The sequence below is a fragment of the uncultured Nostoc sp. genome, assembly GCF_964245445.1.
GTDB lineage: Bacteria > Cyanobacteriota > Cyanobacteriia > Cyanobacteriales > Nostocaceae > Nostoc.
Window position 1 is genome coordinate 1 of record NZ_CAXTNE010000025.1, and the last position, 48,162, is coordinate 48,162.

At 40.0% G+C, this 48,162-nt stretch carries 39 protein-coding genes; 16 read left to right on the forward strand and 23 right to left on the reverse strand.

The window, feature by feature from the left end:
- The first annotated feature begins 231 nt into the window (after positions 1 to 231).
- Positions 232 to 870: a peroxiredoxin gene (locus ACFE90_RS06750; RefSeq protein WP_375498929.1), complete on the forward strand. Its 639-nt coding sequence runs from the start codon at positions 232 to 234 to the stop codon at positions 868 to 870.
- 115 nt (positions 871 to 985) lie between these two features.
- A complete protein-coding gene (locus ACFE90_RS06755) occupies positions 986 to 1,570 on the forward strand; it encodes a Uma2 family endonuclease (RefSeq protein WP_375498931.1) in 585 nt (194 codons plus the stop codon).
- A 299-nt stretch (positions 1,571 to 1,869) separates the two neighbouring features.
- Here ACFE90_RS06755 and ACFE90_RS06760 read toward each other — a convergent pair whose 3' ends face one another.
- From ACFE90_RS06760 to ACFE90_RS06815, 12 genes are all read right to left on the reverse strand, one after another.
- A complete protein-coding gene (locus ACFE90_RS06760; RefSeq protein ID WP_375498933.1) occupies positions 1,870 to 2,952 on the reverse strand; it encodes an acyltransferase family protein in 1,083 nt (360 codons plus the stop codon).
- A 28-nt stretch (positions 2,953 to 2,980) separates the two neighbouring features.
- Positions 2,981 to 4,093, reverse strand: coding sequence for a hypothetical protein (locus tag ACFE90_RS06765; RefSeq protein ID WP_375498935.1), 1,113 nt, complete (start codon positions 4,091 to 4,093; stop codon positions 2,981 to 2,983).
- A 45-nt stretch (positions 4,094 to 4,138) separates the two neighbouring features.
- Complete coding sequence (locus ACFE90_RS06770) at positions 4,139 to 5,107, reverse strand: lysylphosphatidylglycerol synthase transmembrane domain-containing protein (RefSeq protein WP_375498937.1); 969 nt, start codon at positions 5,105 to 5,107, stop codon at positions 4,139 to 4,141.
- Between the two features lie 59 nt (positions 5,108 to 5,166).
- Positions 5,167 to 8,442 carry a glycosyltransferase family 39 protein gene (locus ACFE90_RS06775; protein WP_375498939.1) on the reverse strand — a complete coding sequence of 1,092 codons (3,276 nt, stop codon included), beginning with the start codon at positions 8,440 to 8,442 and terminating at the stop codon, positions 5,167 to 5,169.
- A gap of 35 nt (positions 8,443 to 8,477) precedes the next feature.
- Positions 8,478 to 9,851, reverse strand: a complete 1,374-nt coding sequence (locus tag ACFE90_RS06780; protein WP_375498941.1) for a tetratricopeptide repeat protein — start codon at positions 9,849 to 9,851, stop codon at positions 8,478 to 8,480.
- A gap of 3 nt (positions 9,852 to 9,854) precedes the next feature.
- Complete coding sequence (locus tag ACFE90_RS06785) at positions 9,855 to 11,381, reverse strand: efflux RND transporter periplasmic adaptor subunit (protein WP_375498943.1); 1,527 nt, start codon at positions 11,379 to 11,381, stop codon at positions 9,855 to 9,857.
- Positions 11,382 to 11,527: 146 nt separating this feature from the next.
- Positions 11,528 to 12,754 (reverse strand): glycosyltransferase family 4 protein, encoded by a 1,227-nt coding sequence (locus ACFE90_RS06790; RefSeq protein WP_375498945.1) that lies wholly within the window; start codon positions 12,752 to 12,754, stop codon positions 11,528 to 11,530.
- 92 nt (positions 12,755 to 12,846) lie between these two features.
- Positions 12,847 to 13,671 carry a glycosyltransferase family 2 protein gene (locus ACFE90_RS06795; RefSeq protein ID WP_375498947.1) on the reverse strand — a complete coding sequence of 275 codons (825 nt, stop codon included), beginning with the start codon at positions 13,669 to 13,671 and terminating at the stop codon, positions 12,847 to 12,849.
- Positions 13,672 to 14,874: 1,203 nt separating this feature from the next.
- The gene (locus ACFE90_RS06800) at positions 14,875 to 15,570 is read right to left on the reverse strand and encodes a DUF305 domain-containing protein (RefSeq protein WP_375498949.1); all 696 of its coding nucleotides are present in this window, start codon (positions 15,568 to 15,570) and stop codon (positions 14,875 to 14,877) included.
- A 118-nt stretch (positions 15,571 to 15,688) separates the two neighbouring features.
- Positions 15,689 to 17,929 carry a dynamin family protein gene (locus tag ACFE90_RS06805; protein ID WP_375498951.1) on the reverse strand — a complete coding sequence of 747 codons (2,241 nt, stop codon included), beginning with the start codon at positions 17,927 to 17,929 and terminating at the stop codon, positions 15,689 to 15,691.
- 122 nt (positions 17,930 to 18,051) lie between these two features.
- A complete protein-coding gene (locus ACFE90_RS06810) occupies positions 18,052 to 20,133 on the reverse strand; it encodes a dynamin family protein (protein WP_375498953.1) in 2,082 nt (693 codons plus the stop codon).
- Between the two features lie 15 nt (positions 20,134 to 20,148).
- Complete coding sequence (locus tag ACFE90_RS06815; protein WP_375498955.1) at positions 20,149 to 20,475, reverse strand: DUF3040 domain-containing protein; 327 nt, start codon at positions 20,473 to 20,475, stop codon at positions 20,149 to 20,151.
- Between the two features lie 279 nt (positions 20,476 to 20,754).
- Here ACFE90_RS06815 and ACFE90_RS06820 point away from each other — a divergent pair, with 279 nt between their 5' ends.
- The 4 genes from ACFE90_RS06820 to ACFE90_RS06835 all read left to right on the forward strand — a co-directional run bounded on the left by ACFE90_RS06820 (position 20,755) and on the right by ACFE90_RS06835 (position 23,851).
- The gene (locus ACFE90_RS06820; RefSeq protein ID WP_375498957.1) at positions 20,755 to 21,339 is read left to right on the forward strand and encodes a Uma2 family endonuclease; all 585 of its coding nucleotides are present in this window, start codon (positions 20,755 to 20,757) and stop codon (positions 21,337 to 21,339) included.
- A gap of 103 nt (positions 21,340 to 21,442) precedes the next feature.
- Positions 21,443 to 22,417: a cysteine synthase A gene (locus tag ACFE90_RS06825; RefSeq protein ID WP_375498959.1), complete on the forward strand. Its 975-nt coding sequence runs from the start codon at positions 21,443 to 21,445 to the stop codon at positions 22,415 to 22,417.
- 87 nt (positions 22,418 to 22,504) lie between these two features.
- Positions 22,505 to 22,843, forward strand: a complete 339-nt coding sequence (locus tag ACFE90_RS06830) for a ferredoxin (protein ID WP_375499003.1) — start codon at positions 22,505 to 22,507, stop codon at positions 22,841 to 22,843.
- 48 nt (positions 22,844 to 22,891) lie between these two features.
- Positions 22,892 to 23,851, forward strand: coding sequence for a DUF5331 domain-containing protein (locus ACFE90_RS06835; RefSeq protein ID WP_375498961.1), 960 nt, complete (start codon positions 22,892 to 22,894; stop codon positions 23,849 to 23,851).
- Positions 23,852 to 23,856: 5 nt separating this feature from the next.
- On the opposite strand, the gene ACFE90_RS06840 is transcribed toward ACFE90_RS06835, so the two are convergent.
- Both ACFE90_RS06840 and ACFE90_RS06845 read right to left on the reverse strand, forming a co-directional pair.
- Positions 23,857 to 24,852: a YgfZ/GcvT domain-containing protein gene (locus tag ACFE90_RS06840; protein WP_375498963.1), complete on the reverse strand. Its 996-nt coding sequence runs from the start codon at positions 24,850 to 24,852 to the stop codon at positions 23,857 to 23,859.
- Between the two features lie 276 nt (positions 24,853 to 25,128).
- Positions 25,129 to 26,358: a tetratricopeptide repeat protein gene (locus ACFE90_RS06845; protein WP_375498965.1), complete on the reverse strand. Its 1,230-nt coding sequence runs from the start codon at positions 26,356 to 26,358 to the stop codon at positions 25,129 to 25,131.
- 760 nt (positions 26,359 to 27,118) lie between these two features.
- Here ACFE90_RS06845 and ACFE90_RS06850 point away from each other — a divergent pair.
- The 4 genes from ACFE90_RS06850 to ACFE90_RS06865 all read left to right on the forward strand — a co-directional run bounded on the left by ACFE90_RS06850 (position 27,119) and on the right by ACFE90_RS06865 (position 32,660).
- Positions 27,119 to 28,612, forward strand: coding sequence for a CHASE3 domain-containing protein (locus ACFE90_RS06850; protein WP_375498967.1), 1,494 nt, complete (start codon positions 27,119 to 27,121; stop codon positions 28,610 to 28,612).
- 19 nt (positions 28,613 to 28,631) lie between these two features.
- Complete coding sequence (locus ACFE90_RS06855; protein ID WP_375498969.1) at positions 28,632 to 29,060, forward strand: response regulator; 429 nt, start codon at positions 28,632 to 28,634, stop codon at positions 29,058 to 29,060.
- 68 nt (positions 29,061 to 29,128) lie between these two features.
- The gene (locus tag ACFE90_RS06860) at positions 29,129 to 30,166 is read left to right on the forward strand and encodes a sensor histidine kinase (protein WP_375498971.1); all 1,038 of its coding nucleotides are present in this window, start codon (positions 29,129 to 29,131) and stop codon (positions 30,164 to 30,166) included.
- Between the two features lie 19 nt (positions 30,167 to 30,185).
- A complete protein-coding gene (locus ACFE90_RS06865) occupies positions 30,186 to 32,660 on the forward strand; it encodes an EAL domain-containing protein (RefSeq protein WP_375498973.1) in 2,475 nt (824 codons plus the stop codon).
- A 30-nt stretch (positions 32,661 to 32,690) separates the two neighbouring features.
- Here the strand turns inward: ACFE90_RS06865 and ACFE90_RS06870 are convergent, their stop codons facing one another.
- A complete protein-coding gene (locus ACFE90_RS06870) occupies positions 32,691 to 33,155 on the reverse strand; it encodes a hypothetical protein (RefSeq protein WP_375498975.1) in 465 nt (154 codons plus the stop codon).
- 186 nt (positions 33,156 to 33,341) lie between these two features.
- On the opposite strand from ACFE90_RS06870, the gene ACFE90_RS06875 reads away from it, so the two are divergent.
- From ACFE90_RS06875 to ACFE90_RS06890, 4 genes are all read left to right on the forward strand, one after another.
- Positions 33,342 to 34,247: a YihY/virulence factor BrkB family protein gene (locus ACFE90_RS06875; RefSeq protein WP_375498977.1), complete on the forward strand. Its 906-nt coding sequence runs from the start codon at positions 33,342 to 33,344 to the stop codon at positions 34,245 to 34,247.
- A gap of 92 nt (positions 34,248 to 34,339) precedes the next feature.
- Positions 34,340 to 34,846: a DUF4112 domain-containing protein gene (locus ACFE90_RS06880; RefSeq protein WP_375498979.1), complete on the forward strand. Its 507-nt coding sequence runs from the start codon at positions 34,340 to 34,342 to the stop codon at positions 34,844 to 34,846.
- Positions 34,847 to 34,865: 19 nt separating this feature from the next.
- The gene (locus ACFE90_RS06885; RefSeq protein WP_375498981.1) at positions 34,866 to 35,798 is read left to right on the forward strand and encodes an alpha/beta fold hydrolase; all 933 of its coding nucleotides are present in this window, start codon (positions 34,866 to 34,868) and stop codon (positions 35,796 to 35,798) included.
- A 651-nt stretch (positions 35,799 to 36,449) separates the two neighbouring features.
- On the forward strand, positions 36,450 to 37,115 hold the full coding sequence (locus ACFE90_RS06890) for a class I SAM-dependent methyltransferase (RefSeq protein WP_375498983.1): 666 nt from the start codon (positions 36,450 to 36,452) through the stop codon (positions 37,113 to 37,115).
- A 106-nt stretch (positions 37,116 to 37,221) separates the two neighbouring features.
- On the opposite strand, the gene ACFE90_RS06895 is transcribed toward ACFE90_RS06890, so the two are convergent.
- The 6 genes from ACFE90_RS06895 to ACFE90_RS06920 form a co-directional block, all read right to left on the reverse strand.
- Positions 37,222 to 38,958 (reverse strand): fasciclin domain-containing protein, encoded by a 1,737-nt coding sequence (locus ACFE90_RS06895; protein WP_375498985.1) that lies wholly within the window; start codon positions 38,956 to 38,958, stop codon positions 37,222 to 37,224.
- A gap of 906 nt (positions 38,959 to 39,864) precedes the next feature.
- Positions 39,865 to 41,073 carry a NupC/NupG family nucleoside CNT transporter gene (locus ACFE90_RS06900; RefSeq protein ID WP_375498987.1) on the reverse strand — a complete coding sequence of 403 codons (1,209 nt, stop codon included), beginning with the start codon at positions 41,071 to 41,073 and terminating at the stop codon, positions 39,865 to 39,867.
- A 180-nt stretch (positions 41,074 to 41,253) separates the two neighbouring features.
- Entirely contained in the window at positions 41,254 to 41,601 is a 348-nt protein-coding gene (locus tag ACFE90_RS06905; RefSeq protein WP_375498989.1) for a type II toxin-antitoxin system RelE/ParE family toxin, read from the reverse strand.
- Positions 41,598 to 41,852, reverse strand: coding sequence for a hypothetical protein (locus ACFE90_RS06910; protein ID WP_229458072.1), 255 nt, complete (start codon positions 41,850 to 41,852; stop codon positions 41,598 to 41,600). Before ACFE90_RS06910 ends, ACFE90_RS06905 begins: the two co-directional genes overlap by 4 nt.
- Positions 41,853 to 41,891: 39 nt before the next feature.
- Complete coding sequence (locus ACFE90_RS06915) at positions 41,892 to 42,500, reverse strand: hypothetical protein (RefSeq protein WP_375498991.1); 609 nt, start codon at positions 42,498 to 42,500, stop codon at positions 41,892 to 41,894.
- 144 nt (positions 42,501 to 42,644) lie between these two features.
- On the reverse strand, positions 42,645 to 44,045 hold the full coding sequence (locus ACFE90_RS06920) for an amidohydrolase (protein ID WP_375498993.1): 1,401 nt from the start codon (positions 44,043 to 44,045) through the stop codon (positions 42,645 to 42,647).
- Positions 44,046 to 44,126: 81 nt separating this feature from the next.
- On the opposite strand from ACFE90_RS06920, the gene ACFE90_RS06925 reads away from it, so the two are divergent.
- Both ACFE90_RS06925 and ACFE90_RS06930 read left to right on the forward strand, forming a co-directional pair.
- Positions 44,127 to 44,906, forward strand: a complete 780-nt coding sequence (locus ACFE90_RS06925) for a cysteine hydrolase family protein (protein ID WP_375498995.1) — start codon at positions 44,127 to 44,129, stop codon at positions 44,904 to 44,906.
- A 240-nt stretch (positions 44,907 to 45,146) separates the two neighbouring features.
- Entirely contained in the window at positions 45,147 to 45,602 is a 456-nt protein-coding gene (locus tag ACFE90_RS06930; RefSeq protein WP_375498997.1) for a cupin domain-containing protein, read from the forward strand.
- Positions 45,603 to 45,810: 208 nt separating this feature from the next.
- Here the strand turns inward: ACFE90_RS06930 and ACFE90_RS06935 are convergent, their stop codons facing one another.
- Together ACFE90_RS06935 and aepY are read right to left on the reverse strand one after the other, a co-directional pair.
- Positions 45,811 to 46,923 carry a 2-aminoethylphosphonate aminotransferase gene (locus tag ACFE90_RS06935; RefSeq protein WP_375498999.1) on the reverse strand — a complete coding sequence of 371 codons (1,113 nt, stop codon included), beginning with the start codon at positions 46,921 to 46,923 and terminating at the stop codon, positions 45,811 to 45,813.
- Positions 46,924 to 46,972: 49 nt separating this feature from the next.
- Positions 46,973 to 48,162, reverse strand: a 1,190-nt coding sequence (aepY, locus tag ACFE90_RS06940) for a phosphonopyruvate decarboxylase (RefSeq protein ID WP_375499001.1), incomplete at its 5' end; no start/stop codon positions are given.

Below are 48,162 nucleotides of genomic sequence, written 5' to 3' on the forward strand. Positions count from 1 at the left end.
GGGGAGTGGGGAATGGGGAAGGAAAAAGTTTTCTAAATATCTAATATGCGATTTCCAATATCCAATCTTTAGTCTTTTTTACTAATTTTTACCTCCCCCATCCCTGTATGCGAGAGTGCTGACAACTTAAAATTTTGTTTCAAACCGCTAAAGTCCGATTGGGGAATAGGGGTTTTATGTCATGATGGCAAAGTAGAACACGTATGATCTTCTAACTACAGGGAATCTCTCATGGCTCTCCGTCTAGGTGACACAGTACCCAACTTTACGCAAGCCTCAACACACGGCAACATCGATTTTTACCAATGGGCAGGTGACAGCTGGGTTGTGCTGTTTTCTCACCCTGCTGATTTTACACCTGTTTGCACAACAGAACTTGGCACAGTTGCCAAGCTAAAACCAGAATTTGACAAGCGCAATGTCAAAGCGATCGCACTCAGCGTTGATGACGTAGAATCTCACAAAGGCTGGGTGGGAGACATTGAAGAAACTCAAAGCACCACCCTCAACTACCCAATTTTGGCGGATGCAGATCGCAAAGTTTCTGAGCTTTACGACATGATCCACCCCAATGCTAATGCGGCTGTGACAGTGCGATCGGTTTTCGTGATTGATCCCAATAAGAAACTCCGTCTCTCTTTTACCTATCCTCCCAGCACGGGACGCAACTTTGATGAACTGTTGCGGGTAATTGATTCTCTGCAATTGACTGATAATTACAGCGTGGCGACACCAGCTGACTGGAAAGATGGAGAGGATGTTGTAATTGTCCCCTCACTGAAAGATCCAGAAGTACTTAAAGAGAAATTCCCCAAAGGTTATGAGGAAATTAAACCCTATCTGCGGCTAACTCCTCAGCCTAACAAGTAAATCTGAAAATGATTTCGGATAAAAAACAAAGACGCAAAGTTATATCTTTGCGTCTTTGTTTTTTGCGTGAGAATATAGTCAGTGAGCTAGGCATCCGAACCTTGAGGATATCCCGATGTTTTCATCCCCTTTGGTTTTGCAAATTCCGTCATCAATGCAAATGACAGAGGAACAATTTTTTGAATTCTGTCAAGTGAATCGTGATTTACGCATTGAGCTAAATAAATTTGGAGAATTGATAATTATACCTCCTACTGGTTCAGAGACAGGAAACCGAGTAGGTAATATCTCAGGACAGCTATGGGTTTGGTCAGAACAAGATAGTACAGGTATAACTTTTAGCTCTAGTACCGGATTTAAGTTATCAACAGGTGCAGAACGCTCTCCAGATGCTTCCTGGATTAAACTAGAACGGTGGAATTCTCTGTCTCCAGAACAGCAGCAAAAATTTGCTCCTATTTGTCCAGATTTTGTAGTCGAACTCAAATCTTCTAGTGACAACCTCCAGACTTTAAAGGAAAAAATGGAGGAATATATGAACGAACCAGAGATACAGTTAGGCTGGTTGATTGACCGTAAACAGCATAAAGTCTATATTTATCATCCTGGATTGCAAGAGGAATGTTTAGATAATCCTGCGACTGTTAGCGGCGAATTGGTATTGCCTGGGTTTATTTTAAATATGAGTAAAGTTTGGTAGGTAAAGTTCTATAAAGCAATTTAACTATTCACAAGCAGCGAGGTTAAAAATGTTGACTAGTATTGAAGGAACATATCGTAATGGTTGAGTGGAACTCACTGAACAACCCATTGATGTAGATGAAGGAACGCGAGTAATTGTAACTTTTATCAGGTCAAATGAGATTGGCCTAGCTTCTTAAGGCATTAACGAAGCGCAGGCTGAGATTTTGCGATCAAGGATAATCCCAAATGTGTAAAAACATAAATTGTCATTGTGAGCATAACGTAGTGAAGCAAAGCAATCGCATTTGTGTATAATTAACGAACACAAGCTCCAAGCCCTATACGTTCGCACAGCATTGAGAGTCCTAGAGAAAGTATTAAGAGTACATTCCAGCTAATTAACTTAATTGCTAATATTTCAAGAAACGTAAAGTTTATTCCTACAAATAAATGAGTACCTAGCTGCAAAAAAATAAGGCTGAGGATACCATTAATACAAAAAATGCCAAGACTATATTTTGATAATAGTTTGACAGTTATCCTTATAAATAAAGGTATTTGATTTTCTTCAATAGAAGAAAAGCATACAAACATAACTATTGCACTCAATATACAAGAAAACATTGCATACTCAAAAGGAATAACCTGTCTATCAGTAACCGTATCCAAATAGTTATATTCACCAATCATAATTAAGGTGGTAGATATAAGCATAAATATTTTTAATAGTGCAGGTATATAATTAGATAATTTTACAACTTTAAACCAGTTTTTATAAAAACAAGCACCTAATGACATATACACAAACCAGTAAGCAAAAAAAGGACGACCTATACTTCGTAAAAATATAATTATATCTGTACCAAATACTCCTAAGTTGGATAAATAAATTAAAGCTAAAACAATTACTTGAAAGATTAATACTATAAAAAATTTTTGAAGTTTCCCAAATTGGCGATTTAAAATAATAAATATAGGTAAAAACTGCAACATTACCAAAAGGTAATAATAACCAGGAAATATTTTGCCCCGTAAAACAAGTATAAGAAGAGATTCAGTTTGATTTGCTTTACCTAACAATCTTAAAGCCACAGCTAAACCACCCCAAAATAATGTAGGGATTAGCAAGCGAGTAAAGCGTTTTTTTAATACAGGATAGAAAGATGCAATAGAGTTTTTTTCTAAGCTACGCTCGAGCAGTAGAAAAGAGATTGTGAAAAATACTGGTACACAAAATCTTAAGGGCGCAAATAGTATATCCATCAAGTATGAAGCTGATGAATAAGTGGACTCAGGAACAAAAACACTGTGGTAAGAAACAACTGCTGTAATGCTTATTGCTTTGAGCACATCAACCGAGAAAAGTCTGTCTATTTTTAGATTGGCATTTTGTGACACATCTAAATCCTTTAATGTATAGTCAAATTTACGGTATTTTATAGTAAAATTTTGTTAATTTACGGGCACTTTCTTCCCACTTTTGATTACCTGTAACAGATGCCCAGTAAGCAAAAGCACGAATTTGTGATCCAGGCCCTACTTTTTTATATCGGGAACCATCCCTGATTTTTTCTCGTCCACCTGTGCGGGTATTCCCCTTGGTGCTAATTTCGCCAGAAGGCAAAATTCGTGTTTGTTCCCAGGAGAGTGATTTGTCAATCATCTGTGCTACTTTGGGAGTTAAGGAATCATTAGGGAAGTATGTTACCCAACGTTCGGCATACATGATACCTACTGTTTGGTAACTGCTGTCATGACCACCTTTTTCTGGATTCACACCATCTGGACGTTGCAAGGATAAACCGTCTTTAACCGACTTACGACTGTATTTAATCAATTCTTCATCGCCAGTCAGTTTACCCGTAAGCCCTAAAGCTGCTGCAACTAAATAACGACGATGGCTGTAGGGTTTGTTCCGTCTGATTCCTTTTTTCCAGACATTAGGCAAAATCATCCATCTCGCAGCACGATGCACCAAAGGTTTATATTTGGCTACTTGGTTAGCATACTTTTCTGAATATGGAGATTGTTGTATTACTAAAAGGCTATGAGCAACAGATTCTACAAAGAAGGATGTACTGTGAAAACGATCTCCGGTCATAAAGAAACTGCCATCATCAACTTGGTGGGCAAATCCCCAGTCAAACATCTTAAATCCCGCTTCAATGGCTTGTGGATCATTGTTAATCAACCCACTAATGATTAAGTCTTCCCCATATCGCTGCTCTTCAATATACCAATGTCTAGCCTGATTACTTATCCAAAGGATATTTGCACCATTAGCACCATTGGGCATCATTGATTTCTGCAAACCTGACAAACGTCGGTAGAGAACATTGGCAATTAAATCAGTTGATTCATGCTCAAAATCTGTTTTTTGGGATAATTGAAGCTGAGATGGGTTACTTTGCTTTGTCCTTAAACCTACTTCAAACTGCCTATTAGAATAATTACTATGTTGTTTAGCAAAAACCATAGTAGTTTTAATAGTTGGCAACAATAAAAAAACTAACAAAGCTGCTAAATATTGCTTTTTCACCGTTTTATTTATCCTTGCTGATATCAAAGTTTTTATCCTGCTACATCATTCCATTTTGCCTTGCCTTGCTAATTGGAATCCTGCTGAATCCAAAAGCAAAATAAAAGCTCCTGGCAAGCTCAACAGCCAGCTTAAGGCTGTAATTGTTAGGGATAATAGCAGAGCCTGTTCTGTAGTTAAGCCAATACGATTGAACAAGTAAATCCATAAACCCTCTTTTAAACCTAGCCCTCCTAAAGATATAGGCAGCAAGGTAACTACTACGATAATAGGAATAAATACTAAAAGTTGTAAATAAGAAATAGGAATTTTTAATTGTTGCGCCACAAGGTAGTGATAATAAACTATAGCCAATTGGAGTAACATTGATAACCCCATTGATACAGCTAAGGCTGTACGATCCTGAGCGAATTTTCGCAACAGAATTTGAATTTTAGCAAAACGAGCAGCTACTTTGCCGAGGCGAAACTTTTCTAGCCAAGGTTCTGCCAATATTAGTAGTTTGGGACTTGATATGAGTAAGACTGCTCCTACTAAAGCACCTACACAAGCAAGAAATAACAAAATAATATCCCAGCGTCCTATTAATCTAAAAGCGGGAGGCAAACCAATTAAAGCCAAAGCAGATAAAGCTGCCAGTCCAGTAAATCTTTCTAAGAATACAGATACAAGTGCAACTTCTGAATCCTTCGTTACTTGAGCAACTCTATAAACACGATATACATCTCCCCCAAGAGCGCCTGGCAAAAAAATATTGAGAAACATTCCTGCAAAATAGCTGTTCAGCAAACTGCTCATTGGTGCTGAATGACAGCTCGAATTGAGAACAACCTGCCAGCGCCAGCAACTCAACAATTGGCAACCAGTGTAATAGATCAAAGCTAAGATGATAAAGGGTAAAGATAAATTTTTAAACTGAGTCCAAGCTTGACTAAAGTTTATGCGAGTAAATACAAAAGCAAGTAAACTAATACTTATGCTTGTTTTTATGAATGTACTTGGTTGTATTTTCATGTATTTTTAGAGTTGATATCTATATTTACTTAGTTAATAACTATAGTTAAAAAGCATAATTAATAAGCTCCAAAATCCTTACCTTTATTGGGTATATACTTTGGTAAACCATCTTCCGGTTGCCAAAGTCGTAAACGAGTTCCAAAAGTTTCAAAAACAGGTTTACCTAAATTTTTAATATATTCACGTAGCTCAGGTGTTACTCTAGAATTTCTAACATCATCTAAATTAATCCATACTCGCTTTGACTTTTCAAGAATATGGTTTAATTGGTCTACATTATTAAGAACAACACCACCACCCCAACGATCAATTAATCTGCCATTATGCCAATATACGGCATCAAAATTCTCACGTTCTATAGGATTGAATAAATAGTAATCTAATTTTCCTAAACTAATAGGTGTAAAAGAAGACATAGGTGATATGACTACATCTTCCGCTTTCCTATGAGTTTTTACATAAGTCAATAGCTCATTATTTCGTCTAACTAAAGACTCTTGATAACTAGCTAAAACTCTAATAGGTTGTGTATTACATACAATTACTATAATAAGACTACCTAAAGCGAATGATTTTAAAGAAGGTAAATCATGTGTTAATAAATTTATTTTTTCTACTAAAGACTCAATGAGAGATATAGCACTATAGATAGACAGCAAAATTATTAATGGATAAAGACCATATACATAGCGTTCCGCAAGATTATAAGTCAATAAGGTAATTAACAATAAATTAATAAATACAGTAAAAAATAAAAATACTAAACTTGTATTTTGACATTTTACAAAGTAGAAAAAACCCATTAAAAAGAATAAACCTAAGACTATATGTGTTCTATCCGCACCAATCAATAACATAGCAAACAAGTTTGTAACATCATAAAAATGAAGTCGCAGATAAGAAGCTGTTGAATCAGATAATGCAGCTAGAGGAGTTATATTTCGTATAGCAACAACAGCCAAATTATAAATAAAAATGACTATAGTCATTATGCTACCTACAACAATTGGCCAGTCATTGCGTAGGCTAAATGGACGATAAAAGTAAACAAAACCAATAAAGAATACTGGTAGAACCGTTAAATTAATCTCTTGAGTCAGCAAACTCAAAGTTAAAGATACAAAAAAGATGTATTGATAATACCTTCCTGATTTTTCAACAAATCCCTTTAAAAATGCCCATAAACTAAGAATAGTTAGAAATTGGAGAATTTGGTAATAACGGATAAAACGAGAATACCAAAGCTCGCAAGGTTCTATAGCCAAAACGAATGTTACTAGTAAAGCAATCCAAACTTTACCAGTAACTTTACGAGCCAAGAGATAAACTAAAATTAAGGTTGCTGTACCCCAAATTACAGATAGCAAACGAGCATTAACTATAGAATCTCCCACTACCCGTAACCAAAGAGCGAGTAGATATTGATAAAAAGGACCGCGAGTGTACCAAATACCAGAAGTAGCTATGGGTGCGCCTGTACGAAGAATACCTCTACTGGCATCCAAAGAAGTATTTTCATCGGAATCTAAGTCAATAAAACCAAGGTTATAAACCCTTAGCCCAAACCCTACACTGACGATGAGGATGAGAAATATCCACTCGCCCCAGATAGGCCATCTCTGCTGTATAAGATTAAATTTATCTTGCAATACTGGGATTGGTGATTGTTCCCGTCTCTGCATCCAAACGAAAATGTAGACAAGAATCGCTGCTACAAACGCTAAACTAAAGACAAAGAAGACATTTCCACCCGATGCCAAACTGAAACTAACACAAGCTACTAAACCTAGTGAGAACCAAATAAAAGATAGAGGTAATTTATTAATTTTTCTATCGACGCGAATGTAAATTAATGTCAATACAATTATGGCTGTAAAACCAAACAATATTACATAGTTGCTTTGCGGTTGGGCAAATAGTAAACCAACTTCTGCTTCTGCAAAACGGTGTTTTAGTAAACCAATAGCCGCTAAAAATAAAGTATTTGGTGAAAGTATTGCAGATCCTGCAACAAAGTTATCCCACCAACGATTCCCATATCCCAGCCATAAACCTAAAAGTGAAGCATAAATTATCGCAAAGACAACTCCTCCCATTAACCATAGACTTTGATGCCATAAATAATTAGGGTAATTGAGCAGATAGGCATTACCTTCAAAGTTGCGTTGGAAACCTTCTACTTTAGGTTTACCTAAAAGACTTACAGGTTTATCCTCACCTGTACCTTCTGTCCATCTAAATACAGGTTGATTTAAACCTGTCCAGGTATTATCAGTAGCAATTTCTCCAATAATTTCACCTGTTGCTGTTTCTGCCCATCCATCTAGAAAGAAATTAAGAATACTATTAGGGTTATTAGAGTTAGTCCGTGTTAAGACTGTATTTAGTGGGCTAATTAAGCTTACAGCTAATGTATTATTTCCAGGTTTTAGAAACCTTGTAATTTCTAAAAGATGCAGTTGGTTGCTATTTTCGTTTCTGTAAATATTAATAAGATTGCCGTTGATTAACAGAGAATATGCACCTTGCCCAGCAAATCGAATGTAGGCACGAGAAATCCGATCTGTTGGTATTTGCCAACTACCTCTGAGCCATACTTGCCCTTGAGAACTTAGATTTCCTGCAATCCAATTCCCTTGTAGAGGGCGGTCAAACAAATTTTTACTTAAGCGACTGTAAGTTGCTTCTCGAACTGAACCCAGTACCTTAGCTTCTGGCCAATTTTCATCTAAAAAATCTACGTCAAACCATTGGAGAGATTGACGAGTTTCTGACAGATTAGAAACTCTCCAGGTAGTTTCTCCGGTTGATAAACTAATCGGTGTAGCATCATCTGTAGGATAAACAGCCCCCTCAACAACTACACGAGGATTAGTTTGTCCTTTTTGAATTTCTAACCCAATAACATTTTTTCCTGGGCTTAAATGACGAGTTATGTCTACATAAGCTGTTAATTTCCAGTCATTGGAACTAGCTAGTAAATAATTGGATGATGTTTTAGTTACGTAGCTATTACTATCATTAATATTTTGAAAAGGTAGTCTTAGACCTGCACCTAGACCACGAGAACTATTGGTAACATTGTTTTCTCTTGCTACCTGCCTTCCATTCACATACAGGGTAAAATCATTATCAGCACTTATTCGTAGCCAGCCTACTTTTGCATTATCAGGTAAATTAAAGGTATTACGTATATAAAAACGGTAAGTAGGTGTTTGAGGGGCAATCCATTGGGTTTGTTGTGACCAATTTACGCGCTCTACAGAAGTAGGTATTTTCTCCCAAATAGAAAACATCAAACTTCCCAGTAATAATCCTAAAGCTAATATCAACCCTAATGGCAACCAACGCTCTGAACGTTCCATTATTATTCCTCTACTCCTGATTCATCCCAAGCCTTGGTGTCAACCGATTGACGGTATTTTTCCCAGGTTTTACTAATATTGCCTTTGTTATATTCATCCCAAGTTAGATGGACATAGGCTTGTCCCATTAAACCAATCCCTGGTTCTTGAAAGTACTTCTGCCCATCTATGATTTGTTTAGCAACTTCAGCCGATTTCTGAAATTCTCCATTAACAACCCTGGCTAGCATCAGGTCATATAAAGCCTCAACATGACCCGGAAATATGCTGAATGCTTTTTCAAAAATATCTGATGCTGTGCCAGCATTCCTAGTATTAGGCTCGTTAAAATAATTGATTCCTCGATTTAGAAGTGCTGCAACCAAATACCCTCTTACTAAAAAGCGATTAGGCTGTCTCTCTAAAGATTTTTGAAAATAGTTCTCTGCTTCTAAAAAATTACTATCTTTATAATTTTCTAGACCCTGAATGAAATTAACTAATCCTGGTTCGGCGGCATCTGTATATAACTCTGCTCTGGCCAGGCGCTCTAAAAATTCTTCATCTCCCTGCAAAGGTGGATACAATCTTGTTAAAACTTGACTGGTGTTTACTACTTGAGAATATTCACCTTTAGCAAACTGCACATTTAATTGATAATTAACAATATTAAAATAAATGTGAGAGCCTAAAATAGTAGAAAATAATAGTAAGCTCATAGGCACTAATATTTTCATATCTTTAGTTAGAGAATTGATTCCCTGCTGTTCCCAGGCTAGATAAAGACTCATTAGGCAAATCAGTATTCCAATGAGGCTGAAGCTCCAACCTTGTCCAATAAAAGCAAAAAAACTATTTTTATAGCCAAATCCTTCAAGGATAACTTTATCCCATGATGGTAGTTGAAAAAATCGGCTATCTTCAATTTCCATGCCAAAAGTAGAAACAGGAACATCTGGATTATCTAAAACTATATTCTGTTTCCATTGCGCCTGAACTTCTGAAAAACTTTTATCTACATGAGATGATACTTTTTCTCCTCGGTTATAGGATTCTGCTGCAATAAAAGATATAGTAGGTGACCAAGTTGTAATGAAATAGGGAAAAAGTAATATTGGTATTAATGCACCCCAAAAAACTAAGCGTGGAGCTTGTCGAACATGAAATACAAAAGTGTAAATAAAACCAGCGATCGCACACAAAGCTAATGGCACTCTCACAGTATTTGCCCAAAATAGATTTGTACCGAATGCTTCTAGGGTTTCTGGAGGTAACCGATACCAAGGATAGATGGCTCCTAATAATAGTAAAATAGAGCCAATTAACAGAGTAATCCTTTCTCGATTAAACCAATTAGTAAAGGCAAAAAATCTGTAAGTCCAATAACTTTGATTCATCTGTTAATTTCTCTCTGCGATTGGCAATGATGCAGATTTGGTGTCTAGGCGATCGCCTGTATTTAGAGCTAAGGGAGATAACACTACTTCTTCTCCTGACTTTAAGCCTGCCAGCATTTCACGCTGATTATCAAATGTTCTTCCTAGCTTGACTTTTTTCACAACAGCTTTGCCTGCTTCGGCAACCATCACCATACCTTCACCAGCAGATAAATGAGTAACAGAACTTTCTGGAATCATTAAAGCTGTTCTAGTTTGATCGGTAAACTGAACATAACCTTGCAAACCCGGAGGCATTTGCAAATTATCAACGGTAACCCAAACAGAATAGGTAAACTGTCGGTCAATACCGACTTTACTGGGCTTATTGGTATTAGTTTGTACGGTTGGATTAAGCTGAATGACTCTTCCTTCAAAAGTACGTCCAGGGTATGCCACTAACCGGACTACAGCGTTATTACCCACTTTCACAGCGTTAAGCCTAGCTTGATCAATGTAAGCCTTAAATACAACATTCTGAGTTAAGGTTACTAACGAGTTCCGATCTCGTGCATCCGCTATTTCACCAGCATTTATATTTACCGAACTCACTAAACCATCGGTGCTGGCATATATAACTGTTCTACTTAAATTTCTCAGAGCCTCTTGCAGTTCTATTCTCCTGTTGTCAACTGTCAGGTGAGCATTTTTTACATCTTTATCTAGTGTCTGCTGGGCTAATGACAGAGCTTGCTGAGAAGAAATGAAGTCGTTTTGGCGAGCAATGTAGAAATCTTGGTTGGTAAATTGCTGGCTTTGGGTACTAATAATTCCCTGTTGAGCAGCTGCTAGTTCTCTTTTGCGCGTTGCATAGATATCTTGCATATCATAGAGTTGAAACTTCGATATTGCTCCTTGATCTGCTAAAACTTTAATTTGTTTTAGTTTCTCTTCAGCAGTCGCTACCCTTACCTGAGCAGCCTGAACATTGGTGTTTAATTCTTGATCTGCAAGTTTGTCAATTGTTCTTAGTCTAGTTTTAGCTGAATAAAACCTGTCTTGAGCAGACTTAACATCCTCTTTCAAGTCTGATAACTTTTCTGATACTGAGTTTTGCACGGCTGCGAGGTTCTTTTCCGCAATAGCGAGGTTATTGCGAGCCGTATTTACTCCATTTACAAAGGGAGCTTTTTGTAACTGGAGCAGAGGTTGGCCTCGGCGCACCCATTGCCCTTCCTCAACAAAAAGTTTTTCTACAGGCCCCGATACTAAAGAACGAACATTCACCTCCTCCATACCAACAGATTCACCAGGAGCAGCTAGATTATCCTCTAAAGCTTTTGACGTTACTAACGCAGTTTCTACTTGGATAGGTTTGCCAGCCATACGTTGTAAAGCTGGATAACCAAAACCTGAAGAGTAAAATCTAGATGCTGGGTCTTTGAGAGCAGGAAAAAGTACAGTAAAGCTTAAAATCCCCATTAAACCTAAAGGAGCTACTACGCAAGTAGTGAGAATCCCACGAGTTAAAATCAGACGTTGTTGTATCATGGTATACAAAAGACTAGAGCTAATTCAAAAATGTTATTCAAGTCTGGGTTTACTTACGTACCTTTGTAAAGGCTATATAAATACTTCCCTAAATGGACAACAAACTAACATTCCTCATAAAAATCACAATTAATCGCAAATTTTTACTAAGCAATAGTTCCAGTAGCTTTTCCGGGTACAGTGTTATTCAATGCGTTTGCGAATACTTGCTGCCACATAGGTGTAATGTGATGCCAGTTAAAACGAACTTGTATATCTGCTAAACCTTGTTGACCCATTTTTTGGGCTTTAGTGGGATTCGATAACAAAGTCAAGATTGCTTGTGCTAAAGCTTCTGGGTCTTTTTCCGGTACTAATAATCCTGTAATTCCAGAATGGATGACATCGACAATTCCCCCTACAGCACTGGCAATCACAGGCTTTTGGTGGGCTAAAGCTTCTATCATTACTATTCCTAAGCCTTCAGTATCGCCTTTGCTATCCACAATTGCTGGTAGTACAAATATGTCACACCCAGCGTATTCATCAGCTAATTCTTCTTTAGTGACAAAGCCAAGGAAATCTACTACATCATTTAGACCTATTGCATCACACTGTGATTTAATCTCATCTTCGAGAATTCCCTTGCCTACAATGCGTAAGCGTACAGGATATTTCGCTAGAACTGAAGGTAGAGCTGCCAATAAATATCGCAAACCTTTACGTTCATCTAACCTACCAACAAACAGAAGCGATCGCACTTCCTCTGGGAAACGTTTTTTAGGTGGCTTTGGCTTTATAGTCATACCGTAAGCGATAACGGTAACAGGCCCGTCATAAATTTTACGGATTAACTCACTAGTAAAAGAAGAATTGGCTGTCACACCTTTAGCAAGAGGCAGTAACCAACGGAGGATATATGTCACGAAACTGAACTTATTAGCTAACATGAGTTCGGCTCCGTGGAAACTAAACACCATCGGAATACCCAATAATATACTCGCAGGTAAAGCAATTAACCCGTGAGGAAAGGGCCAATGAATCTGGAGTAAATTTGGCTTTTCCTTGCAGCATACCCAAAACAATTGCAACATACCAAACAAGATATAAAAAGCAGCAGCTATCAAATAAAGAGGCTGTCTTTGCAACTTGGTAGGAGCACCATCTCTTGCCAAATTTTCAAAACGTTTTGGGCAGTAGCGAAAGCGATATACTTTTACTCCATCTAATACGTGGCTTTTAGAACCTTCGTAGGCAGGAGCAAATACTGTAAACTTAGCCCCTGTTGCTTGCAAGCGTAAAATTGCCTCACGTACAAAAGCACCATGATTGCCGTCAGCAGTCATAGGATATACAGAAGTGACAACAAGAATGTGTTTACCTTCAATATTCATAGATGTGAAAAAATTACTACATTAGGATAAAAATGAAACCCAGGAGAATATGACTAATTCTCTCTGGGTTTATTTCTGGCTATTTGAATTGACTAAATTATTTCCTGTTGAACAACACCAACATAGTTTATGACTGAATTAATCCTTTTCTCTTGGCGTCGATTAATTAGACGACCTTGAGTTTGAAACCACCACCATAACTTGATAAAATCAATAGCTGAAGTCAGAAGACGCTTCTTGCCAAATTTACTTATTCCAGAGTGCCGAGGATGCCAAGGTGTAGGAACTTCTATAACGTTATGTCCCTGTGCTGCTAATACCGCCAATAAGTAGCGATGGGTAATTGTTTCTACTGGCAGAGTCGATAATAAATCACGACGGACTAGTTTAATCCAGTTCATATCATGAATTTTTAAACCGAAGAGTAAACGACAAGTGGTATTGGCTAATTTAGAAGCAAGAATCTTCCCATCACCCCGTTTTTGCCGCCAACCTGCTACTGCATCTACACCTGGTACACAAGCTTTTAATAGTAATGGTAAGTCAGTCCGAGGATCTGACTCTAAGTCTGCTTGTCCCCAAAATATCCAATCAGTTTTGACATAATCTAATGCCGTCTTCCATACTCCAGTTACACCAAGCCTGTGGGGATGGCGAATGATCCTTAAATAATCGTATTTTTCACTCATTTGCTTGAGGATTTGATAGCTATTATCTGTACTGCCATCATCAACTACTAGTACTGGCAAACTAAAGCCCATATCCTCAAATGTTTCTTCTATATTAAGCAAGAGCCGTTCTAAATTTCCTTCTTCGTTAAGACATGGGATAACTATAGTAACTGAAGAATTATGATGCAATATATCTTGTTTAAGAGATGAGTTTTCAATTATGTCTCTAGCAGTTGTAGTAACCATGTTTTATGCCTCAAAATTCAGTATTTGTCTTAAAAACGCCACTTTTTGAAAATTTATAAGTATTGAATGTTTTCACATTGAAAGAGTAGTATTTAAACAAACTAAATACTGTTAAATAGTGCACCTAATTGCTAGTAAAGATTGGATATGAGTTGATATTCAATGTTATTAGCTAGTTGATCAATGGCTCATCAGTTCTAGCCTACAGATTTATCAAAGAAAGGAAACTTATTTAATCGAACTAATATTATGTAAGTAAATTTCGGTATTAATGAAATAAAGTTTTAGTTCTTGATTCAAATCCTGTCTTTATAAACAAATATAATTTCTAATTTTATAAAATCAATCAGTATTTATAGCAATTTGTTGGAAAATTATTATTAACAATAATAGGATTTTTGTTGATCAAAATTTATTATTATGAGTATTTTTACTATTGTTTTTGAATAAAAATAAGTTATTAGTTTTTTTAAGTGCTATTACGTAATTAAGATAATATCAGGTAATATCTGATACTAACTATTAGTTTAAAAGTAAAAGCTTGAGCTGTGATTGTGAAAATTTCTAGGTATATAACGAAAAGTTAAGCAAAAGAATTGGAGTTAAGTTTTATATACCGCGTATTATAGTTTCCTCTTTTTCCTTTACCTTGAATACCATCAATTACGTAATCGACCACGGTGCGATCGCATATCGTGCAGAGCAGGTGCAAGTGAAAAGAGTTACTCTGCTCCTTGTGAGGAGAAAGCCAAGTCTCTGGCGATGAAGTGAGGGACTTCCAACAAATAAATTATCTAATCTTGTAAGGTGGACATCTTGTCTGCCTTTGGCTACGGGCGGGCCAGACGACTACCACACAAGAAGTAGTTGAGTATTTTTTTATCTGGAAGTCCCTGAAAGACTGTTATGAAGTCAATTATTCCGCTACGCCCATTGCTTAAACATCATTTGAGCGGCTCTACACTCCCATAAGTCAGCCAGGAAGCGAGACTGATTTCGGAGATGCACGAATTACGAATTAAGTAGAGCCGCATAAATAATTCAAGGTTCGTAGTGAGCGGCTCCAGCCCTCATTTGAGGACTAAAGTCTTCTCTAAGAAAGGCTACGCGTAGCAAGATCCCAAAAGGATACACTATCAACTAATCTCAATATTTTTACATTACTTAACTTAGTTTGATTTCTTCTCGGCTACTGACTTAGACTCACTTGTTATACCAGCTTTTTCGCCACTGCTGCATTTCCTTAATCTCTGTATTTTGTGCCTTGATAATTTCTTGGGCTAATTGCTTGATTTCAGAGCGCTTAGACTTACTTAAGACATCTTTAGCCATTGTTACAGCCCCTTCGTGGTGAGGAATCATGGCATTGATAAAACGCAGATCAAATTCAGCATCGGCTGCACCTAAATCCTGACTCATCATCATAGTTTTCATTTGATCAGACGACATTTCCATCATGTGGCCCATTTGACTGTCATAAGCCATTGGTTTATCTCCCGCCTTGGGATACCAAGCTTGTCGCCACTGCTTCATCTGAGTGATTTCTTGGTTTTGCGATTTGATGATATTGTCTGCTAACTTTTTGATTTCAGGACGTTTTGATTTCTGCTGCACTTCTTTTGCCATTTCCACAGCGCCTTGATGGTGCGGTATCATAGCGTCGAGAAATCGTAAATCAAAATTAGCATCGGCTGGGCCTAAATCCATTCCCATGCTGTGATTCATGCCACTACCGTGGTTCATCTGCTGCTTGTCGTTAGCATTGGTGGCGGTTACCTCCGGCGCTTGGCTTTGGTTTTGAGAAGCAGTATTGGTACAGGCTGTGATTAACCCACTAGATGAAGCGATCGCAGTCAAGGTTAACGCCAAAAACCTATTTCTCAAAAATAGCAGTTGCATAAATCTCACCTAACAGTTTCCTAATTCTATATTTACTTCTTAGCTTTGCAGCCAGAAATGAAATTAGGATGAAATCTAAAGAACCTCGACTTTTTTAAGAAATCGGGGTTCTTGTTGTTCATTTATCACTTAAAGTTGTGTAAGCTTCATTTACTAAGTGCATTTTCTCTTGTGCTTGTTTTAGCAGTTGTGGCTGATTAACAAACAAATCTGGATGCCATTTTTTTACTAAAGTTCGATAAGCCTGCTTTACCTCAGCCTGAGAAGCATTAGTTTGCAATCCTAAAATGCTATAGGCGCGAGTAATCTTATCTTTTTCCGTCTGGGTTTTTGGTTGATTGGGTGCTTTGTTGCTTTGAGTTGAATTTTGCTGTTTGCCAGTTTGAGAACCAGGCGATGTCTGACGACAAGCCTTAGGGCTACGCATCTCTGCTTTCATTCGCGCTATTTCCTCATTCAGTTCCCACTCACGAAATTTCGCCTCTACCTCTTCTTTCCGTGGAGAAGGAGAAGCTTTTGGCGGTGGAGAAACAGATTTTACCCTTGTCTGAGTATTCTTAGCAGTATTTTCCTGTTGTTGCTTAACACCAGGAGCTTTTTCAGGATAAATTTTAACTCTCTCTGGCTGTGGCGAATATTTTCTATTAGTATTCGTGTACTTTGATATTTCTTTATAAGGTTGATGGTTTGAGAGAATTTTGACTTTTTCTAACTCTCGTAATAACTGATTGAAACCGTTTTGTAACTGTTGCAATTTTTCACGCTTATTAGTAATGTCTAGCGGTTCCTGACTGAATTCAAAACAAATTACTTTTTCAGCTTTCTGTTCATATTCAGCCAAAATAGATAACCCTTGACTACTGAAGACAGATAAATAATCTTCAATTGCAGTTATACAAAGTTTAGCAACTTCCTGATGATAAGATTCCTTTGCTAATTGATCGTCTTGTTTTTGGATATTCTTGTTTAACAAATAAGAAATACTCCCAACGACAGCAGCACCAACTGGGCCGCCTAACAACCAACCAATACCACTACCAACAGCAATTGAACCAGGTTCACTCAAATCATCAGTATTGCTTGGCTTTGATGGTAATATTACTTGTGGTTCGCTAGGAAAGGGAATTATTAAATCTTGCGGTCGTTCTTCTTGGAAAAATTCGTAAGCTTGATAAAGCCATTTTACCGCAGCAAATTGTAATTGAGTCAAGTCTTTTTTAAAAGTATTTGTTTGCCAAGATTTAAAGCTATTTTCTGCCAATGCAACTGCCGCATCAGCTTGATATTTTGTGAGTAGCTTGGGTAATGCTAGCCAATCGCGTAACTCTCCCACGCTAGTAGAAAAACCTTTATAGATTAAATTAGCGGCTTTTCGTTTAATTTCAATTTTAGTATTTTCTTTATCATCAAAGGATTTTATTTCAAGAGCAATTGAGTCAATTTTAGCTTTTAATGAGTATTGGATTTGAGAAGCGATCGCTTGTACCCTTGGCAAACGCACACTGCCACGATTTAGTTGTAAAATTCCCACAATATTTTGCAAAGCTGTTTCAAAAGTCGCTAAACCGCTACTATTAGCAGCAGCAACATCGCCTTTTAATCTAGCTCTTAAAGCAGGTAAAGCATCAACGCGATATAAATTACTAAAACCTGGAGGTAATTCGGCTCGAAAGCTTTCTGCAACAAACAGCAAGCGATTTTGAACCTGTTTTTGCTCGTAGGGTTCGAGTAAGTTAAGAAAATTAACGACAAAAATAACTGTTTTAATACCGCGATCTAATAGCCAATCTCGTAAGTTTTCCCGCTCACCTAAAGTCATTAACTTACGTGCATCTAATAATTGAATAACTAAATCTGCACTTAAAAGTTGTTCTCTGACCAAATTATCTTGTTCATCTCTATCATTAGTTCCTGGTAAATCGAGAAATTCTACACCTGTTTCTAAGAAGGCATGTGGGCAAAAAATTTCCACAGATGCTACATCTTTTCGCATCTGCCTATTGCCATCAAGAATAGCAAATTGCTGTAATATTTCTGTGCCACTGCGATATCTTTCTGTACCATCAACCAACATGATCCGAGTTCGCACATTAGAGCCATACTTGACAGTAATTGCCGCGCCTGTAGTGGGAATTAAATCAATTGGTAAGGTGCGATTCCCTAGTATGGCATTAAGTAAGGTAGATTTGCCATGATTAAAAGGGCCAAACACCGCAATCCGAAAACTAGGATTAACGAGATGATTGCAAATGGTAATTATATCTTGATGCAGTTGCGATTTGCGTTCTAAATTCAGTAATGCAGATGCAGATTTGAGAGAATCTGCTAAATCCTTATAACCTTCATACTTTTGTTGCATAGTTCCTCGTTCCCAGTCTCCGCCTGGTAATGCAATTACCTTACATTCTTATGGTTATGGAAGGCGGAGCCTCCCAGTAGGTATTCCCAGCTAGAAGCTGGGAACGAGAGTAATGATATTGATCAACTATAATAAGTTAATAAATTGCTATACGCCGCCTCGATTTTTTGCAACTGAGCTATTACATCTTCTTGTAATTTTTTTAAACGGTTTAACTCACCATCACGATTTATTTCACGGGTTTGTTTTTGCTTGACTAAATTATCTAATTCAGATTTACGAGAGACAATATCATCGTTAATCCGCTTACTCACTTCTCTTTCGTAAGAGTCAAAACACTCTTTTACGGCATTGTATACAACCTGAGATTGCTCATGTGCGACTTGAGGGAGATGTTTAACTAACTCTTTATTCGCTGTTTTAACTAACTCTTTACGGGCTTGATCTGCTTGCAAAAATCCGACTCCTAAACCTAGCAGTGCAAACCCGATGGGGCCAAGAAAAATACCTGTCACTGCTGTAATTATCCCGCCAATGCCAATTACAGTAAAGTAGTTTAACAATATATTTTTCCAATCAAATCCGGCTCCTGCTAGTGCGAAACCAGCAAGATTTCCCTTAGACAGTGATAACAATCCCATTGCCCATTTTGCCCAGCCGGGAGAGTTATCTTCTTCAACTGTGTTAGTGGCATTTACTTTGACGTTTTGTCCGGTGAGTTTTTCTGTGATTTGATCTGTGACTTGACTGTAAGACGCGCCATATTGTGAAGCACTACGAGAAAGTTCTTTAAAAGCGGCATTGATATCTTTTTCAGCAGTTAATGTCCAAACAGCAGATTTGTCAGTGATATATTGCTCAAAGGCTTTTTGCAGTGCGGTGTTAAATGCTTCTCGTTTACCACTACTGAGAAAATCAAACAAATTTAATTCCGGCTGATAGCGCAAGAAATCAGTTTCAAAAGTATCACCTAAATTTAAAACGTAGCCGCGAAAAGATTCGGAAATTGTCCTTGCTTGAGTGTCTCCTGTATTAAGAATTTCTTTTTGGAATTCATCCCGAATACCTGTAAGTTTATTAAACTCAGGTTCCACTGAATCAATCCGTTTTTTTAATTCATTCACATCTTGATCGAGTAGTGGTATACGCCTTGCAACTGCTTCGCGGGTATGATTGCAGGCAAGTCTTGCCAAGGTTCTCACTTGACGAAGTTCTGCGATCGCACGTTCTCTGGTAAGAAAAGTATTAAGGGCTTCCATAAACTTTGGAAAGCCAGTCCCGTCTAAATCAGCCTGGGGATTTTTCAACCGTCGTCTGAGTGCTTGAATTGACGAAAGCTCAAACACTCTTTCGTCATAAATATTCTGACCTTCTACAGTACAATATTCTGCTAAGTTCGCGTTAAATACTTGCCGTAATCTATTCTCAGATGCTTGTAATTCTTCAACATCATCAGGATCAATCAATGATTCTCGCACCTGATCCCAAGCATTAACTAAGAAGAAAACTGTCAATCCTCGACCTTTGATATAATTTTCTAGGTAGCGACGCTCACCTAAGGTACAAGGTTGAGAAGCTCTCATTACAAACAAAATTGCATGGCAGTTATTTACATAACCTAAAGATAATTCGTTTCGCGCTTCTGTATCATTCAATCCTGGACTATCGACAATTTCAATTCCCTTTTCTAGTAACGTTAAGGGATACTCAACTACTGCATAATCTACATTAGGAAATGCTTGTTTTTTCTCTTGCTCTAGTTTTTTAGCTTCAGCCGGATCAATAGTATATTTATATTTAAAGTTTTGAAAATCTAGCTGTTGTGGGCTTTTTCCATCATTAAAATGAATGGTAACTTTCTTTTCTGGGCCATAGCGTAAAACTGTTAACACTGCGGTACAAGGGTTAACATCACTTGGTAATAAATTTTCCCCAATTAATGCGTTAAGAAACGTACTTTTCCCGCGTTTCATATCGCCTAACACTAAAAGGCGAAATACACCTTGGCGGAGGTTTTTACTAGCTACTGTAATATCTTCAATATCTCGCTCTAAACTGAGTTTTCCTGATGAAGAGTCTCCAGCCAACTCAGCTTGATTAATTGTTTCAGCTAGTTTAGTTAAACACACAGAAATCTCCGATCGCACTTGAGCAACGCGCTCTAAATCTTGGATAAATCTGTCAGTTGCTACCTGATCTATCATAACAGTACACCTTTATTAAAGATTGGTTTTTTTAGATTCCAAAAATAATTTGTAAGACATCCACCCCAGTGCAGCAACAATAATAAATCCAGCCAGCACTGAGGCTATTCTCACTGCAACCAGCGCTACCACACCAAGAACAAATAGCTTCCCACCCAGAATCACTTTGTTCATCCAAGGTTTCTGAGAATTTTCTGGCTGATGCTTCACAGTTTGATGAAAAGCCGCATCGGTAGCATGGATGTTACTTTCCATTTCCCGGAGTCGCAATTCAAGTTCTCGTTCTCGTAATGTACGTTCTCGGTGTTCAAGTTCTTTTTCGCGATCGCTTTCAGATGTCATCGGTATCCATCCCGTCTAAGACAAAGAAAAGATGTCACTATTCACTCGTGATTTATACTGTATCGTAACTCACGAAAATATTTAATAACCCCAGTGAAATTACTATTTTAATTTTCATTGCCTGCTAAACTTAAGTTGGAACTAGATACCACAAAATGCACCTGCTTTCCAGAAAATTGTGGCGAAAACTAATATTACTGTCTCACCAAAAGAATGACTTGCGTAAGAATAAGAAATACAAGCCAGTCGGGTAGATAGCAAAACCTAGAGGAAATCATTATGTTTTCATCCCCTTTAGTTGTGCAAATTCCTCCTTCAATGCAAATGACAGATGAGCAGTTTTTTGACTTTTGTCAAATTAATCGTGAATTACGCATTGAGCGAAATCAATTTGGAGAAATATCAATTGTGTCCCCCACTGGTTCAGAGACAGGTAATCGTAACTTCAACGTTGCCTTACAGCTAGGAGTTTGGGCAGAAAAAGACGGGACAGGTATTTGTTTTGACTCCAGCACAGGATTTAAGCTTTCAACGGGTGCAGATAGATCACCTGATGCTTCCTGGATTAAACTGGAACGGTGGAATGCTATCTCCCCAGAAAAACAGCAAAGATTTGCCCCCATCTGTCCAGATTTTGTAGTTGAACTTAGGTCGCTTTCTGATAACCTCAAACCCTTAAAGGAGAAAATGGAAGAATATATGAGAGAGCCAGGAGTACAGCTAGGCTTGCTAATTGACCGCAAGCATCGCCGAGTCTATATTTATCGTCCTGGTGTACCAGAGGAATATCTAGAAAATCCCGCGACTGTTAGCGGTGAATCGGTATTACCTGGGTTTGTTCTGAATATGAGTAAAGTTTGGTAGTGTACGCATCATTTTATTTTAGGCAAATCAGGCAAATCAATTGTAAATTATGCCACCGCTATAAGCCAAAATTTTTATAGATACTCACACAGGTATAGTCAAAATGGATATTAAGAATGGCTTCGTCGGCGCTGTTGGCAACACACCCCTAATTCGCTTAAACAGTTTCAGTGAAGAAACAGGATGTGAAATCCTTGCTAAAGCTGAATTTCTCAATCCTGGCGGTTCCGTCAAAGACCGCGCCGCACTTTATATCATCGAAGATGCAGAAGAGAAAGGTTTACTCAAACCCGGTGGCACAGTTGTAGAAGGAACTGCTGGTAATACTGGCATTGGATTGGCGCATATTTGCAACGCCAAAGGCTACAAATGCCTAATTATTATTCCTGATACTCAGTCACAAGAAAAAATAGACGCACTAACAGCACTAGGCGCAGAAGTTCGTCGCGTCCCTGCTGTACCTTACAAAGACCCAAATAACTATGTCAAACTATCTGGCAGAGTTGCTGCTGAGTTGGAAAACGCTATTTGGGCAAATCAGTTTGATAACTTAGCCAACCGTCGCGCCCACTACGAAACCACAGGCCCAGAAATTTGGACACAGACAGATGCTAAAATAGATGCATGGACAACTGCAACTGGTACTGGTGGTACTTATGCTGGTGTGGCGTTGTACTTGAAAGAACAAAATCCGGCAATTAAATGCGTTGTTGCCGATCCTTTGGGTAGTGGACTGTATAGCTATGTCAAAACCGGCGAAATCAATATAGAAGGAAATTCTATCACTGAAGGCATTGGTAACGGTCGTGTCACAGCCAATATGGAAGGCGCACCTGCTGATGATGCTATTCAAATCGATGACCAAGAAGCTTTACGGGTAGTTTACCAACTGCTAAGGAAAGATGGGCTATTAATGGGCGGTTCAACGGGTATTAATGTTGGCGCAGCTGTTGCCATAGCGAAGCAGTTGGGGCCAGGACATACCATTGTCACCATCTTATGTGATAGTGGTTCCCGCTATCAGTCGCGGATATTCAACCCTGAATGGCTAGCCTCAAAAGGACTTTCAATAGATTAGTCATTAGTCATTGGTCATTGGTCATTGGTCATTGGTCATTAACAAAGGACAACTGACGAATGACAAATGACAAATAACAAAGGACAAATGAACAACATAACTCAACCATCAAACTTCCCCACAATAGACCAACCCTCTTCTCCTAAATGTGTGCGGGTTTGTCAAAATCGCACTTGCAAAAAGCAAGGTGCAGTTAAGGTTTTAGCAGCTTTTGCAGCTTTGCCAATCCCTGGTGTAACAGTAACGGCTAGCAGCTGTTTGGGACAATGCGGCAATGGGCCGATGGTGCTGGTATTACCCGATATGGTCTGGTATAGCGGCGTTAAACCCGATGAAGTATCTCTAGTGATAGAAAATCATTTGCTAGGTGGTCAAAGAGTCCAACAGATGCTCTATTATCGGTTTCATCCCCAGAAATCAAACTAATTAATAATATCAATCTCTGCAATCTTGTTGACTGAAGTGAGGCATCCAATGAATATCCAAGAGCTGCGTCAATCCTTAAAACAAAAATGGCTTATTTACTACAAACAAAATATTTCCTGGCTGGTCAAAATGCGAATTTGGGGCACTTACGATGGTCTGCGCCGTCCTTTGTCCGGTTTTATTTTGGCAACACTGTCTGTTTTAGAACCCCAGTTTGATGAAATACTTGCTTTTATGGTGGATCTGAATAACGATCCAGATAAAATAGTCGCCGCTTTAGGTCTTAACTTCAACCCTGATCAAGAGTTACGTTTAATAAAATCAGAGCATTCTATAGTTATAAGCCAAGTTGAAAGCGAGTCGCCAGATGAGAAACATTCTGAGGATAAACATCTGTCATCGGTAGTAACAGCCAGCAAGATTGCCTCTCATTCTGTTGCCAATACTCTAGATTCCAACTTGCCACGCGCCGATCAAGTTGTGCCATCATTTACAGCTACTACTGAGGTAGTTCGCACACGCAAACCGGATTTGATAGTAGCAAATGCAACTAAAATTGCTCCAGATACTCCGGCAAAAACGCCATCCTCCGGTTTGCTAAAGGAATATCAATTAGTACGCTGGCACTCTGGTCAGTTACCTTCAAGAGCATCGGCGACAATGACCAGTGAGGTTAACAGCAAAGCCAAAACTATGCCATCTGTGGCATTAGCTACTGAGGTTAAAAGCAACACGCCATCTAGCCGAATCCCTGTGGGCGCATCATTGGCAATTACCACTGAAATTAACAGTAATGGTAAACCAGTGCGATCGCCCCTTGGGCGGCTCCCTTCAGGAGCATCGCTAGCAATTAGTACTGAGGTTAAAAGTAACGGCAAACAACCGAATATTCAACCACAATATGTTAAAAGCAAAGTAAATTTACCAACCACAAATGCCCGTAGTCTAGCTTCTTGGGTAGATGAATTTTGTTACGGCGCTAGGAATAAAGAAGATATTTTGACTTGAATTAGTTATGGGTAATCATGAGAAACAAACGGGATTTCTATGACTTCACCTTCAGTTTCTCCTACTTTAACTTTCAACCCCACGCCACCCGCTTTAGTGCGAATGTAACCTAATCCAAAGTAACCATCAGCCGTTTCTGTGTAACTGGTAAGTTTGCCGACCTTTTCATCTCCAACTGCGATCGCACTTCCAACTGCCGCAGGGGCACTGAGGCGGATACCCAAAAGGTGTTGTTTTACACCTTTGTATGTGTTTAACCGAGCAATAGTTTCTTGCCCAATATAGCAACCTTTAGTAAAAGAAATTGTTTGCCACAAACCAACTTCCAGAGGATTGTAATCATCTGTGAGTTCAGCATCTGGGGCGGGGCGGCCTTGTAATATTCGCAAGGCATCCCAGGCGCGATCGCTCATTTCTACTGCCCCAGCTTCTAACAATTTATTCCACACTGAAGATTTATCAGTATATGGGAAAGTAAAAGTGTATCCGGGAGCAGCTAACCCACTACCTACAGCAATCCGTACTCCTTCGGCCGCAGCAATGGTGTATACTTTGTGACTTCCGTAAGGTTGCCCAATGAGTTCGTCAATACCCAACTTTTCTAAAACAGCGTCGCTTCCTGGGCCAATGAGGCTAAAGGTGTTGGTATATTCTGTAATATCAGATAATTCCACCTTATCGGCAAAGAAAATATATTTATCCAGCCATTCCATGAGATATTGGCGGCGGTTGGGTGAAACCAGCAAGATTATTGCATCTTCTCTAACGTAGGCGGTTGCTAAATCAATTGTCCTGGCTGTGGAAGTGACGAAAACTGTATCACAACCTTGTCCAGGCTTGAGTATTTGGAAATTGTTAGTACTTTGGTTGTGTAAGAAGTTGAGGCGATCGTCGCCAGATACTTTGATACGTCCCCAGGCGGTGCGATCGCATATTGCAACCCCAACTCTGGCAGCTTGGATAGCTACTGCATCTTTATCGTCAATTGTAGATGTTGGCATGGTGATGAGAAGTTGCCCTGTTTCAATGTTGTCGCACTGAAAATCTTAGCAAATAAGCGTTTGCGGCTTCAATGGCAAAGGAGTGAAAAGGGCGAGGCGATGCCTACGGTGGGCTGCGCCTACGCTGTTTTTCAAAATTTACATTGTAGTTGAGTATTTTTTTATTTGGAAGTCCCCGATTAGAATTTATCCTCTCACATTTGAATTATAAATCTTTCAATCCAAAATTTAAAATTTAAAATCCAAAATTCGAGGATTAAATAGCGTTAATACTGCTTACAAGTTTGCTTTCGAGACTTTTTTAATTTGCCCAGCAAAGTATGCTTCCTCATGTTTGAGTTGTTGCGCTACTTCTAACCCTTTTTGAAAAGCTGTTAGTGCTTGAGGAAATTCTTTGCGTTCTAGATACAATTGCCCAATTTGGTCATAAGCTTGCATCAGCCCGTAAAAATTGGTCGCTTGCGTCTCTGTCTCCACAAGAATTTGACTAGCCTGCAAAGCCTCGTCTGTTTGTCCTTGAGAACGGTACAGCGCAATTAACTTCTGCAAAGCTTCACCAGCACGAACGTACTCCTTTAATTGCCATGCAGTAGTATAAGCTTCTTGATAATTATTAAAAGCTTCTAGCAGTAAGTTAGGATCTTTCTTTGCTAGAGATTCGTAATGTGGCGCGATCGCTAGCTTTAATTCTGGTATTTTAGTAAGATTATTTTCACTAACGTAAATTTCTACTAGTTTATTAAGTACATTCAATGACTGCTGTGGTTGGCTTGTCCAGTCGTAAATTTCAGCCAGTTGTTGCAGATATGTTACCTCGTTTACACGTTCGCCTTGAGAACTAGCTAAACTCAACAATTCCTCGTAGATTGGCGCAGCTTTGGGATAATCAAACCAACTCAAATGCACCTCTCCAATTGTCTTGAGGGTTTCTATGAGTGCTGTTGTATCTTTTTGCTGCCGCACTACTAGCAAAACTTGGTCGTAAGCTTCCACAGCTAGTTTAGGCGATCGCACATTTTGATAAGCTTGACCTAGCGATCGCCACAATTCGAGATCAATTGGGGCAGTTGTTTTCTGAGATTGTGCCTGCTTTTGAATTGCTTGCAATCGCTGCGTAATATATTGTACTTCTTGTCCATCATTTTGCTTCCACGCGATCGCCCCGACTCGTGATAGTGCTTGCACCTCTGCGAATGAACCTAAAAAGCGGCGCAAACGAAGTTCCCGGTTCCAAATTTCAAACGCCGCCACTTGATCTCCCGCTTGCAGTTTCGCTGCTGCTTCTTGATTTAACGCATCCAGCGCTGGTTCTAGCTTTTGCTGTTCTTGGAGAGTTAACAGCTGTTTATCTTTGGGCAAACGTGGTAGCAGTGGATCGGGTGTGGTAATTTCTAGGGGATTAGGAGGAAATTTATCCGGTGGTTTGGGGTTTTTAGTCTGTGCCAGCGTCAAGGAACTGCTAAAGAGTATAGCGGCAGTAACAATCATAATTAAGCGCCTAAACATGGGTACTTTACCTTGCCTTGAGTTAGTTGCATAAGTTAATTATCCCCATACCCTATTGTTTTTACCTTATTCCAGCAATTCCGAAGCGTCACTGACATTACTTTATGTCTCTATTTAGTCCAAACATCCAGTAAATAAAGTTAATATCAAGCTAAATATAAGTAAAGCTTTTTAAGTGTAATTGCTGAATTTAAATAGCATATTTACATAATTTATGCAAGCGAGAATCTCTTGAAAATGGCTGTGGGATATACTGAATAATTTAATATAGTTTATTATTTGTCTTTCTATGAGTCAGGAAATATACGCTCCCAATAATTAACTAATACAGGTATCCTTTATTAGAGCTATTAGAACTATTAGAGCTAATTTGCTCTAGAAGTTAAGAAACTTGGTATTAGTTAGCACGACTATGACGAGTAGTACCCTGAAAAACTTTTGGCATTACTGATTTAGAGTATGAATCAAGAGGTAGATACGTGATATATCGCGTTTCTATATAGGTTTTCTTATTCAGCAAGCCAATTTTTTCATGGGTCTTGTTTGGTTGGAACGAAGATATAGCCGCTTGGACTCGGACTGCTAGTCACCCTTCTCCTTCTGTACGGTACGACGCTAACGCGTAGCTTGCTTAGGGGTAGGGGTAAGGACTTTCTAAGGTCGCTAACGCTGCACTAATAAGTGTTACCCGTCTACAGAGCTGGCTCACCGTTTTTACCAATTTAGTCAGCAACTACTTTTTCAACTAGGAAGGTAAAAAATGGAATGGGCTATTTACAAAAAAAATACAGGCAGTTTTGTAATAGCAGTCGCAATTATGACTGGTGTTGGCGTAATTTCGTATCTTAGTTTGCTTCAGTATAGAGAAAACGCTCAATGGGTAACACATACACGCGAGGTGCTAGAAAAGACTAAAGAAGTAATGTCACAGATCAAAGATGCAGAGACTGGACAACGGGGCTATCTTCTCACGGGTAAAGAACGGTATCTAGAACCCTATCGCACTGCAACTAGCGAGATTACTCAGAAAATTAAGACTCTGCGCCAATTGACTGCGGATAACCCCAATCAACAACGGCGGCTTGATCGCCTTGAGCCCCTGGTTGCCAAAAAACTAGTTTTGATGGAACAGGCGATTAACGCTAGGAGCAAAAATTTAGAGTCCGCGCTGCAAATAGTTCAGACAGATCAGGGTCAGCAGATCATGGAGGACATCCGAATGCTGACTACAGATATGGAGAACGAAGAGAATGAGTTGTTGAAACAGCGGTCAATAAAGGCAAACGCCAGCGCTCATCAAACAACTTTCTTGACTATTTTTGGCAGCGTTATAGCTTCTGCTATCGTCGGTTTAGCAGCGATAATTACCAATCAGGAACTTGTAAAACGCAAGCGGATGGAAAATTTTCTCCAAAAAGCTCGTGATGAGTTAGAAATAGAGGTTAGCAAACGGACTGCCGAACTGAGAAACATTAACGAAGAATTGCAAACTGAAATTAATGAGCGTAAAAGGGCAGAGTCAGAGATTCTGCGCTTGAACGTTGAGCTTGAACAGCGAGTTGCAGAACGCACAGCACAACTCGAAGCCACTAATAAAGAGATGGAAGCATTTAGTTATTCTGTATCTCACGATCTGCGGGCCCCCTTGCGGAGCATCGACGGCTTTAGCCAAGCGCTACTAGAAGATTATAGTGATAACCTTGACGTACTAGGACAAAACTACCTACAGCGAGTGCGTGCAGCCACCCAGCGAATGGCACAACTGATCGACGATTTACTGAATCTGTCACGACTGACGCGTAGTGAGATGCGTTACGAAAATGTGGATCTGAGCGCACTGGTGGAGGCGATCGCCACAGAGTTGCACAAAACACAACCAGAACGCCAAGTAGAGTTTGTAATTACACCGGGATTGGTTGCCAATGGTGATACTCATCTTTTACGGATCGTGCTAGAAAACCTACTGGGTAATGCATGGAAGTTTACAGGAAAAAATCAAAAAGCACGCATAGAGTTTGGGCTTTTACACCAAGATGACACCCATGTGTATTTTGTCCGTGATGATGGCACAGGCTTCAATATGGCCTATATTGACAAACTCTTCGGTGCTTTTCAGCGCCTGCACGCCATGACTGAGTTTGAAGGCACTGGCATCGGACTAGCTACTGTGCAGCGCATTGTCCATCGTCATGGTGGCCGTGTCTGGGCCCAAAGTGCAGTAGAGCAAGGCGCAACATTTTACTTCACCCTTTAATTATAGGAGAACATACAACATGATTTTACTTGTAGAAGATAATCCTGACGATGAAGCGCTAACCCTACGCGCACTCAAGAAAAACAATATTCTGAACGAGGTAGTAGTGGCACGTGATGGAGTAGAAGCCCTAGATTACCTTTTTGGGAAAGGTGTATACGCCGATCGCGACATGAGCGTTATGCCGAATCTCATCCTGCTAGATTTGAAGTTGCCTAAAATGGATGGTTTGGAAGTTTTGCGACACCTGCGAACCGACGAAAGGACAAAAATCCTTCCCGTCGTCATTCTCACCTCCTCCAAAGAGGAGCAAGACTTAATCAATGGTTATAGCTTGGGTGCCAACAGCTATGTTCGTAAACCAGTAGACTTTTCTCAATTCAGTGAAGCAGTGCGACAACTAGGATTGTACTGGTTTGTGTTAAACGAATCACCGCCAAGGGTATAGCTTACCAATCCTCCAAAATCAGGTTATAGATACAAAGCTGACTTTCTTAATTACGAATTACGAATTACATGGGTATACCACTGCGCGTATTACTTGTTGAGGATTCAGAAGATGACGCTTTGTTGATGCTGCGTGAACTGCAACGTGGTGGCTATCAAGTAACCTTTGAACGGATTGATACACCCACAGCCATGAAAGCTGCGATCGCAGGGCAAACATGGGATATCGTCATCTGCGATTATTCCATGCCCACCTTTAGCGCCCCTGCTGCATTGAAGCAAGTCAAGGAAAGTGGACTTGACTTGCCATTTATTATTGTCTCAGGCACTATTGGTGAAGATACCGCAGTAGCAGCCATGAAAGCTGGTGCCCATGACTACATTATCAAAGGTAATCTAGCACGACTTATCCCTGCTGTTGCACGCGAGTTGCGTGAGGCACAGGTGAGACGGGAGCGTAAACAAGCAGAGGAGCAGATTAAAGCATCGCTTCAAGAAAAAGAGGTGCTATTGAAAGAAATTCATCACCGGGTAAAAAATAATTTGCAGATTATTTCTAGTTTGCTCAACCTGCAAGCAGAGTATATCAAGGACAATCAAGCCCTTGAGGTATTCAAAGATAGTCAGAACCGGATTGACTCAATGGCTCTGATCCACGAGAAACTATATCAATCTCAAGACTTGGCAAAGATTAATTTTGCTGACTATATCCAAGATTTAGTAACTAATTTATTTTATTCATATAACGTTAATTCCAGTGCTATTACCTTAAAAATGAACGTTGAGGAGGTTTTCTTAGCCATTGATGCAGCTATTCCTTGCGGCTTGATTATCAATGAACTTATTTCAAATTCCCTAAAATATGCCTTTCCCCAAAGAGAATTGGGAGAAATTTGTATTGAATTCTGCTCCATAGAAGCAAATTTATTTACACTTACTATCAGTGATAATGGTGTCGGTTTTGCCCAAGATTTTGACTTTCAAGCTACAGAATCATTAGGTTTGCGATTAGTCAAAGGTCTAACACATCAGCTACAAGGCAATATCGATTTTATCAGCTATAACGGAGTAGAGTATAAAATTATATTCCCCACTAAGAATTTATAAAACTATAAGTTTAAAAATCATGAATCCAGTAAATATATTAGTTGTTGAAGATGAAATCATCGTAGCAATGGATATACAAAATCGGCTAAGAAAATTTGGATACACTGTTATGGGGCTTGCCGATTCTGGAGAAGAAGCAATTAAGAAAGCAGCAGATGATTCTCTAGATTTAGTTTTAATGGATATTCATCTCAAAGGAAAGATGGACGGTGTGGAGGCCGCTCAAATAATTCATAATATTTTTCAAATTCCAGTAATATATCTTACCGCTAATGCAGATGAATCAACATTGAATCGAGCAAAGGAAACAGAGCCATTTGGTTACATTCTCAAGCCTTTCAAAGAAAAGGAATTAAAGTTCACTATTGAAATTACGCTTTCCAAACATCGAACGGAAAAAAAATTAAAACAGAATGAACAATGGTTGACTACTGTACTTAAAAGTATTGGAGATGCTGTAATTACTAGCGATGCATCTGGATCTGTAACTTTTATGAATCCTATGGCGGAGGAACTGACGGGTTGGAATTATTCTGATGCGTTTGGTAAAGAAGCAACAGAAATATTCAATATTGCTCATGAAGAGACTCGTATAATAGTTGAAAGTCCGATCAAGCAAGTCCTTCAGTCTGGCGTTACTGTCGGTATACCAGAAAAAACGATACTTATTACTAAAAACGGTACAGAAATCCCAATTGATGATAGTGTTGCAGCGATTAAAGATGACAACGGTAACATCACGGGTGCAGTTTGCGTTTTTCAGGATATCACCGAGCGTAAGCAGATATTGAAGGCACTAGCGCGTCGCCAGCAAGAATTCAAAGCACTAGTTGAAAATGCACCTGATATTATTTCTAGATTTAATACTCAATTGCGCTACGTTTACGTTAATCCAGTTATTGAAAAGGTTACAAGAATATCAGCCGAAACATTTATCGGCAAAACAAACGCAGAGTTAAATCTGCCAGAAGAATTTTGTCGGATATACGATCGCAAGCTTGGGCAAGTTTTTCAAACTAAGCAAGAGACGGAGTTTGAATGCAGTTTAGCGATCGCTTCCCAAACAAAACATTACCATACCCGGCTTGTGCCTGAATTCGCTAGCGATGGCTCAGTATATTGTGTTTTGAGTATTTCTCGGAACATTACTGCTCTAAAACTTGCAGAGGCGCAATTAATTTATGACGCTTTTCACGACATACTAACCGGTTTGCCAAATCGCGCCTTATTTATAGAACGATTAGAACGGGCGCTAATGCTGGCAAAACGACGTGCAAACTATACATTTGCTGTTCTCTTTCTAGACTTAGATCGCTTTAAAGTTGTCAATGACAGTCTTGGCCATACAATTGGCGATCAACTACTAACTGCCCTTGCTCGCAGACTGGAAAGCTGCCTACGTGCTGGAGATACGGTTGCGCGTCTAGGGGGAGATGAGTTTACAATTTTGCTTGAGGATTTTAACACCATCAATGACGTAACTGGCGTAGTGGAGCGGATACACGAAGCTCTGACATCTGCATTCCAACTCAGTGGATATGAGGTATTTACCACCGTCAGCATTGGCATCGCTTTAAATAAGGGTAATTACAAGCTACCAGAAGAACTCCTGCGCGATGCTGACATTGCAATGTATCGCGCTAAGACATTGGGTAAGGCACGCCATGAGATATTTGACTCAAGCATGTACAGGCAAGTAACGGAGCTATTAGAGTTAGAGATGGATCTACGGCGGGCAATTGAACGCCAAGAGTTTCAGGTTTACTACCAGCCAATTGTGTTGTTAGAAACTTACAAAATTATTGGCTTCGAGGCTCTCGTTCGTTGGCAGCACCCGCAACAAGGCTTAGTTCCTCCAGACAACTTTATTCCACTAGCAGAAGAAACTGGGTTGATTATCCCTATTGGTTATTGGGTACTTAGCGAAGCTTGTCGGCAGATGCGTGCTTGGCAAATACAATTTCCTACTGACCCACCCTTGACAATCAGTGTAAATCTTTCCACTAAACAGTTCTCACAGCCTGAGCTAATTGAGCAAATTTCCCAAATTATGCAAGAGACTGGTCTGGAAGGCAGCAATTTAAAGCTGGAGATTACCGAAAGCGTACTGATGGAAAATATTCAATCAGCAACTTTTATGCTCTTGCAACTGCAAAAGATGAATATCCAAATACACTTAGATGATTTTGGTATAGGTTATTCATCCTTGAGTTACCTGCACCGCTTTGCAAGTAATGCCTTGAAGATTGATCGTTCTTTTGTTACCAAAATTGGTGCTAACGGCGAAAACTTGGAGATTGTTCAAGCGATCATCACCCTAGCCCAGAGTCTAAATATAGATGTAATAGCAGAGGGCGTAGAAACTGTAGAGCAACTGGCACTACTTAGAGCCATGAAATGCAAGCACGCACAGGGATATTTCTTCTCCCAACCCCTGGATGGCAAGTCGATAGAAACATTAATTGCATCTGGCATTCAGCCGATACAAGAATAGCGTTACAAAGCCTAAGTATTTAGCGGCAGGTTATTTACTCTCTCTTTCTCCTCTGGCTCGTTCCTGTGTCAAGCTATCAATAGCATCACCCAAGGCAATAGTAAGGCTATTGCGGGTTTGAGCGTGGTTATCCTGCTCAGTTTTCAAAGCTTGCAAGAGGCGATCGCGTTCTTTGATTACGGTGATGAGTTTAGCTTGCAATTCCTCCACAGATTTCAGTTGTTCTATTTCTTGTTGGATCGCTGTTACTGGTGTTCCAGCAGCCAGTGTCTCCATCTCAAGACCCTGGAGTTTATGCAATTCTGCCTTGAGGGATGCGATCGCCTGTTGAGACAATTGGGCATCTGTGCGCCGTTGTTCTGCTTCTGTGTTGTAAAGCTGACGCCATTTTTGGGCGCTTTCCCAAGCAGCATCGCGATCGCTCTGAAGTCCCGCCATCTGCTCTTTGAGTGTCTGGATTTCTGTCAACCACTCTTGTGTTAAATTTTGATTCATAAATAATTTGTCATTTGTCATTAGTCATTTGTCATTAGTCATTTGTCATTAGTTTTCTTCCTCTGCCTCCCCTACTCCCTACGCCCCACTCCCTACTAAGTATTATTGCGGTAAAAAGATAAATGCGATCGCTACGCAAAATTTGGCAAAGTAGTTAATAAAGCCAACCAGTTTTAACTCTAAATCATGCCAAAGCCTCGTTTTTTACGCTTCTTTCGCCACCTCAATTGGCGCACGCTCAAAAAAACTTTTGCCAGGACAATCGAAAGACGACTCTTTGGACTCGCCTCAGAAATTGCCTTCAATGCTATGTTATCCCTGTTTCCTGCAATTCTTGCGATCGTTACAGCCATTGGCTTATTAGCAGAATCTTTACAAGCTACCTTTAAACAACTGGCGGCACAACTAAGTCAAGTCCTACCAGAACAAGCTCTCGACTTGATACGTGATTTTGCCACCACAGAAATTACCAACTCCAAAAACACTGGTTTGTTTTCTCTAAGCTTTGTATTAGCAATTTGGACTGCTTCTGGGGCGGTGAGTACCGCGATGACTGCTTTCGACCAAATCCATCAAATTCCTTCAGAAAAAATCCGTCCCTTTTGGAAAGCCAAGCTCGTCTCTCTGGGATTAACAGTCGGTACTATGTTGCTTTTAGTGTTGGCTTCTTTCTTAGTGTTTACCAGCGATTTGCTGCTGGGAATGGTAGTGCGCGGAAATAGTTCTTTGATCATCTTGTTGCATCTTTGGCAGCTGTTACGCTGGCCTTTAGCTTTAAGTATTGTTGCTGTCGCCTTTAGCTTTGTCTATCGCTATGGCCCAAGCCAGTGGAACTCAGGCACGCCAATGATGCCTGGAGCAATTTTAGCAGCTGTTTTCTGGGCGATATTGTCTGCTCTATTTCGGCTTTATGTGGCAAATTTTGGCAATTATAATAAAGTCTATGGCGCAGTAGGGGCTGTGATAGTTTTAATGCTTTGGCTATCGATGAGTGCTGCGGTTCTGTTAATCGGCGATCAGTTGAACGTGACTGTCGGCGAAGATATGCGCCCAAAAGCACGTCAGAATCTCGTAAAAAATATTAATTTGTAAATATCGTTATAAATCCCTGAGAAAATTTTTGCAAAAGTTCAGTAGGGGAGTAGAATATCTAACGATTCAAGACAAACTTAGCGATCGCCTTCATGCCTGATTCTCCTTTTCAATTTTCGATGATTGAACCTGATGCCAAAGCACCCACATTGAAGCGCCTACGTCAGTTAAGTCGGCTGCTAGATAATGTTATTACCATTCCTGGTACACAGATTGGTTTTGGTCTAGATCCAATTTTAGGATTTATACCTATTGGTGGTGATTTTTTGGGAGTCATGTTTTCTAGCTACATCATCCTAGAAGCAGCGCGGCTAGGTGTATCTAGAGCCACTTTAGGCAAAATGGTTCTGAATGTAATCATTGATGGCTTAGTAGGCGCTGTCCCAGTTTTGGGCGACTTTTTTGATTTTGCCTGGCGAGCTAACACTAATAATATCAAGCTATTGGAAGATTACTTAAAGTTTCCTAGCCAGCAAAAGAGTGCAGACGGGTGGTTTATCTTTGGCCTTTTGGTAGGATTATTGCTGATTGCCATTGTTTTAGTAGCATTACCAGTGATACTAGTTAGAATGCTGTGGAACGCCTTAACTGGCGGTTAAATTATTTATTGATAACGGAATGAAAGATTGGTGGCAAGCTACTTTTCCTAAAGGGCGGCAAAGTCTAATTATTACTGATGCTAAAGGGTATCCTGTACAAATTTCTTATGGCGAAAAAGGTAGAGGTAAACCGCTAATTCTATTACATGGTATGGGTAGTTGGAGCTATAATTGGCGCCATACTATAGCACCATTATCTAAATATTTTCGGGTAATTTGTTTTGATGCTAAAGGTTTTGGTTTTTCCGAAAAACCATTGTCGCGTAGAGAACACAACGGTCATCAAGTTATTGAGTTTAAAAGAGTTATTGAGGCATTATGTGACGAACCCGCAGTAATTGTGGCTGAATCTTTGGGGGGATTGGTTGCCCTTGCCCTTGCTCAAGAAAATCCGCAGTTAGTCGGGCGGCTTATAGTCGTAAATGTACCTATTTTTGCCGAACGTCTACCCCATTGGGCTATGTGGTTGCTTGCCCAAACGCCTTTGGAAATAATACAAACAATTGATTCTTTACGTCTAGCATATTTGTTTGCACCTCTATTTAGAGAAATTATGGCGATAGAAAGACGTAGAGTATTATTTGATCCATCAATTTTGACACAGGAAGATGTTTATTGGATAACTTACCCGTTTATTGAGCTACCTGGTACAGTTGCAAAAGTCGCTGAAGAGTTACAAATAGCAGCGCGAGAAATTGAGAATTGGCAAGAAAATAAGCCGAATATGCTTACCAAAATTCAAACTAACCTAAGTGCAATTAAGTGTCCTACATTAGTTTTGTGGGGAGATAAAGATAGTTGGTTTCCTGCTATTCATGGTGAAAAACTGCATCAACATATTCCCAATTCTAAATTAAAAATTTTGTCTAACTGTTATCATGATGCCTCTGCTGGTGCTTTTGAAGTGTTGAATGCAGCAATTATTGAGTTTTTACGCGATACTCATTTCTGAAGATAATTCATGTTTTGATGGAAGTATCTAACTATGTAAAAATCCTTGACAATTTTGCGCGATTTGAAACAATAATTACGAATTAATAATTAAATAAAAAGAGAGTGGGAGGAAGCATATCAGTCAGCTTTCAAACTCCCACTCAGCCATTTACTACTGAAGTGAACAGGAACGTATACAGACGTTGCCCTTATTTTAGGGCTAATGCGTACTTCAACAACAACGTCCATAAGCATTTAATATTCCTGTTGCAGCAAATGCCAAACCTGATTATTAATATTTATCTGCTGATGAAAATCCTCTGCAAATAATTAGTAGAGATAGTTTTTTCTTGTGAATCACTTAGTAAATAGTGTTTTACAAAAGGAATTTTTACGTGGTAGTCCCTGATAACAAAACCCTTGAAGTCGTTTATCTTTGTACAATTTAACTTGGTTAATTAGAATCTGGTTGCCATTTTGGCAAGTTTTTAATGACCAGATTGAATAATTGGAGGTCGATTCATAAATTTTGACTATAACTTAAGTAAATACAAATACCAGACCCAGACGAACAGACGAAGACGATAGAGATTAAGCTGACTGGGGATTCCTGATAAACCACTCTTGGGCGATAGTATAACTGTAGATTCTTTCAATCCTCTTACCTACTATGCCAAAACAATCTATAGGTCTTGATCATCAAGTATATAATTACCTTTTATCCGTTTCGTTACGGGAACCGGAGATTCTTTTGAAGCTGCGCCAAGAAACCGCCAGCCATCCTCGAAGTGGAATGCAGATTTCACCAGAACAAGGGCAGTTTATGAGACTTTTGGTGCAGCTTATTGGAGCCAAGAAAACCCTGGAAGTTGGAGTATTTACTGGTTATAGCTCACTTTCTATAGCTTTGGCGCTACCTGCTGATGGGAAGATAATCGCTGCTGATGTGAGTGAAGAATTTACTGCGATCGCCCGCCGATATTGGCAAGAAGCTGGGGTTGCCGATAAAATCGATCTGCGCTTGGCACCAGGTTTAGAAACTTTAGATCATCTGTTGGCAACTGGACAAGCCGAGACATTTGATTTTGCTTTTATTGATGCTGATAAAGAAAATTATGATGGATATTATGAGCGATCGCTGCAATTGGTGCGTCCAGGTGGATTGATTGCTATTGATAATGTTTTATGGTCAGGACAAGTTGCTAACCCGGAAAATCAAGATGAAAGCACCCAAGCTATCCGGGCGCTCAACGAGAAGTTACATCATGACGAACGGGTAACGCTCTCCCTTGTTCCCATCGCCGACGGGCTTACTTTAGCCATCAAACGATTTTAATACAGTTTGATGCAAACCTAGTACTATAGCTGTTTTCAATTTGTTTAATTGATAGACTAGGGTAGCACAGATGTGCTACCCTAACGCGTGTTCTACTTCTATTTACTTAGAAGTTGTAGCCAACGCCAAATAGTAGCCCTACATCAGTGTCATCCAGAAAAGCAGCATTTACACCACCTGTCACCGTAAATCGAGAACCAACAGGAAGGTCTACACCACCAGTTAACAGTAATCCAACATCAGTATTAGCATTAGCTTCAATTGCTACACCAGCACCAATATAAGGAGATATGGCAAAGGTTCTTGTGCCCACCGAACCTGCTGTGCGGGGAGAAAAATCCAAAGTCAAGGGAACCAGAATTAGTGTATCATCCCCAAAGATCACTGATGGCCGCGCTGATATATTGCGTGTCAGACCAATTTTGCTAATTGCTGCAAAGTTACCGTCGCTCAGAGCTGTATCGTTGCCACTCAAACCAATGTTACCAGCAACTCCAATATAGCTAGGGCCACCAAGAGTAGTTCTACCTGGCCTCACCTGAGGCGTTGTTCCATTTGTGTTTCCTGTTGGCGGCTGATTTAACTGACTGATGTTAACATCAGGCGGAACGAGGACTTGATTAATTGCATGGATAACACCATTGCTAGCTTTCACATCCGCCTGAATAACTCTGGCATTATTCACCGAGACTTGATTGTTAGCAGAATCGATTTTAATATTTACAGGGCTTTGTTCAGAGGTTCTCAGTTCTCCAGCCGAGAGTTGACTAGAAGTTACTGCACCAGGAACCACATGGTATGACAAAATCTTAATCAATGCATCTCTGTTTTCTGGTTGCTGTAACTGCTGTAAGGTCGTAGCAGGTAAAGCAGCAAATGCTTGATCGGTGGGAGCGAAGACTGTATAAGGGCCAGCCTGTTGAAGAATATCTGCTAAACCAGATGTCTTTAATAGAGAAGTCAGAGTTGTCAAAGAACTACTGGATGCAGCAAGAGAAACAATATCAGTACCAGTTTGAGTTCCACCGACAATATATTGACTAGCTGGAAGATTGCTCGCAATGGGTTGCACTCTTCCTTGTTTAGCCAAAGCTTGATATAAAAGTGCCGCAGCTTCAGCACGAGTTAGGGGCTGTTGCGGATTGAGTTGTTTTACATCTGGATAATTAATAACAATATTAGATTGCGTTGCTGCTGTCACACTAGCAACAGCATAGTTCGGGATAGCTGAAGCGTCGTTATAGTAAGTGCTGAGGTCAGTACTGCTTCCAGTGGTGCTACCAGTTAAACCTAAACCACTGGTTACAGCAACGATCGCCTGTACCTTCGGTATTTGTTCACTTGGTCTAAATACGTTCCCAGGATAGCCTGCCAGAAATCCAGTTTCGTAGGCGTTCTGAATTGCAGAAGCTGCCCAATAGCCAGCAGGAACATCCCTAAATCCACCTGCGCTTAATTGCCGAACTCGATTTTGGTTAGGGAAAGCTTTTTGAATTAGGGCGGCAAACTCAGCACGAGTCACACCTTGATTCGGCCTAAAGCTGCCATCAGGAAAGCCAGTAATCACGTTATTGTCAGCTAAGGCTTGAATGAAGGGACGCGCCCAATAATCTGAGGAAACATCAGACAAGTTTACTGATGAAGTAGGCGATGGTGTCGCAGGTGATTGTGTTTCAGGTGATTGTGTTTCAGGTGATGGTGTCGCAGGTGATGGTGTCGTAGATGGAACAGTATTTTGAGATAAAGCTGGGGTAGAAATTACTATGGGAGTGATTGTAGCAGCTGTCATTCCCAGAACTACTAAAGTAACCCTTGCTGATGGCCAACGAAAGAAACTAAACATGGAAATATCCTCTATTATCTAAATGTTCACCACACGTAGTACAAAATTTCTATTTGGTTTTTAAAAAACCGCATATAACACTAACAAGCATAAGCAACGATATTGTGCTATATGGTATTTTGCAAAAATAAAGATCCTTACATGCGAGTAGGCGATTTTATCAGTTATAAAATCGCAGCCAGGCACTAAAATAATTAGCTTTTAATAGCCGTCTCTTTATAATTGCAGAAGATGGTTAATGCCGTCAAGCTACATGCATCATGATCTTTAGCAACATTATAAGAAATAAAATTTGTCTTGGCGATATTTTGTATTATTAATCTTTGAGCGAAATTATACAACTAACTAATGGCTGGATTTCGAGGAATAACTTTCACTCTTTAGATAGTTGAGATAGTTGTCTCTAATGGTAAATTTTAAAATACTAGACTGAAAATTAGCGATCGCAATCAAAAATTTTGGGCATGATTGCGCCAATATTTTTGGCTAGGAATTATTTTTTTGCAAAATACAATTTTCTAAAAAGGAATCCACGGATAAATTAGGATTTTTAAAGTGTCTAATATGTAACATTTTTTCTCATAACACCTCTGGAGGTAGGATAATAAATCCGGTTTTACTCCACTATTAAACCTAGTATTTTCACATAAATGCAACTTATTCTCGAGTTTTAAGCTACTGGAAAGCATCATTATAAAAAAGTTTTAGTTATACCTTTGCACTAGCAAATCTGCAATTGAGGTTAGTAATTAAGTTGGTCGTACTGGTTTGGCAAGGTGTTTTGGAAACCCGGCTGCTAAGACTCACCCAGCGATCGCTTTCTCCAGCATAGGGGGTAAGGGCGATCGCAAAAATCGGAAAACCCTCTTTTCTCCTGTACCCTGCGCCCCCTACCTCCTGCTTCCTTCAAATCAACATCCCAGCAATACAAGCGGTAATAAAACCCGCTAACAATCCGCTAATCATTGACCTTACACCCATACGAGCTAAATCATGCTGGCGATTAGGTGCTATTCCAGTAATGCCGCCAATTGTAATTCCAATTGAACCGATATTGGCAAAATTACATAAAGCGTAAGTCGCAATAATTACTGCACGTTGGGAAATTTTACCACTTTCAATTAGTGCCTTCAAATCCAAAAAAGCAATAAACTCATTTAGAATTGTTTTTGTACCCAATAAAGCCCCCACTTGCCGACAATCAGCCCAAGGTACGCCCATCAGCCAAGCTACGGGAGCCATAACAAAAGATAAAATCCACTGTAATGACAGTTGCTGTAAACCCACAAATGCCCCCAACCATCCCAGCAGTGCATTCAGGGCAGCTAATAATCCTAAAAAGGCAATAATCATCACCCCAACATTAACTGCTAACTTCACACCATCAATTGCTCCTGTCGTAGCTGCATCAATTACATTTACATAATTGGTTTCTACATCCGCTTTTGCCTTACCAGCCGTCTCTGATACTTCTGTTTCTGGGTACAGCAATTTTGATACCACCAACGATGTGGGAGCAGTCATAAAAAAAGCAGCAATCAGGTGTTCTGCTGGTATCCCAAAGGAGAGATATGCCCCTAGTACTCCACCCGCAATTGTGGCAAAACCACCTGTCATCAGGGCATGAAGTTCTGATTGCGTCATATTCGCTATATAAGGTTTAACCATCAGCGCCGACTCTGTTGGGCCCAAAAAGATGTTACCTGCACAGGATAAAGATTCAGAACCCGATGTTTTCATTGTCTTCATCATTACCCACGCCATTACATTTACGACTCGTTGTAAAATGCCGTAGTAATACAAGACGCTGATGAAGGCAGAGAAAAAGATAATTGTCGGCAGCACTTGGAAGGCAAAGAAATGATCCTTAAAATTTTCTCCAAAGACAAATTTAGCACCGACATCAGAAAATGCTAAAAATTGGCTGACAATATCTCCCAGAGATTTAAACACATTTAAACCCCAAGGAGTTTTAAGAATCACTAGCGCCAATGCAAACTCCAATCCTAAACCCCACGCCACTATGCGCCAACGCACCGCACGACGATTAACCGAAAAGGCGTAGCATATACCGATAAAAACTAAAATCCCCAAAGCAGAAATAATGCGTTCCATAATGACTCCCGGAAATGTATCGCAAAGGCACTTGGCCACAAAGCATACACAAAAATCCGCGTGTTTTTATGGGTTTGTAGTCAATTAATAGAGTTTTGATGTTGTAAATTAAGATAATTGGTGGTAGATAATATTGAACACCCAGGATATAACTTCTAGGCGATCGGATGCGGTAATTTGTTAAGTGGCGTTGGGTTCATCAGGATTTTCACCAAGGATTTCCTGTGCAGCGTGTCGGATGTGCAGAATACGCACTGTAGATACTTCTTGCCCCTCCAAAATAGTGAAAAGGATGCGGTATGAGTTGCGTCCTCCACCATAAAGTAGTTGTCGAATCTCTCGGCTGAAATACTCGTTTTCTAGCGCTAAAGGACAGCGCTTCGGCATTTGAGACAAAGAATCAATCGCTTGCAGCAATTTTGCATACCATTGACTTGCCTTTGAAGGGGATGTGACTTGGGACAACCGTAGGAACGCACTGTCTGTTTCAAACTCCGCCACACTGGAAATTTCGATGCGATATTTCATGAATCAGCTGGCAGATTATACTTGCGACGCTGTTCTTGGGCAAACTCATGAAAAGACCGGAACCGTCCTGCCTCAAAATCATCTAATCCTTGTTGAATCCCCTTTATTGCCTCCTCTGATTCTTGTACTTCCCACTCTAGGACACTGGTAAGCAACTCAGACGCTACAAGACTAACATCTTGACCTTGCCGAGCGGCTTTGTCGCGTAATAATGCTTCTAATTCTGGGCTAAGGGTAATGACAATTGGCATAGAGCTACTTCCTTTGGCATTCAGCCTCTGTGCGATATTTTAGCAAACACAGCCGTTTTTGTTGGTGCAAGAAGAATTTGTTTTTGGGCGAATACAAGTTTTAGGGAACTCAACTGAAGAATCAGCTAACACTTCTTTGTAGATGCAAAGTAAATTTTCTAGATGATCTCCGCTTAATAGGTTAAAGGGTTTAGGAAATTCTTCTACAGGTATAATATTTCTCTCTTCTACATTCAAACCTAAAGCGCGAAATCCAATCGTAACACCTGCATGAAGATATACTTCCTGAAGTTCAAAATCTAGATATTTAGTAATACGAAGATCGACATCATAATTGGCTAATTCACCAAAGCCTTCTACTTTATTTCTAACATCCTGAACAAATTGATAAATACTATTAAAGTTGTCAAAATCAAGAATACACTGAGCATCTAAATGTTTTAAAGCAATATCAGCCGCTAAAGCTAGACGCCTACAACCAACACGCCTTTGATGACTATGAACTTTTCCCTGCTCGTCTTCGCTACGAAAAGCTTTTCTGACAGCATCTTTTAAATTGTCAGCTTGTTTATACCAAGAATATTCTTTCTCTGCATAGAGATAAACATTCTTATGATAGTCCTCGTATATGTCTGTGTAGGATTTCATATCTAAAAACTTATAACTCAAGTCCTACTGTAATCTTTGAGACTATACTCGTCAACCTTTCTAGGTATATATTTCCCATTTTCTAACCGAATGTTAAACACCAAAGCAGGAATTTTTTGCCGCAGTTCTGTATTTATTTGTCTTTTACAACCCCATAACCGTGCGATAATGTGCTTCAATTTGTGCGACGGTTTCAGACTTGCGTTTTGTCTCCCATTGACTACGGTTAAATAATTCTTGCCGCAATTCATCAACGTTAATTGTGGTAATTTTGCCATCAGCAACAATTTGCTTGCCATTTACCCAAGCACTATCAACAACATTCGTGGGACGACCTAAGACTAATAAGCCAATGGGGTCTGTACGGGGTAATAATGATAAATTGGTGAGGTCATAAAGTACCAAATCGGCTTGTTTACCTACAGTTAAAGAACCGAGTTTGTCTGCTATATTCAGTCCCTTTGCACCTCCCAAGGATGCCATTTCTACAGCTTGTCTGGGCGTAATCCAGTGTTGATAATCTGAGTCTGTAACGTTGTGTAAGATAGAACCCATTTTGATGGCTTCTAGTAAATCTTGAGAGTCATTACTCGAAGCACCATCACAACCGAAAGTTACATTTACTCCAGCTTGGCGATATTTTAAAATAGGGGCGATGCCACTGCCTAAACGCAAATTACTTAAGGGATTATGAACAACTGTAGATTGAGTTTCGGCGAGTATGGCGATATCAGCATCATTTAACCAAACGCAATGGGCAAGTGTTGTGCGATCGCTCAAATATCCGATTCTTTTCAAATGTTCCACAGCAGTACAACCGTACTTTTCTTGAGCGAGTTTTTCCTGTGCCCTGGTTTCGAGTAAATGAGAGTGACGACAAAGATTATAGCGATCGCTTAACTCAGTACATCCTTCAAATAAAGCATCAGTACACAATTGAATCCCCGTTGGTGCAACTAAAATATTTATCCCCTCATCCGGGCGATGAAACTGTCTCACCGCTTCTTCGATAATTTCCAGTGTTGCCGCAGTTGAGCGAAAATAAAGTTCATGCTTTTGGGCTGATTCCCCAGATGGGATACCTGCGGTGAGGGATTCATCTTGAATTAAGGGGGCGATAAAGGCGCGAATCCCAACTTCTCTGTAAGCGCGAGTTGCAATAGCGATCGTTTCTAACTCAAGTCCCGGAATTAACACTAAGTGATCTACTACACTCGTACCGCCGGAAAGTAGGGTTTCCACCGCAGTACCCAAGGCGCTGAGATAAACCTGTTCCGGATCGAGAGGGGCAAAATCATACAGTTCCGCCAACCATAATTCTAAAGGGAAAACTGACATGATTCCCCGTTGCCACATCTCTGATGAGTGGGTGTGGGCGTTGAAAAAGCCAGGTAGCAATAGCTTATTTTTGCCATCTATAGGTGTGCCGATTACCTGTAGATTAGGGGCAATGGCTGCGATTGCACCATCTATAATCTGTACATCTACCGTTGCATAATCATCATCGGCGGCAATCAAAACGTTCTCGATGGTGAAATCTAGCATATTTAACCTTGATTAAGTAATTGTATTCTCAAGTGAATTTCAAGTTACAAAATAGAAAATGGCGTTGGGTATTGCAATTTTATGAATTTACCATTACGGACATTGGGAGTTGCACCAAATGCGTGGACAGTGAATGATGCGATCGCAGATATCACTCGTCCTCAAAAGGCCCCACAACCCGTTATTTTATCAACAGAAACTAAAACCCTGCGCCTAGACTTGGCAAAAGCTGCTATCCTCGTCATTGATATGCAAAACGACTTCTGTCACCCTGATGGCTGGTTAGCGCATATCGGCGTGGACGTAACTCCGGCGCGTCAGCCTATTGAACCTTTGAACAACTTACTTCCAGAATTGCGTGAGGCTGGTGTTCCAGTCATTTGGATAAATTGGGGAAATCGTCCCGACTTGCTCAATATTAGTGCTGCTTCGCGCCACGTCTATAATCCCACAGGGGAGGGTGTGGGATTGGGCGATCCACTGCCAAGCAATGGTGCTAGAGTACTCATGGCAGGTAGTTGGGCCGCAGCAGTAATAGACGAACTAGAAAAAATTCCCGAAGATATTTGTGTGGACAAATACCGCATGAGTGGATTTTGGGATACGCCATTAGATAGTATTTTGCGGAATCTGGGAAAGACAACATTATTTTTTGCTGGTGTTAATGCTGATCAATGTGTGCTAACTACCTTATGTGATGCCAACTTCTTAGGATATGATTGCGTGTTAGTTAAAGACTGTACCGCTACCACTTCTCCTGAATATTGTTGGCTAGCGACATTGTACAATGTCAAACAATGCTTCGGTTTTGTAACTGACTCCCAAAAGATTTTAACAGCGCTGCAAAAAGGTGAGGAGTGAATCAATTTTAGATTTTAGATTTTAGATTGATCCCATGCATAAATTTTCTTTCTTCCCTACGGGACGCTGCGCGAACGAGCAATAATTTTAGATTTTTTCTTGTTTTGAAATTCGCTTGTTCTGGGACATTTTTGAATTTTGAATTATTCAATTCAAAATCCAAAATCCAAAATTATGTTATTCAAAACTCGGATTTTAGGAATTTTCATACCTATCGAGAACTTTAGAGGAGATAAATAAATGAAAGCTACTCGTTGTGTAATTCCGGTGATAAAATCTCCCAAAGATTACCAAGTATATCGCATCAGTCCCAACGACTCTAATCGATTAGCAATTATTTTCGATTCGACAAATGCTAATACTTCCTTGACTTGCTGCATAGAAATTTTTGATGTTGGTGGACAAACACCGCCAAATCGCCATCAGTGGGCGGTGGAAATGTTTTTCGTCATCAAAGGTGAAGCGATCGCCATGTGTGACGGCAAAACTACCACGATTAAAGCTGGAGATAGTTTATTGGTGCCTCCCACTGGGACTCATTTGATTAAAAATACTGGTTCTACTCGCTTGTATACGTTGACTGTTATGGTTCCCAATGAAAATTTTTCGGAATTGATTCGTAGTGGTATTCCCACGGAGTTGGATGCAGAAGATATGGCAGTACTGGGGAGAGTAGATGCTTTGATGCCCTGTTAAAATAATTCCTAATACAGCAGTTTTCTTTTGCATGAAGTACAAAGCTACGGGTTTTGAGGCAGGAGGCAAGAGGTAGAAACTCTTTATATCTGATACGTGAAACCTGTATTTTGTACCTCACCGACTTGCAAACTGTTGTATCATTTATGTATACATAATTTAGTTATGCTGACCACAGTCATTAATCTGAGATTGATATTGTTAGAGTTCAGGATGTAGGTTTGTCTAAAACTTTTGAAATAATTCGTTTAACAACAACAACAAAGCGTTCCATGTCAGCGTGGGTAATAGCTCCCATTGTCGAAACTCGGAAAATAGATTGAGCTAAGTTTCCCTGTCCAGAATAAATGATATAGTCTTGTGCTTTCAATTGGTCGTGAAATTCCTCATAGCTGAAACCTTCTGGCAAGTAGTAAGCATTCAAGACAACGGATGAACTGCCAAGAGGAAGTAGGGGTTTAATTCCGATTGAGGCTAAACCATCTCTGACTAAGCTGGCAAGTTGGTTGTAATGGCTGTGTCTAGCACGCCAACCTCCTGCTTCTGCCATTTCTTGCAAAGCTTCTGTTAAAGCATAAAATGTCTGTACTGATTGCGTAAAAGGTGTGCCACCTCGGTCTTGTTGCTGGCAATAGGTTGCTAAATCTAAATATAAGGTGCGCCCGATTGTGTCTACTGACGGCAGTGCATCCCGTTGCAGGATGACAAAGGACGTTCCGGGGACACCATGTAGACATTTATTGGCTGTTGCAGCGCAAGCGGTGATTCCCCAATCAGCAAAATTTAGTTCTTCAGCAGCAAAGCTGCTGACTCCATCCACTAATAGTTTGATGCGGCGTTCTTGGCAAATTGGGGCAAGTTCCAGCAAATTATTTAAGCGACCGGTAGTAGTTTCGTGATGGACGATCGCAAGGTGGGTGATGTCGGCGTTTTCATCTAGGAGTTTGACTAAAGCGTTGATATCGATTTCAGCATTCCAAGGATGGGAAAGTGTAATGTAATCAATACCGTGGATTTTGGCAATTTTGGAAAGTCGTTCGCCATATACACCGTTTTCAATTACTAGTAATTTCCCGTCTGTGGGTACTAAACTGCTAATCATCGCTTCCATCGCGGCGGTACCAGAGCCAGTGAGGAGAACTGCTGCCCAGCGATCGCTTCCAAGACCATAAACTTGAAGTAATTGTTCGCGGATTCTGCTTTGAAGTTGGGAAAATTCCACCTCACGGTGACACAAATCGGGGCGCAACAAGGCATTTCTGACGCGATCGCTCAAATTGACGGGGCCGGGATTTAGTAAAATCATTTTGTCATTTGTCATTGGGCATTAATAAATGAAGAGTTTGTACTTTGAATTTATTAATTACGAATTACGAATTACCAATATGTTTCATAAAGCGTTGTAAAACTGCTTCCGGGGTGAGGTTGGGTCTGGGTAGCTTTTCTAAAGTTCCGGGACGGATTTTTAAATGAGCGAATTTAGGTCTGGTGTTAGCATCTGCGGTAAATAAGGCATCTAAAAGGGCGGGATCATCTCCGGCTAATGTGACACCATAACCGCACGCTTCGGCAATTTTGGCAAAGGAAATGCCCGCAGAGACGGTGGCTTGTGCGCCAGTAGAATCGTGGGCTTCATTATCTAAAAGAATATGGGTCAAGTTAGAACCGCCATAAGTGCCAATGGTAGCAAAATTACCCATCCGCATTAATGCTGCACCATCACCATCAATTACTACTACCTTGAGGTCTGGACGTACTAAGGATAGTCCCAATGCCATTGAGGAAGCGCAGCCCATTGACCCAACCATATAAAGATGATTGGCGCTGTCTTTACTAGCAAAAAGTTCTCGTCCCGTATATCCGGTGGTGGCAATTACTACAGTGTTTTTGGGATCAATTAGTTCTACAATCCGAGCTAGTGCTTCGCTGCGAGAAACGCGTTGTTCTTTGTGATCCCGAAAAAAGCTTTGCTGAATATGAGCGATCGCACTATTTTCTCGTTCGGGGATAGAAGAACGGGTGAGTGCATGGGGGGCGATTGCTCCTTTACGCATAATTAAAGCATAAGGACAGCGTTCTTGTTGCATATAGGCTGTGGCTCTTTGTAAAACGGGTTCTATTTGTGCTGCCTCTGTGGGAAAAAATTCCCAAGGTATAGTCATTGTTTGCAACAATTTATCTGTGATTTGCCCCATTAATTGATGTTGCGGTTCATCTTGCAACAAGCGATCGCCTCTTAGAGTACAAATCAGCAGCAGCGGAATCCGAAAGATATAAGTGAGGGAGGTTAGCGGGTTAACTGCATTTCCCAAACCAGAGTTTTGCATCATCACCACAGCAGGTTTTCCAGTAATTGCTGCTCCGGCTGCGATCGCTACAGCATCTCCCTCATTGGCTGCGGAGATATATTTAAGTTGAACGTCATTGATGACGTAGTTAATAAAAGGCGTGAGAAAAGAACAGGGTACGCCAGTGTACCACTCAAAACCAAGATTACGCGCAGCTTCTACAAATTCTTCTGCTTGGATCATGTTAAGAGATGGGGAGTGGGGAGTGGGGA

Excerpts from the sequence above, each read along its gene's own strand:
- ACFE90_RS06800 (WP_375498949.1), bottom strand. The coding sequence starts at position 15,570 with ATGCAACTGCTATTTTTGAGAAATAGGTTTTTGGCGTTAACCTTGACT.
- ACFE90_RS06795 (WP_375498947.1), bottom strand. The coding sequence starts at position 13,671 with ATGGTTACTACAACTGCTAGAGACATAATTGAAAACTCATCTCTTAAA.
- ACFE90_RS06915 (WP_375498991.1), bottom strand. The coding sequence starts at position 42,500 with ATGAAATCCTACACAGACATATACGAGGACTATCATAAGAATGTTTAT.
- ACFE90_RS06895 (WP_375498985.1), bottom strand. The coding sequence starts at position 38,958 with ATGTTTAGTTTCTTTCGTTGGCCATCAGCAAGGGTTACTTTAGTAGTT.
- ACFE90_RS06870 (WP_375498975.1), bottom strand. The coding sequence starts at position 33,155 with ATGAATCAAAATTTAACACAAGAGTGGTTGACAGAAATCCAGACACTC.
- ACFE90_RS06905 (WP_375498989.1), bottom strand. The coding sequence starts at position 41,601 with ATGAAATATCGCATCGAAATTTCCAGTGTGGCGGAGTTTGAAACAGAC.
- ACFE90_RS06840 (WP_375498963.1), bottom strand. The coding sequence starts at position 24,852 with ATGCCAACATCTACAATTGACGATAAAGATGCAGTAGCTATCCAAGCT.
- ACFE90_RS06750 (WP_375498929.1), top strand. The coding sequence starts at position 232 with ATGGCTCTCCGTCTAGGTGACACAGTACCCAACTTTACGCAAGCCTCA.
- ACFE90_RS06755 (WP_375498931.1), top strand. The coding sequence starts at position 986 with ATGTTTTCATCCCCTTTGGTTTTGCAAATTCCGTCATCAATGCAAATG.
- ACFE90_RS06925 (WP_375498995.1), top strand. The coding sequence starts at position 44,127 with ATGAATTTACCATTACGGACATTGGGAGTTGCACCAAATGCGTGGACA.
- ACFE90_RS06770 (WP_375498937.1), bottom strand. The coding sequence starts at position 5,107 with ATGAAAATACAACCAAGTACATTCATAAAAACAAGCATAAGTATTAGT.
- ACFE90_RS06820 (WP_375498957.1), top strand. The coding sequence starts at position 20,755 with ATGTTTTCATCCCCTTTAGTTGTGCAAATTCCTCCTTCAATGCAAATG.
- ACFE90_RS06880 (WP_375498979.1), top strand. The coding sequence starts at position 34,340 with ATGCCTGATTCTCCTTTTCAATTTTCGATGATTGAACCTGATGCCAAA.
- ACFE90_RS06865 (WP_375498973.1), top strand. The coding sequence starts at position 30,186 with ATGAATCCAGTAAATATATTAGTTGTTGAAGATGAAATCATCGTAGCA.
- ACFE90_RS06855 (WP_375498969.1), top strand. The coding sequence starts at position 28,632 with ATGATTTTACTTGTAGAAGATAATCCTGACGATGAAGCGCTAACCCTA.
- ACFE90_RS06805 (WP_375498951.1), bottom strand. The coding sequence starts at position 17,929 with ATGCAACAAAAGTATGAAGGTTATAAGGATTTAGCAGATTCTCTCAAA.
- ACFE90_RS06790 (WP_375498945.1), bottom strand. The coding sequence starts at position 12,754 with ATGAATATTGAAGGTAAACACATTCTTGTTGTCACTTCTGTATATCCT.
- ACFE90_RS06920 (WP_375498993.1), bottom strand. The coding sequence starts at position 44,045 with ATGCTAGATTTCACCATCGAGAACGTTTTGATTGCCGCCGATGATGAT.
- ACFE90_RS06890 (WP_375498983.1), top strand. The coding sequence starts at position 36,450 with ATGCCAAAACAATCTATAGGTCTTGATCATCAAGTATATAATTACCTT.
- ACFE90_RS06910 (WP_229458072.1), bottom strand. The coding sequence starts at position 41,852 with ATGCCAATTGTCATTACCCTTAGCCCAGAATTAGAAGCATTATTACGC.
- ACFE90_RS06875 (WP_375498977.1), top strand. The coding sequence starts at position 33,342 with ATGCCAAAGCCTCGTTTTTTACGCTTCTTTCGCCACCTCAATTGGCGC.
- ACFE90_RS06845 (WP_375498965.1), bottom strand. The coding sequence starts at position 26,358 with ATGTTTAGGCGCTTAATTATGATTGTTACTGCCGCTATACTCTTTAGC.
- ACFE90_RS06885 (WP_375498981.1), top strand. The coding sequence starts at position 34,866 with ATGAAAGATTGGTGGCAAGCTACTTTTCCTAAAGGGCGGCAAAGTCTA.
- ACFE90_RS06860 (WP_375498971.1), top strand. The coding sequence starts at position 29,129 with ATGGGTATACCACTGCGCGTATTACTTGTTGAGGATTCAGAAGATGAC.
- ACFE90_RS06810 (WP_375498953.1), bottom strand. The coding sequence starts at position 20,133 with ATGATAGATCAGGTAGCAACTGACAGATTTATCCAAGATTTAGAGCGC.
- ACFE90_RS06935 (WP_375498999.1), bottom strand. The coding sequence starts at position 46,923 with ATGACAAATGACAAAATGATTTTACTAAATCCCGGCCCCGTCAATTTG.
- ACFE90_RS06830 (WP_375499003.1), top strand. The coding sequence starts at position 22,505 with ATGAACAACATAACTCAACCATCAAACTTCCCCACAATAGACCAACCC.
- ACFE90_RS06850 (WP_375498967.1), top strand. The coding sequence starts at position 27,119 with ATGGAATGGGCTATTTACAAAAAAAATACAGGCAGTTTTGTAATAGCA.
- ACFE90_RS06825 (WP_375498959.1), top strand. The coding sequence starts at position 21,443 with ATGGATATTAAGAATGGCTTCGTCGGCGCTGTTGGCAACACACCCCTA.
- ACFE90_RS06900 (WP_375498987.1), bottom strand. The coding sequence starts at position 41,073 with ATGGAACGCATTATTTCTGCTTTGGGGATTTTAGTTTTTATCGGTATA.
- ACFE90_RS06815 (WP_375498955.1), bottom strand. The coding sequence starts at position 20,475 with ATGACATCTGAAAGCGATCGCGAAAAAGAACTTGAACACCGAGAACGT.
- ACFE90_RS06835 (WP_375498961.1), top strand. The coding sequence starts at position 22,892 with ATGAATATCCAAGAGCTGCGTCAATCCTTAAAACAAAAATGGCTTATT.
- ACFE90_RS06930 (WP_375498997.1), top strand. The coding sequence starts at position 45,147 with ATGAAAGCTACTCGTTGTGTAATTCCGGTGATAAAATCTCCCAAAGAT.
- ACFE90_RS06780 (WP_375498941.1), bottom strand. The coding sequence starts at position 9,851 with ATGAATCAAAGTTATTGGACTTACAGATTTTTTGCCTTTACTAATTGG.
- ACFE90_RS06785 (WP_375498943.1), bottom strand. The coding sequence starts at position 11,381 with ATGATACAACAACGTCTGATTTTAACTCGTGGGATTCTCACTACTTGC.